This window comes from Chryseobacterium sp. C2(2020), from assembly GCF_014218915.1.
GTDB lineage: Bacteria > Bacteroidota > Bacteroidia > Flavobacteriales > Weeksellaceae > Chryseobacterium > Chryseobacterium mucoviscidosis.
The window spans coordinates 1-57671 of record NZ_JACLCT010000012.1 but is presented as its reverse complement, the minus strand read 5'-3'; the positions used below and the strand labels follow the sequence as shown (position 1 = coordinate 57671).

The window sequence follows — 57671 nt, the reverse complement described above, 5'->3', positions numbered from 1 at the left end:
AAATCCCTAAATAAGAAGCAATATGCCCAAGCTGAACCCTTCTGATGAGATCTGGCTTATTTTTAATTAAATCTTTATATCTTTCCAGAGCCGTTTTATACTGCCTTGAAATAATCAGTTCTTCGGTTTTTACCAGTTCTCTTTCTGCAAACTTTCTTCCCCAATTCGCTATATGAATATCCTCGTTGAATAATTTTTTAAGATGCTCTGTTTCCAGTTTGTAGAATTCGCAGTTTTCCAGCAATTCAATATTTTCGTATCCGGGATTATTTTCCACATAACTTTTCATGGAAACCACAGGTTCGCCCTCACTTCCGAACCAGAAGGTGATGTCTCTGTCTTCTGTAGATGCATACGCACGAACAATTCCTTTTTTCAACAGATAGATATGAGAAATTACTTTTTCAGCTTCCATCAGACAAAAATTCTTGGGATAAGAAACTTCTGTAATGTATTGTTTCAGTTTTATTTTTGAGATTTCGGGAAGTAAATAAATGCGGTCGAGAATTTCGTCAATTTCCATAATTAAGTCGTGGATAATTTGTCTAAAATATTGGTTTTAACAACAGAAAACAAGAAAATTATTCTCCTGTGTTTTGAATTAAATTAAAAATTAAGTAAATTTAGAAGGTAAAACGTTTAACCAAAATAACAGTCAGGAAGTAAACGATGATTGATATTGAATTGATATACCAATAATTTAAATTTGAAATTAATTTTAATTAATTGATTTTTAATGTTTTGGATTTTATTTTATTTCGGTTTCGAAAAACTGCCAATCTACAATTATTTTCAAAACGACCAAAAAAATCGTCTATTGTTTTTTATATTTTTTATGAAATATTTTTGCACCAAAGTCAGAAAATTATGAAAAGAGCTTCTATTAAAGACATAGCAAGAATTGCAGAAGTTTCTGTGGCTACTGTTTCCTATGTTCTCAATAAAAAAGAAGGAAGCAGAATTAGTGAAGCGACCAAAACCAGAATTCTTGACGTTGCAAAAAGCATCAATTATACCCCGAATAAAATTGCCAAAAGTCTGAAAATGAATAAGACCAAGCTGATCGGGTTGATTGTTGCAGATATTTCAAACGACTTTTACTCCAACATCGCAAGAAATATTGAAGATGAAGCCATGAAATTGGGATATACACTTCTGATCGGAAGCTGCGATGAAAATCCTGAAAAATTTAAAAAATTAACAGAGCTTTTCTCAGAACAGCAGGTTGACGGAATGATTATCGCTCCGGTTGTGGATTCGGATGAAGCCATCAATAAGCTCATTCAGGAAGAATATCCGATTGTAACCATCGACCGTTATCTTAAAAATGTAAGTTTACCGGGAGTAATGATCAATAATTCAGAAATTTCAGAACAGATCTGCGATCATCTGGTGAAAAAAGACTTTGATGAAATTATTTATGTAGGTTACAATACGGAACTTCCTCATTTGCTGGACAGACAGGATGGTTTTGACCAGAGAATTGCAAAATCTGATATTTCGGCGAAAAGAATTTTAATCGGAATTCATAATATTACGGAAGAAGTGCATCAGAAAATGCAGGAAAATCTGGATCTTTCCAAAAAAACGGCCATTTATTTTTCAAGTAATAAACTGGGAATTGCAGGACTCAGATATTTAATCGATCATAGTATCAGTGTTCCCGAACAGGTTTCATTGGTGGCGTTCGACGAAACAGAAGCCTATTATCTTTTCCCGACGGAAGTTTCATTTGTACAGCAGCCATTGTATGATATGGCAAGAGAATCGGTGAAACTTCTAGACAATCAGATTAATGATTACACAACAAACGGAAAAAGAGTAACCTTCCATGCTAAATTTATGGAAAGAAGCTCCGTAAAATAATAAAAAATGATAATGACAGAAGATGTAATGACGACAGAAAAAAAGCCTTATATTGTATGTTTCGGTGAAGTTTTGTGGGATATTTTCCCGGAAGGTTCAAGAGCAGGAGGTGCACCTTTTAATGTTGCCTATAATGTTCATAAAATGGGCATTGATGTAAAAATGCTGAGCAAAACAGGAAAGGATGAACTGGGAGAAAAATTAACCGATAAAATTAAAAGTTGGGGAATTACCACAGATTTTATTCAGGTAGATGAAGTTTTTCCTACGAGTACAGTAATCGCTAAAATTGATGAACACAATGAAGCGAGCTACGAAATCGTAGAAAATGTAGCATGGGATTTTATAGATTTCCTTCCTGAACACAAAGATTTGGTTGCCAATGCGGAAGCTTTTGTATTCGGAAGCCTTTCTGCCAGAAATGAAAAGACCAGAGAAACATTACTTCAACTGCTTGAATTAGCAAAATTGAAAATTTTTGATGTTAATTTCAGACCGCCTTTCATCGATTTTGAATTCATTAAAATATTGTTGAATAAAGCCGATATTGTAAAGATGAACAAAGCGGAAATGAAGCAGATTCTTGAATTTATTGGGGAAGAATATAGAAGTGAAGAAGAAAGTGTTTCGTTTATTCAGAAAAAATTTAAGGTTAATGAAATTATTTTAACCAAAGGAAGCAAAGGCGCGGGTTATTTTGTGGGAGATCAAAATTACAGTTTTCCTGCCGTTCCCATCACCATTGCAGATACAGTGGGAAGCGGTGACGCTTTTCTTGCCGGTTTTATTTCCAAAAGAATTCAGAATCAGGAGCCTGAAGAAATTATTAAGGAAGGAATTGCTTTAGGAGCTTTCATCACTTCAAAATCAGGAGCGTGTCCGGATTACAGTTATTCCGAATTTCAAAAATTTAAAGAATCAAAATTCTAATAAAAAATTAAAGACTTTTTCTGACCGGAAAAGTCTTTTTTGTCGGTAAAAGTTTCCAATTAATTCCAAAGACCGATTAAGTTTAGTAACTTTGCAAATCCTAATATAATTTTTATGCACAAAGCAGGATTTGTAAATATAGTCGGAAAGCCCAATGCCGGAAAATCTACCTTGTTGAATCAACTGATGGGAGAGAAACTGGCGATTGTAACCCAAAAGGCTCAGACAACACGACACAGAATTTTCGGAATTTATAACGAAGAAGACTTACAGATCGTATTTTCAGATACTCCCGGAGTTCTGGATCCGAAATACGGTTTACAGGAAAAAATGATGGATTTTGTAAAGGATTCTTTGCAGGATGCCGATGTTTTCCTTTTCATTGTGGATGTTACCGACAAAGCTGAACCTTCGGAATTTCTGATTGATAAGCTGAACAAAATTCCTGTGCCTGTTTTGCTTTTGCTGAATAAAGTAGACCAGACCAATCAGGAAGGTCTGGAAAAACTGGTAGAAACATGGCATGAGAGAATCCCGAAAGCGGAAATCCTGCCTATTTCTGCATTAAATGCTTTTAATACAGACATTATTTTACCAAAGCTTAAATCTTTACTACCGGAAAATCCGCCTTATTACGATAAAGATCAGTATACAGATAAGCCCGAAAGATTCTTTGTGAATGAGGCAATCCGTGAAAAAATCCTTTTGAATTACGAAAAAGAAATTCCGTATTCTGTGGAAGTGGTGACAGAGCAGTTCAAAGAAAAGGAAGGAATTATTTTCATCGATTCTATTATTTATGTGGAAAGAGATACCCAGAAAGGAATTATCATCGGACATAAAGGAGAAGCAATTAAAAAAGTAGGAACAGAATCCAGACTGGATCTTGAAAAATTCTTCAATAAAAGAATTCACCTGAATCTCTTTGTTAAAGTTAAAAAAGACTGGAGAAAAAACGACAGAGATTTGAAAAATTTCGGGTACAGATAGACTAAAAACCACCTAAAAGCCGTTCTATTAAGAGAATTTTCACTATCTTTAAATGTAAATTGCTTTTAATGAACTATTCGAACACAACAAATTCAGATTCTGTTTTAAAAGATGTTGCATTGCTTATCGTGCGGGTTTTCATTGGCTTTGCCATGCTCTCTCATGGTTTTCCGAAGCTTCAGATGCTTTTAGAAGGTAAATCAGATTTTTTTGATTTTTTAGGATTAGGATCACAGATCACTTTAGGTTTAACGGTTTTTGCAGAATTTGTCTGTTCAATTCTCCTTATTTTAGGATTATTTTCAAGAATTTCATTAGGATTTCTGATGTTTACCATGATTATTGCGGGTTTCGTAGTTCATGGAGCAGATCCTTTTGAAAAACGGGAAATGAGCCTTATTTATCTTTCCGTCTATCTTTTACTGATGGTTTTTGGAGCTGGAAAATTTTCTGTCGATTATATGATCGAGAAAAGGAAAAGAGCCAATGATTGGTAATGATTCTACAATATAAATTAAAAAGAGCAGTTGTTTTCAACCGCTCTTTTTTGTTTTTCTAAGGGTTGCAGGGAAGGTTGGAAGGAATGCAGCTCCATTTAGGAAGTTCACTCGTTTCATCGATTTTCATGCAGGATTTGTATCCTGAAGGACACTGCGGCGCATTTCCGCCATTCATGGCGCGAAGTTCTTTTCGCTCTAATTTTCTTAGATTTTTCATAATAATTCTGAATTTGATGAATACTAAAGATAGTATTATTTTGTTAAATCACGTAGAGGTGTTTTAATATATCCTTGCATATTCTCTAATTTTCATTAATTTCGTGGAAATTGAAATTATTATGAAGATAAGACTGACCATATGCCTTCTTGCGTTCCTCAATTTCTATGAAGCGCAGGAAAATATTACGTACCAAAAGCCGTCACCTGAAATCCTGAAACTGGCTGATTATGAAAGACCGCCAAGTGTTTTGATGAACAGTAAAAAAGACTGGATCGTTTTCACGTATCGCCCTACTTATAAAACACTGGAAGATTTAAGTCAGCAGGAAATGAAACTGGGAGGATTGAGAATAAATCCGGTAACCAATATTTCAAGTTCGGCAACGTATGCGAATAACCTGAAAGTGAGAAAAATGAACGATAAAACGGAAGTTCAGGTTAAAAATTTACCTTCCAATCCAAAAATCACCAATACTTCATTCTCTCCGGACGAAAAAAAACTGGCGTTTACCAATACCACCAATAAAGGTGTGGAGCTTTGGATTGTAGACCTTGAAACCGCTACCGCAAAGAAAATAACTTCAGACAATTTAAATGCAAATTTGGGAAGTCCTTACATCTGGTACAAAGATTCTCAGAATTTATTAATCAAAACCCTTCCGCAAAACAGACCTGCTTTAATAGATTCGAGCAAGGACCTTCCGACAGGTCCCATTGTTTCTACGGCAGACGGAAAAGTTTCGCAGAACAGAACGTATCAGGATCTTCTGAAAAATCCGCAGGATGAAAAGAATTTTGAGGTTTTAACCGCTTCAGAAATTTATAATGTTGATCTAAACGGAACTTTAAAGAAAGTAAAAGATCAGGATATGTATTCCGGATTAAGCTTTTCGCCGGACGGAAATTATCTGATGGCGACAACCATTAAAAAACCGTTTTCTTACATTGTTCCACTAAGCAGATTTCCGATGACCACTACGGTGTATGACATGAACGGAAATGTGGTGAAAGTTGTAAACGAAACACCTCTGAACGAAATTATGCCTAAAGGATTCTCTTCCGTAAGAACCGGAAAAAGAGATATGGGATGGAGAAGCGATATGCCTGCAACTTTGGTATATGCAGAAGCTCTGGACGGAGGAGATCAGTATAAAAATGCCGAATTCAGAGATGAAATTTTTACATGGGATGCTCCTTTCAGCAATGCTCCGAAATCATTCTTTAAAACAAAACAGAGATACGAAGATGTAAGCTGGACGAATGATCATTACGCCATTGTTTCCGAAGGTTGGTACGATACAAGAAATACAAAATCTTTCTTAGTTGATTTAAATAACGGAGAATCTAAAGTGATTGACGACAGAAATTATCAGGATGTGTACAGCGATCCCGGAAATTTCAACACCACAAAAAACCAGTACGGAAGATACGTTGTCGACATGAAAGGAGGAAAGTCTTACCTCATCGGAGCCGGATTTACAAAAGAAGGACAGCATCCTTTCATCGATGAGATGGATGTGAAAACCATGAAAAAGAAAAGACTGTATACTTCCAATCTTAAAAATGCAAAGGAAGAAATTATTGATATTTTAAATCCTGCCAAAGGAGAAGTTCTTACGATTCAGCAATCTTCCAGCCAGTATCCGAATTATTTTAAGAAGAGCATTAAATCCAATAAAACAGAAGCGGTAACCAATTTTGCGAATCCTTTTGAAAGTATTAAAGATGTCTACAAAGAAGTGATTACGTATAAAAGAAACGACGGCGTTACACTTACCGGAACACTTTATCTTCCTGCCAATTACGACAGAAAGGCAAAAACAGAAAAATTACCGTTGCTGATCTGGGCTTATCCTACCGAATATAAAGATAAAAATACGGCAGGACAGAATACGCAGAATCCAAACGATTTCACTTTCCCTTACTACGGTTCTTTCGTGTATTGGACAACGAAAGGATATGCCGTTTTGGATGATGCTGCATTCCCGATCATCGGAGAAGGAAAAACAGAACCGAATGATACATTTATTCCTCAATTGGTAGCGAACGGAAGAGCTGCGATCGATGCGGTAGATCAATTAGGCTATATCGACAGAACGAAAGTAGCAGTTGGAGGACATTCTTATGGTGCTTTTATGACGGCAAACCTTTTGACCCATTCTAAAGATTATGCTTGCGGAATTGCAAGAAGTGGAGCATATAACAGGACTTTAACGCCTTTTGGTTTTCAGAGCGAACAGAGAAATTACTGGGATGTTCCGGAAATCTATAACACCATGTCACCTTTCATGAATGCAGATAAGATGAAAACACCGCTTTTACTGGTTCATGGAGATGCAGACAACAATCCCGGAACGTTCACTTTACAGACAGAAAGATATTTTCAGGCACTTAAAAATCTCGGAGCTCCTGTAAAAATGGTTCTTCTGCCAAAAGAAGCTCACGGATATGCAGCGAAAGAGAATATTCTTCATTTGCTTTGGGAACAGGATCAGTTTCTGGAGAAATGTTTGAAAAAATAATAATTTACATAAAAACTCGTTCAATTTTGGACGGGTTTTTATTTTCTTTGTCAAAAAATTCAAATGCCAATCTTAAGACGTTCAGAACAAAATCAACAGTCGCTTCAGGATTTTTATAGAGAATTTCTTCCCAAACCTGGGGATACATTTGGAAATGCAGGAATTCCGATGCTTAGAATTTTGGATTTTATGAATGATACTTTTAGAGATACCTTCATTTATGGTTTGACTTCACATGTACATTTGCTTTTATTTAATAATGATAAAGATGATAAACACTATGTCGAAATTATAGGTTTTCAATCAGGATCTTACGAAGTATTCGCGGTGCAGTATTTCTTCCGGAGCATAAGAGTCCGTGGAAAAATGCTGTTGTAAAAGGTGAAACGACACAATTTGAAGAGTTTAAAAAGATGATTGTCATTTCCATGATAGAATCTGGAGGTTGGAAAGATAATTTAGAATTGATAAACTTTTAGAAAATCATGTAGAATTTGTTTTAAAAAGCTGTTCCCATTTTTGTATTAGATTTATTTCTCGCTGATTTTGCTTATAATGCAGATTTAATTTCAAAGTCTATTAAACATATATTCAGTTAAAATCAATCGCAGAAGAATATGTTAAGAAAAATAATACTAAAAATTACAGATAATTAGATTCAGGAAGACTTTACCGGAACATCAAAAAACAATTTGATTACTTACATTATTCATATTCTGTTTACTTTAGTTTTTGTAATTTTCAGCCCGCAAAATTCAGTAAAAAATAAATAAACACGGGACATTGATTCCGAAAAGATATGTTACGAACCAATCAGACATTTTTAGACTACCTTGAAGGACTGTACAGCAGTGAAGAACATAAAGGGAATATTGTTTTAGAATCTTTTGAAAAAGGCGATAAAATATTAATTCAAAATCAGATCTCCACAAAGATCATGCTCGTTAAAAGCGGCATTACCAAATGCTATTTCGTGGAAGAAAACGGAAAAGAATATATTGTGGAATTTATGGGAAAAGGAGAGATCATCGGTGAAATCGAAGTCATTAAAAATGTTCCCTGCATCTGCAGTATTGAAGCGATTACGGAAGTTACCGTTTATTCGATGTCGATTCCCTATTTTCAGGCATTGATCAAAAAAGATCTTACCCTCAATAATTTATTGTTGGATGTTTTTGCAGAGCGTATTTTCAATACTTCAAGCCGCGCCTCTTATCAGCAGCTTCACAAAACAGAACATACCCTTTCTCAATTGTTGGAAGTAAAATCCAGAGAAATGGAAATTTCAAAAGAAGACATGGCAACCTATCTCGGAACTACTGTGGAAAGTCTTAACCGTGCTTTAGAAGAGCTTCAGGAGAATAATTCTGAAGAATAAATTCAACAGATTTAAACGCTTCTTTTATCTTTGCAGAAATATGCTGAAATCAATGGAAGAACTAAAATTCAGGAATGCTGAACTGAAAGATTTACCCAAAATTGTAGAAATTTACAACTCAACCATTCCTTCAAGAATGGTAACCGCCGATACGGAAAATATCTCTGTAGAAAGCAGAATTAAATGGTTTCATGACCACAATCCTGAAAAAAGACCACTTTGGGTCATTGAAAAGGAGCAGAATGAAGTCTTAGGTTGGGTTAGTTTTTCATCATTTTACGGAAGACCGGCATACAACGGAACGGTGGAACTCAGCATTTACATGGACGAAAGCTCGCGCGGAAAAGGCTACGGAAAAAAAGTACTGCAATACTGCATTGATAAAGCACCAAAATTTGAAGTAAAAACATTATTGGGATTCATTTTCTTACATAATGAACCCAGCCTGAAATTATTCCGACACTTTGGTTTTGAAGACTGGGGTGTTTTTCCGAATGTTGCCGTTTTGGACGGCGTTGAAAGAACTTTGGTGATCTTGGGAAAAAGAGTAGGGTAGTTTGTTCTTGTCAGGAGCAAAGCCATCTTAAAAAGTTTATTTTTTAGGAGCTTTTTCCCGCTTTCACTACTCGCTTTTTTAGTTTTCGGCGGCAGCGAAGCTGCCGCCGAAAACTAAAAAGAGCTCAAACACGCCGTTCAATCGGGGCTAGGATCGGTACAGAATATAAATAAATACATGACTTCACTCTTTGTCATTCCGTAGGAATCTGGACAATAATTTTTAAACAATTTCTAAAAAATAAACTGAGATTCCTACGGAATGACAAACTAACCGCTTTAATGAGTTGATTAAGCTTATAAGAGATTTAAAATAAAATGATTTTAATATAAGAACCACAAAAATATCAATAGGAATGGGCTTTAGACCATTTTAATCCGTAAGAAAGAAAATTGGCTTTAGCCAAAACTTATACTAAACTTCCGCTGAAGCCGATTTTGATTTGCAATCTTTACATCTTGACCCCAATTATGCGATAAATTAAGACATAGAAAAAATAAAAAAGCGATCCAAAAAAGACCGCTTTCCTATTACAAATTCTGCTTAATTCTTTTTGCAGACATATTCAAAAAACGTTTGACCAGCATGACCGCGGAAACCGTTAATCCCAATCCTAAAGCGATCCACATTCCAAAAGCACCCATTTCCATCGTTACACAAAGGAAATATCCTAAAGGAATTGTGATTACCCAATATGCAATAAACGTGTAAATAGAAGGAATTTTTACATCCTGTAAACCTCTCAACATTCCTAAAGCTGTCACCTGAATTCCATCTGATAACTGGAACAACGCAGCAATTATCATTAATTTGGAAGCTAAAGCAATGACTTCAATCTCTTCTTTTTTGGTAAAGAATGTCGGAAGAATATTTCGTCCCAAAATGAAGACAATTCCACAGATGCACATAAAAATAAACGCAATTTTCAGATTGTTGATTCCTACCTTTCTTAATTCAACAAAATTCTGTTCGCCCAGTTTTCTCCCGATCATCACCGTTGAAGCCACACTGAAACCGATGCATAAATTAAAGGTAAAAGAAGCCATACTTAAGGCAATCTGATGAGAAGCAATATCGTGTGCCGAAATCAGTCCGCAGATAAAAGCGGCTCCGGCAAAAGCCGTCACTTCAAAGAACATCTGTAAAGCCGTCGGAAAACCGAGTCTGATCATCTTTTCAAACATTTTCTTTGAAAAAACTTCAATTTTTAAAGAAAAATCTTTGATGTACTGTTTCGTTTTATTCTCATTCGAAAGCACAAAATACAGAAAAACCACCATAAAAATTCTGGCGATTAAACTTGCAAGGGCAGAACCTTTTACCCCCATTTCAGGAAAAATCCAAAGCCCTTTAATGAAAACATAATTTAAAACAATATTAATGACATTGGCAATAATAGTCGCTTTAGTAACTCCAATCGTGTAAGAAAGCCCTTCCGAAACTTCTCTCAGTGTCTGAAAAGCCATAAAAGGAACAATGCTGATCGCCATAATCGTTAAAAAATCAACCGTATCCGGAATGATCTTCTCCGGCTGTCCGGATTTATAAAGCAGCGGCATTCCCAGAATTAAAATCCCCATCAGCAAAATTCCCACAGTCATATTGATGATAAAGCCATGACTGAAGACAGAATTGATCGTCTTATGGTCATGTTTTGAATGCGCTTCCGAAACCAAAGGCGGAATGGCAAAAGAAAATCCCAAAGCCAATACAAACATCGAGAAAAACACAGCATTTCCCAATGAAACTGAAGCCAGAGCATCAGCTCCCAAAAGATTTCCTACAATAATATTATCGAAAAGATTCACCGAAACCTGCCCGACCTGCGTTAACATCACAGGAAGAGCCAGAGTAAGGCATTCTTTCGTATAGTTTTTATTTAAAAAGTTCATAATTGTTTACAATTCATATAGTTTTATTCAAAAAAAATTGCAGTAACAAATGATACTGCAATTTTCATAATTTATTTAAAGTAATCATTATATTACTTCCTTACAAAACTTGCAACGTCTTCGGCAGAAACTGTGTTTCCTCCTAAAATAATCAATCTTTCTACAACGTTTCTCAATTCTCTGATATTTCCAGTCCATGAAAGCGCTTTTAAAGCATCAATCGCCTTATCATCGAATTTTTTTACAGCCGTACCGTGTTCATCAGCAATCATTCCGGAGAAATGCTCAACCAGTAATCTGATGTCTTCTTTTCTTTCATCCAATGGCGGAACGTAGATTTCAATCACAGAAAGTCTGTGGTAAAGATCTTCCCTAAATCTTCCTGCCTCGATTTCCTTCTGCATATTTTTGTTGGTTGCTGCAAGAACTCTTACATCCACCTTAATCTCCTTATCGCTTCCTACAGGCGAAACTTTGCTTTCCTGTAATGCTCTCAACACTTTTGCCTGAGCAATTAAGCTCATATCGCCGATCTCGTCAAGGAATATTGTTCCACCGTTTGCCTGCTCAAATTTCCCCTGCTTATCCTTAATAGCTCCTGTAAAAGATCCTTTTACGTGACCAAATAATTCAGATTCAATCAGTTCAGAAGGAATCGCCGCACAGTTAACTTCTACCATCGGACCTCTTGCTCTGTCACTTTGATTATGAATTGCATGTGCAACCAGCTCTTTTCCGGCTCCGTTTGGTCCTGTAATTAAAACCCTTGCATCAGAAACAGCAACTTTTTCGATCATATCCTGAATTTTCTTCAAGCCTGCCGATTCCCCGATCATCTGGTATTTTTTATTTACCTTTTTCTTCAGCGTTTTATTTTCTGTCTGAAGATTTTTATTTTCTTTTTTCAGTGTTTCTTTGGCTAAAGCATTTTTTACGCTCGTAATCAGTCTGTTGATGTCGATTGGCTTGGAAATGAAATCGTAAGCACCGTCTCTAAGGCAAGAAACCGCAGAATCGATGTCTGCGTGTCCTGAAATCATGATAAAAGTGGATTCCGGTTTCAGCGCTAAACTTTGCTTTAAAAGTTCAGTTCCTGAAAGTTTTGGCATCTTGATATCAGAAATAATCAGTGCGAAATCTTCTTTTTCTACCTGTTTATAGCCTTCAAGTCCGTCTTCGGCGATTACAAATTCATAGTCGGTTAGTTCGTCAGAAAGAATACTGTGGAGTACTCCTGAGATTGCTTTTTCGTCTTCTACAATAAGGATTTTTTGCATAGTTGCAAATTTAGATTTTTTTGATTGAATTATTAGCAAAAACTATACCTAATCGTTTAGTTGGAATAATCTCTTCTCCCGAAAATAGCAGATCCCACTCTTACGGAATTCGCACCGCATTCAATAGCAATCGGAAAATCATCACTCATTCCCATTGATAACGTTTCGAGCTTTTTTAATTGATTTAATTCATCAAAAAGACTTTTCAGGTTTAAAAATTCCTTCTTTACCTGATCTTTATCATCCGTGAAAGTTGCCATTCCCATCAAACCGGTAATTTCAATATTCTGAAATTCTCCGCTTAAGTATTGTTCAAACAAATCTTTGGCCTCATTGATATTGAGTCCGAATTTACTTTCTTCCTCCGCAATTTTAACCTGAAGCAACACTTTGATGGTTCGGTTGTGCTTTGCTGCTTCTTTGTTGATCTCACGGATCAGCTTTTCGGAATCTACACTTTGGATCGTATCCACAAATTCAGCGATATATTTTACTTTATTCGTCTGAAGATGCCCAATCAGATGCCATTGAATATCTTTGGGAAGGAGAGGGTACTTTTCTGTGACTTCCTGCACTTTATTTTCACCAAAAACTCTCTGTCCAAGATCATAAACTTCCTGAATCGCAGAAACAGGATGTGTTTTTGAAACAGCAACCAACTGCACATCAGAAGGAAGCTGACTTTTAATATGATTGTAATTTTCCTGAATACTCATAATGGCAAATTTCCGAATTTTAAACACGAAAAGCTAATGAATATTGAAATTTTTAGACTTGAGATTTTTGTTGAGTCTAAAATAGAATGTCTGTCATTCTGACGAAGGAAGAATCTAAATTTTATTGTTAAAGATTCTTCACTCCACTTCGTTTCGATCAGAATGACAGACATACAATATATTAAATTTCAATATTGTCCGATAAAACATATAAACAAATTTATGAGCTCAATGTTGATTGCACAAATCGACAGTTCGCTCCTCTGGAGCTTTTTTTGATGGCGTCTTTTTTCTACTAACAGTAAATCCCGATGGGATTAAATGCAGCTCCATTAGGAGCAACCTGTTCATAGAAAATAGTTATTCTTAGAATGGAAGCTCTGGAGGAGCGACCTTATAATTGTGTTTCAATGTTTATCGGACAAGGATGATTAAATTTAATTCAAAACCTCATTAATTTTAGGATATTCCGAGATTTTTCTGAAAACAAAACGGTTGCTTTTCTGAAGTTTTTCAATAAAAAGATCGAGTTCATTTATGGAATCTGCATCGGTTAAATACTGGTCATGCGTAAGAAAAACCAGATGTCTTGAAGTTTTTTCAAGGTCATTAAAGAAAATACTGTCCACTTTTTTCAGCATTTCTTCATGTTTTCCCTTTAATGCCATTTTATTGGTCGGTTTCCACTCAAGATCCCAACCGATTACTTTGTAACCTGCCTGTTTTAGCTTATCTGCGGCTTCCGTTGAACTTTTAAGGTCGGTCACGGTAATGTTATTCAGTCTCCAGATGTTTCTTCCGGGAGTTCTCGCAATTTTATCATACAGTTTAAGGCTGTCTTTTGCGGCATTAAAATCTTCAACAACGCCCGCCGGATTTTTGTAAAAATCGGTGTATTTGTTGTGCGCGTGCGTGAAACTGTGATTCGCAAGTTCTATTAAATGATCTTTTCTTAACAGTTCCAGATCTTCCTGCTGCTTTTTGCTTCCATAAGCGTGTTTGCCTACAAGAAATGCGGTGGCGCAGATGTTTCTTTTGTGTAAAATTTTCAGGAGATTTTCGGTTCCGCGATTCGGACCGTCATCGAAGGTCAGATAAATTACTCTTTTATCTGAAGGAACATTTTCATCATCAAGTTTGGGAACAATTTTTGCGACGGGATGGTCTTTCGGAATCAGTTTTTCAGATTCTTTCTTGTCTTTTTTTTGATTACAGCTGTTGAATAAGATTGAAGTTGCACTCACCAATGCAAACATCCCGAGAAAAGTCTTGTTTCTAGACTTTTCCGCAAAAGTTTTTGTCATAAAATTTAATGGAATTTTGTTGTTAAAAATTGTTAATTTTTCCAAATTATTCTTAACAAAAATTACGCCAAATTTCACTTAATTTTGACTTTTTAAGTTTATTTTAATAAAATATTTTTAGTCCAAAATTTTCTTTAAATACAGTGAATTTTTAATGGCAGCATTTCCCCATGTGTTATTGAAAAAGATAAATGATTTATGTTGTAAATTTTTAATCTTTTTGGCTAGATTTTCAAGGAATTCATTGCTGTATTCAGATTTGTAAAGCACAGGTTTTCCGTGAAGCCGATAATATAAAACTTCAGAATCATTGATAATGACATCTTCCGGTAGATTTCCGGGAAAACTGATACCGGAAAAAATGACCTTATTTTCTGCCAAAATTTTAAATACCGCTTCATTCCACCACGATTCGTGACGGAATTCAATGACATTCAGATAATTGAAATTAAGATTATTGAGGATTAAATCAATATTTTCCTGAGTATTTTTAAAAGATGGAGGAAACTGATACAGAAATCCGGAAAGTTTTTCCTTCAAATGAGATTCAATATGATAACAGAATTCTGAAATTTCTTCTTTGCATTCTCTCAGTCGCTTTTCATGGGAAATGGCTTTCGGGATTTTAATGAAAAATTTAAAATCATCGGGCGTTTCGTCATACCATTTCAACAACGTTTTTGCAGTAGGTTTTCTGTAAAAAGTAGAATTGATTTCCACACAGTTAAACTCCTTTGAATAAAGGATTAGAAAGTCTTTACTTTTCGCGTCTTCAGGATAGAATGAACCCTTCCAATCGTTATTGTAGAATCCCGAACAGCCGATGTATAGATCTTCTTTTTTCATATTGTTACTTTTTGCTTTCGCAGATTTGGGAGATAATTGTACTGTTATTATTTACGTTTATTAATAAGCCTGTTTTAAACAAATTCAGAATTAACCGCAAAAGTTGTAAAAGACATTCATACAGCGATTATCAGAATTTTTAAAGTTCTCAAAAGAATAAAAATCAAAGATTTTTAAAAACTATTGTAGTTTTTTTATTGATAATCAGCGACTTTAGTCTCCAAATTTGCGAGAAAAATTTATTCAATATCCAGATCCACCGAATTCAGTCGCAAAGAGTTTAAAATTACAGAAAGAGAACTAAAACTCATCGCCGCGGCTGCAATCATTGGAGATAACAAAATTCCAAAAAACGGATACAATAATCCTGCCGCAACGGGAACTCCCAAAACATTGTATATAAAAGCGAAAAAAAGATTCTCTTTAATGTTTTTCAGCAATTTTTCACTTAACAGTTTTGCTTTTGCAACGCCTAAAATATCTCCTTTCAGCAAAGTAATTTCTGCACTTTCGATGGCAACATCGGTTCCTGTTCCCATCGCAATTCCTATATTTGCCTGAGCTAAAGCGGGAGAGTCGTTGATTCCGTCGCCGGTCATTGCAACAATTTTCCCTTGTTTCTGAAATTTTTTTACTTCGTTTAATTTATCTTCAGGAAGACAGTTTGCTTTAAAATGTCGGATTCCCAACTCGTCCGCAACTGCTTTTGCCGTGTTTTCGTTGTCTCCGGTCATCATAATGATGTCAATTCCCTCACTCAATAACTGCTGAACCGCTTTTTTAGAACTTTCTTTAATTTTATCGGTAAAACTGATGAATCCTAAAACTTCGTTTTCCTGAGCGACATAAGAAATGGTGTGCGCTTTTAACTGAACTTCTTCCGCCTTTTGTTTGATATTTTGAGGAAGAGAAATCTGATGTGAGGTTAAAAGACCTTCGTTTCCAAGGAAAATTGTTTTTCCGTTGATGTTTCCTTTGATTCCTTTTCCGGAAATATTTTCAAATTGTTCTACTTTTTCAGGAGTTATACTTTCAGCTTTTGCCTTTTTAATCACTGCATTTGAAAGCGGATGTTCTGAATTCTGATTTAATGAATAGGCTAATTTTAAAATGAATTTTTCGTCTTTATCAACTGTTTCAATATGTTCTAAGGATGGTTTTCCTTCGGTTAAAGTTCCTGTTTTATCGGTAATCAGCACATTTACCTTATTCATCTGTTCAAGGGCTTCAGCGTTTTTAATTAAGATACCGTTTTTTGCGCCTTTCCCGATTCCTACCATCAAAGACATTGGTGTTGCCAAACCTAAAGCGCAAGGACAGGCTACAATTAAAACAGCAACCGCATTGACGAATGCAAACAGCGTTTTCTGACCTTCCGGACCGAAAATTTGCCACAGAATAAAGGTTAAAACGGCTATTAAAATGACAGCAGGAACAAATATTTTAGAAACTTTATCCGTGAGTTTCTGAATCGGGGCTTTGCTTCGGCTCGCTTCGTTCACCATTTTAATAATTTGGGAAAGCAGGGTTTCATTGCCTACTTTTTCCGCTTTCATGATGAAAACCTGATTTCCGTTGATGGTTCCTGAAGAAACTTTATCATCAACGTTTTTCTCAACAGGAATCGGCTCTCCTGTAATCATACTTTCATCAACTACAGAACTTCCTTCCGTTATTTTTCCGTCCACCGGAATTTTCTCCCCCGGTTTTACTTTTAATAAATCGCCGATTTTAACCTGTGAAAGAAGTATTTTTTTCTCTTCTCCGTTAACGATAAGATTGGCTTCATCGGGAGATAAATTCATCAGTTCACGGATGGCATTTCCTGTTTTTTTGTGCGCCGCAGCTTCCATTAGCTGTCCCAAAATAACCAGCGTTAAAATAACACAGACCGCTTCAAAATATAAAGGAATTTCATGATGGCTGCCACGAATTTCATGCGGAATTATATCAGGGAAAATTAAGGCGACAATACTGAAAATAAATGCGGCTGCAACTCCCAGAACAATCAGGCTGAACATATTTAAGTTCCCTGTTTTGAAAGAAACAAATCCTCTTTTCATTAAAAACCAACCTGAATACAATATGACAGGAAGCGTTAAAATCAATTCAAAAATTCCCTGAATTTGATGGGAAAAAGGAAAATCAAAAAACATTCCGCCCATCGAAAGAATGAAAACAGGAATGGTAAAAGCCAGTGAAATGATGAACTTATTTTTTAAGATGTTGTAGGTTTCATCTTCTTCTTCGTTTTTGTCGGGCATTCTTACGAGATCCATTCCGCAGATGGGGCAGTCTCCTGGCTCATCACGAATGATTTCAGGATGCATCGGACAGGTGTATTTTGCCGCTTTTTTCTCAGGATGTTTTACGAGATCCATTCCGCAAACGGGACATCCGACATTGCTGTCGTAGACTTTATCGCCTTCGCAATACATCGGACAATAGTATTTTCCAGCCATTGCATCGGTTACTTTCGGTGCTTCTTGATGATGGGGGTGATCGTGAGAATGTTGATGCGAATTTGAAATGGAATTTTTAACTAAATCTTCTGTAATTTCTTCCAGATGCATATTGCAAATAGGGCAATCTCCTTTTTCGGGATAAATTTTATCACTTTCGCAGAACATCGGGCAATAATATTCTCCGATATTGTCTTTGAAATTTTCAGACAAATTTGTTTGGGAATAAGCAGGTTTAAAATTCGGATCTTTGGCATGTTTTTCCTCAATGGGAACCAGATACATATTGCAGACAGGACATCTTTTGCCCTGCTGAAAATAAACTTTTTCTCCTTCGCATTCCATTGGGCAATAGTAAACCGAAGACGGAGAAACTCTGTCCTGTGGTTTAATGAAGGTTTTTTCAGGATTGTCCGGATCTTCCAGTTTGTAGTTGCCGATTTCTTCGAGTGCTTTATTTAAAGTATTGATTTCAAATTCTTTGTCGGAGATAATGGTTGCCGTATTGTTTTCGAGATTTATATCAGCTTTTATGTTTTCTAAACTGTTCAGCTTTTCAGAAATCTTTTTCTGACATCCGGAACAGGTCATTCCGAGAATTTTATATTGCTTTTCCATGATCCTTCTGATTTATGGTACAAATTTCTAAAAAGCAATCGGAAGCCTGTTATAATTTTAAGGATAATGTTTACAGAATTCTGTTTTATGAGTGGGAGGGTTTTTGTGTTTGAGGGTATTAGAGTTTTAGTGTAGAAGTGAAAATCCAAACGATTTTAAACCCAAAAAAAACTCTCCAATTCTCAAACGCTCCAACTTAAATCTGATCTAGCGGTTTTCTGTTGTGAATTTTCAGTTTTTTAAATTCAGTAGGAGTGAAGCCGGTGCTGTTTCGGAACTGGGAAGATAAATGCTGAACACTTTTATAGCCGAGTTTTCCCGCGATTTCTGTTAAAGTAAATTCATTATATAAAAGAAGTTCTTTTACTTTTTCAATTTTTTGAAGAATGAAAAACTGTTCAAGCGTGATGTTTTCGTTCTGAGAGAAGGTTTTTGAAAGAGAACTGTACTCTTTATGCAGTCTGTGGGTTAAAAATTCAGACAAAAGAAAACTTTCAGCGATATCCAGTTCGCTGATTTTTACAATAATTAAATTTTTAATTTTCTCAATTAACTGATGGGCAGAATCTTTTATTCTTTCGAAGCCTGTTTTTAGGAGAAGATTTTCGATCCTTTCCATATCATGAACTGAAATGTCTTGCTGGGTTTCCACTTCTCCGAGAGTGATTGATGTTAAGGGAATACCTGCTTCAACAAATATAGCTTCCACAGCAGAAATGCATCTGCCGCAGACCATATTTTTTATGAAAATTTTCATAAGGAGTTCTGGTTGTTCAATCTGTCTTTCACAAATTCCACTTTCGTTTTTCCGTGAGGAGCAGGATTTCCGTTTTCGTCGAGATTTACCATCACGATTCTGTCGACGGTGATGATGGTTTGATGGGTCATTTTGTTTCGCACTTCACATCTTAAAGTAAGGGAAGTTGAGCCGAACGCCGAAACTTCGATCCCGATTTCAATGATATCGCCCTGTTTTGCGGAGCTTACGAAATTGATTTCTGAGATAAATTTGGTGACTACTTTTTTGTTTTCAAGCTGAATAACTGCATACAACGCAGCTTCTTCATCGATCCATTGTAACAGCCTTCCTCCGAAAAGAGACTGATTGGGATTAAGGTCTTCGGGTTTTACCCATTTTCTTGTGTGATAGTTCATATCTGAAATTTTACTGCACAAATTTAGCTTTTATAACCGGCTTTGTCAAAAGATTTAGATTCAGTAATCCGAAAAGAAATATTTATATTCTCAATTATTTCTTTGGGAGCGTATGGTTTTTACTTTTAAGATTCATGTTTTGGATTTAAATTTATCCAAAGTAAGAGGTCACGGTGTTCCGTTATTTTGTAGATGTCACTCTTTTTAATGATTATTCATAAATATTTCATGATAAATTAATACTTTTTAACGAAATAATATTTTGATTGAAAAATTTATTGAAATAATTTCAAAAAAAGCTTTGATATGAAATTAATAATCGTATCTTGCACCTGTATTATATCTGGAATCAATATTTGTTCATTCTTTATGTTGTTTTTCTTTTATAAACCAAATCATTTTTAACTTATTTTAATTTTATTAATCAAGATGAACATTTTTGTTTCAAACATCAACTACGCAACTAAAGATTATGAGTTGCAGGATTTATTTTCAGAATTTGGAGAAGTTTCTTCTGTAAAAATCATTACAGATAAAGAAACTGGTCGTTCTAGAGGTTTCGGATTTGTCGAAATGGAGGACGCAGAAGGACAACAGGCTATTGAAGCTCTTAACCAGAAAGAATTCAACGGAAAAGAACTTAACGTTTCGGAAGCTAAACCAAGAGAAGAAAAGCCAAGAAGAACTTTCAACAGCAATGGTGGAGGTAATAGAGGTGGCGGTTACGGAGGTAACAACAGAGGTGGCGGTGGCTACGGTGGCGGTAACAGAAGCGGTGGCGGTGGCTACGGTGGAGGAGATCGCGGCGGAAACGGCGGTGGAAAACGTTGGTAAAAAATATAAGCGGTTCTTTTGGAACCGCTTTTTTTATGAAGTTTTTTAAGGAAATTATTCTTTTTCCTTCTTTTTTTTCTTTTTCCTGTCTTTGTCTTTTTCCTTATCCTTGTTTTTCTTTTTCTCCTTTTTAGGGTTCAGAATTTCGTTGGCATACTCAAATTCTTCTTTTACTTTCAGAGGTTTTATTTCTATTGCAGGATTAAGTTCCTTCAGATCTTCCTGAGAAATTAATTTTTCCTGAAGCAGAAGATTTAAAATTTCCTTACCCGAATTGTCAAAAAAATGCTGTGAAAGTTCTTTTAATAAAAATTTCCGGTATTCTTCCAAAGGTACAATCACGGAGTATTTAAAGATCCTTCCTTCCTTTTCCGTAGAAAGATATCCTTTTTCAACCAATATTTTAAGGTAAGTGGAAACGGTATTCTGATGGGGTTTGGGTTCAGGATGCTGTTCCATAATATCCTTTAAATAAAATGATTCCAGCTTCCAGAACAGCTTCATTAAATTTTCTTCCGCAGATGTAAGATGATTGATTTTCATATAAATTCTTAATGTTGAAACTGAATATGGCAATAAAGGTAAAGAAAAGATACTATAAAAGCAATTCCGGCTCCCATGAACACTTCTTTTGGGGTATGTCGTTTTAGAATAATTCTTGTAATTCCTACGAGTATCGCAATGCCTAACCAGATGATTCCCATTATGGTATTCAGCGCAAAAAATAAAGCAGCTACAAATATATTAAATGCAGTATGCATCGAACTTTTGATGAAATAATTGCTGATCTGCAATGCAAAAAGCAATATCAGAATAAAGAGCATTACAAAATCGATCTGTCCGTTTCTGAAATAATTAAAGCCGATATAGGATATTACAGAAGCTGCAATAAAAATATATAAAGTTTTTCGCTGTACCCTGTTGGATACATCCATATTGGTATATCTTCCCGTTTTTACATTCCAGACCAGCCAGATAATGACAGGAGCAATTACTATTATTAATATAGGAAGAAATGAGGTAATGGCTTCTTTCAGAGAGTATTTCAGAAAACTCATGTAAACGAAAAATATAAACAGAGAGAGCAGAGGATTGAAAAAATCGGATATAATTCTTGATATTTTATGCAATAATGAAGGCTGTTTTTCTTCCATATAAAGGTTTAATGATGTAAATATAATACTATAACCAAAAAAACAATAGGTAGGTATACAATAAAAATGAAGTTTTTTTTATAATTTTGCTCAACTATTTCATAATAAATAAGCAAGAGCTCAACACATGAAAGAATTTTCTAAAGAGGTATACCTGAAGTGGTATGAAGATATGACAATGTGGAGAAGGTTTGAAGACAAATGCCGTTCTCTTTATCTAAAACAAAAAATCAGAGGTTTTTTACATTTGTACAACGGTCAGGAAGCAATCCCTGCAGGTTTTACGCATGCAATGGATTTAACTAAAGATAGTATGATCACTGCTTACAGATGCCACATCCATCCGATGGCGATGGGAGTAGATCCAAAAAGAATCATGGCAGAACTTTGTGGTAAAGCTACAGGTACTTCCGGAGGTATGGGCGGATCTATGCACATTTTCAGCAAAGAGCACAGATTTTACGGTGGTCACGGTATTGTAGGAGGTCAGATTCCTTTGGGAGCAGGTATTGCTTTTGCAGACAAATACTTCGACAGAAAAGCGGTAAATATCTGTTTCTTCGGAGACGGAGCGGCTAGACAGGGTTCATTACATGAAACGTTTAACATGGCGATGAACTGGAAGCTTCCTGTAATTTTTGTTGTAGAGAACAACCAGTATGCAATGGGAACTTCTGTTAAAAGAACAGCCAACCACGAAGATATCTATAAATTAGGTTTAGGATACGAAATGCCTTGTCTTGCAGTAGATGCAATGGATCCTGAAAAAGTCGCTGAAGCAGCTTATGAAGCAATTGAAAGAGCAAGAAGAGGAGACGGACCTACTTTTATTGAAGCAAGAACTTACCGTTACAGAGGACACTCTATGTCTGATGCAGAACCATACAGATCTAAAGATGAAGTTGCGCTTCACAAAAATGATGATCCTATCGAGCTTATCAAACAAAGAATTTTGGCTAACAGCTGGGCAACAGAAGAGGAATTGGAAGCGATGGATAACAAATCCAGAGATTTCGTGGAAGAGTGCATAGAATTCATGGAAAATTCTCCTTATCCGGATGCGGAAAAAATCTACGAGTATGTATATGCTCAGGAAGACTATCCATTCTTAGACAAATTAGAAAACTAAAAGATAATAAATCGGTTTGAAAGTTTGAAAATTTGAAAATGATTTATTATCATATCTTTTTTAATTTTCAAATTCATAGAATCCCAAATTTTCAAATTATAAAAAATTATGGCAGAAGTTATTACAATGCCGCGTCTTTCCGATACAATGACGGAAGGAAAAGTGGCAAAATGGCATAAAAAAGTAGGTGATAAAGTAAAGGAAGGCGATATCTTAGCTGAAATTGAAACAGATAAAGCGGTTCAGGATTTTGAATCTGAAATGGAAGGAACTCTTTTATATGTTGGTGTGGAAGAAGGTAATGCAGCAGCGGTAGATTCTGTTCTGGCAATTATCGGTAATGAAGGAGAAGATATTTCAGGACTTACTGGCGGTGCAGCAGCTACGGCTCAAGGTGATTCCGAAGAGAAAAAAACAGAAGAAGAATCTAAAACTGAAAACAGTTCTCCCAGTGTGGAACAGACTTCTGCGGAAGTTCCTGCAGGGGTGGAAGTAATTACCATGCCAAGACTTTCAGATACAATGACGGAAGGTAAGGTTGCGAAATGGCACAAAAACGTTGGAGATACCGTAAAAGAAGGTGATCTTCTTGCTGAAATTGAAACAGATAAAGCCGTTCAGGATTTCGAATCTGAATTCAATGGAGTGTTGTTGAAGCAGGGCGTTGAAGAAGGAGGAGCTGCTCCGGTAGATTCGGTTTTGGCAATTATAGGACCAGAAGGAACAGATGTTTCAGGAGTTGGCGCTCCGAAAGCGGCTGCTTCATCATCAGAAAAACCTGCTGAACAAAAAACTGAGGCTAAAGCAGAAGAAAAGGCTGCTCCGGCTGCGGATCATTCATCTACAGACAGGGTTGCCATTTCTCCGTTAGCGAAAAAAATGGCTCAAGATAAAGGCGTAGACATCAACAGTATTCAGGGTTCCGGAGAAAACGGAAGAATCGTTAAAAAAGATATTGAAAATTATCAGCCTTCTGCGGCTAAACCAGCGGCTTCAGCTCCATCTGCAAGTCCTGCGGCGGCTCAGGTTGCATTAAGCTTCGTACAAGGTGAAGATACAGAAACTCCGAACTCACAGGTAAGAAACGTAATTGCAAAACGTCTTTCTGAAAGTAAATTCTCTGCGCCTCACTATTATCTGATGGTGGAAATCAATATGGATAAGGCGATCGAGGCAAGAAAAGAGATCAATTCTTTACCGGATACCAAAATTTCTTTCAACGATATGATTATTAAGGCGACTGCTGTTGCTTTAAGAAAACATCCGCAGGTAAATTCAAGCTGGGCGGGAGATAAGATCATTCACAGAGGAAACATTAACATTGGGGTAGCAGTTGCAATTCCGGACGGATTGGTAGTTCCTGTTCTTAAGAATACAGATCAGATGAATTACACGCAGATTTCTGCTGCTGTGAAAGATATGGCTTCAAGAGCGAAAAACAAAGGTCTTAAAGCTAATGAAATGGAAGGTTCTACCTTCTCTATCTCAAACTTAGGGATGTTCGGAATCGAAACATTTACAAGCATCATCAATCAGCCAAATGCTGCGATCCTTTCAGTAGGAGCCATCATCGAGAAACCTGTTGTGAAAAACGGACAAATCGTGGTTGGAAACATCATGAAGCTTTCATTAGCTTGTGATCACAGAGTAGTAGACGGTGCTACAGGAGCACAGTTCTTACAGACTTTAAAAACATATCTGGAAAGTCCTTTAACATTGTTACTGTAATTTTCTGTTTAGATATACAATTTAAAAAGGTTTACCGGAAGAAATTCGGTAGACCTTTTATGCTTTTAAGATAATTTTAAGGTGATTTTAATATGGTCACAAAGATTTTAGAATGATCCTTGCTACTTTTAAAAAATGAAATTGAGCAGAATAAAATTAGACAAACAAAATATTTTTCTTTTATTGCTGATCGTAATGGTTGCAGCAGGTAAACTGATTCCTTTCAGAAGCGAATACAATCAGTATTTTAATCTATCAGCATTTATAGACTGGGGAATTGCTGCAATCTTTCTTCTGTATGGATTAAAGCTGAATATCAAAGAAATCATCAAAGATATTTCCAACTGGAAACTGCATCTTCTGGTGCAGGCAGGAACATTTATTATTTTTCCGCTGCTCGTCTTTTTGTTTTATGGTTTTGTAAAAGATACCGAATTTTTTGTGACGTGGCTTTCCATATTTTTTCTGGCAAGTCTGCCTTCTACAGTATCATCGTCCGTTGTAATGGTTTCTATCGCAAAAGGAAACATAACTTCGGCTATTTTCAATGCCTCCATTTCAGGAATCATTGGAATTGTCATGACTCCTTTACTGATGAGCTTTTTTATACAGCCCGATCAGGAAAATATTAATAACGCAGAAATTATCCAGCAGCTTTTACTTAAAGTTTTACTGCCGATTATTCTAGGATTAATTTTAAACCCGTTATTGAAAAACTGGGTGACAAAGTATGCGAAAATTATTGCGGAATTTGATAAAATGATCATTTTACTCATTGTCTACGAAAGTTTTTCTGAAGCTTTTTCACAAAACGTATTTGCTTCGGTTACTCCTTCTGTATTTCTTATTATTGCGCTCAGTGTCGTTTCTTTGTTTTTCTCGGTTTATGGAATTTTAAAACTGATTTCCCGAAAGCTTCATTTTAAAAGAGAAGATGTGATTACAGCCACTTTCTGCGGATCCAAAAAATCTCTGGTTCACGGAAGTCTTTTCATAATGGTTTTAGGAATTCCGGAAGATCAGAAAGTGCTTTTTCTGCTTCCTGTGATGATTTATCATAGTTTTCAGTTGTTTTACGTGAGCTGGCTTGCCAATAAAATTGAGAAAAAATATCGTTTGCAAAAAATATAATCCCTGTAAATTATATTTTTATTGCTTTTCAGATTTAAATCAATTCACTATTTTTGAATCATGATTAAAGCAAGGAATATCCATAAATTTTATGGGAATTTAGAAGTACTGAAAGGTGTTGATATTCATATCAAAACAGGAGAGGTGGTTTCAATTGTGGGAGAATCCGGAGCAGGAAAGTCTACACTTTTGCAGATTTTAGGAACACTGGATCAGCCAACGACTTCCAATAAATTTGATACGGAAATTGAAATTGCCGGAGAATCTTTCATCAATATGAATGATAAGCAGCTTTCTAAATTCAGAAATCAGAATATCGGTTTTGTATTTCAGTTCCATCAATTATTGCCGGAATTTACAGCTTTAGAAAATGTTCTGTTGCCGACAAAAATCGCAGGTGCCAACGAAAAAGAAGCTATAGAAAAAGCATATGCTCTGTTTGAAGACTTAAAAATTGAACAGCGACTGCATCATAAGCCCAATCAGCTTTCAGGTGGTGAAGCGCAAAGAGTAGCGGTGGCAAGAGCTTTAATCAACTCACCGAAAATCATTTTTGCAGATGAGCCTACCGGAAATTTAGATTCAAAAAATGCGGATGATCTTCACAGATTGTTTTTTGATCTGAGAGATAAATATAATCAGACTTTTGTGATCGTTACGCATAACCCGAATTTAGCAGAAATCACAGACCGAAAGCTCGTGATGAAAGACGGAATGATTATCGAATAAAACTTCCGCAAATGATGAAACCCTTTATTTTTTTATTTCTTTTCCTTATTTCGTACACCAAATTTGATTCTCAGGCTTCAAATACTGTTGAAGATTTGCCTAAATCTAAAATTTTGGAAGTAAAGAATTTTATTAAAGGAAAAAATTATAATCAGAACCTTGCTGTTTTTATTAATTTTAAAATTCATTCAGGGAAATACCGTTACTTTGTTTACGATTTGAAGAACAATAAAATCCTGCAGAAAGCAATTGTTGCTCATGGTGACGGATCTGTTGTAAAAAATTCCTCCATGTTGAAATTCAGTAATGTTGATGGTTCTCACCAATCTTCTTTAGGAAAATACGAAATTCGGGAAAGTTATTCCGGAAAATTCGGAAAAGCCTATCGACTGGATGGTCTGGACGAAACGAACAGCAATGCAAGAGCCAGAGCAATTGTACTGCATTCTTATTATTGTATTCCAGACAAAGAATCTGCAAATCCTGCCTGTTTAAGTTTTGGATGTCCTATGCTTTCTAAAAGTGCATTCAACGAAACTTCAAAATTTATTGACGGTTCAAATAAAACCATTATTTTGTATGCTTTTTACTAATTTTATTTTCAAAACTTAACAAATGCCTATTAAATTTCTTGCCGAAGACGACAGACCGAGAGAAAAATTTTTACGGAAAGGTAAAAGTTCGCTTTCTGATTCTGAACTGCTTGCCATTATTATGGGAAGCGGAAGCAGGGACGAAACGGCAATTGAACTGGCAAGAAAAATTTTAGCATCTGTTAATAACAACTGGCATCAGTTAAGCCTGTTGTCTTTAAAAGATTTAATGAAGTTTAAAGGAGTGGGAGTGGTAAAAGCTATTTCCATTATTACGGCTTTGGAGATCGGGAGAAGAAGAGCAAGTCAGGAAATTCCTGAGAAACCTGTGATTTCAGGAAGCGATGGAGCGTATCAGATTTTCAGAAATCATTTGTCGGATCTTCGGACTGAAGCATTTTGGGCAATTTTTCTGAATCAGAGCAACAGAGTCATTCATCTTGCTCAGCTTACACAGGGAGGAATTAATCAATCAATTGTGGATGTAAGAGTCTTGTTTAAAACAGCATTAGATCATTTTTCAACAGGAATTATCGTGGCACACAATCATCCTTCGGGAAATCTGAAGCCAAGCAGAGAAGATATAGAAATCACTCAAAAAATAAAGGAAGCAGGAAAAATGCTAGGAATTCAGCTCCTGGATCATCTTATTGTGACACAGAATTCATACTTTAGTTTCTCAGACGACGGATTATTATGATTAGAAGATTGAAATATAATGAAATAGATTTTGAGAAGTATTCTAAGTGTCTTGAAAATTCTGCACAGAAAAACTGGTACGCGAGAAAAGAAGTTTTAGATCAGCTTTCGGGAAACTGGCATATTTTGGTTTATAATGATTATGAAGCGGTGATGCCGGTTCCTTTAAAAAGAAAATTTGCTTTAAATTTAGTGGTTATGCCGCTTTTTTGTCAACAACTGGGTGTTTTTTCATCTAAAGATGATTTTAAAATTAATGATCAGTTCCTGAATTTTCTGAAAAACAGATATAACATATTTTCATACTCTTTCAATCATTATAATTCTTTTTCTCAGGATTTGGACAAAAAGAAAAATTACACAATCCAGATTTCAGATTATATACTTCTGAGAAGAAAAAAATATTTCAAAGGAAGAAAATCTACGGCAAAATGCGCTCAACACCTTATTTATAAAGAAATTGATATCAGCGAAGAAAGCTTTTCTTTCATGCAGAAAAACTTTAAAGGGCTTTCGAAAGACGGAGATGTAGAAAAATACAGAAAATACTTAAATTTTCTTTACACCAATAATTCTCTGAAGCTTTCAGGAGCCTATCTTGATGAAAAACTAATCAATATCGCAGTTTTGATTGACGAAAAAGATCAGCTTTCTTTGTTGGGACTTATTAACGATGAAGAGTATAAAGATGAAAACGGTCCTTCCTTTCTTATTGATAAAATTCTGAGTCTTCATATTCATGAAAAGAAATTTAATTTTATGGGGAGTAATATTCGTGGAATAGAGATTTTTTTCAAAAGTTTTGGCGCAGAACTTCAGGAATATCCTACTCTCGAAAATAAAATTCTAAAAAAGTTTTTTTAGATAAGATATTGGATTTTTTATTGTGGATTTTTCATGTATAGATTGAGAAAATATTACTAATTTTGCTACCTTAAATTATGACAAGTTTTTCAGGATATTTACCCTATGCTTTTGCATTAATTATTGCAATACCTTTTTTGGTTTTGCTGAGACAGTTTGTATTTACTTACATTAAACTTAAAGAACAGGAAATCAGATTACTTTCTGTAAAGTCCAATTCCGAAAACAAAACGCAGTCATACGAAAGAATGACGCTTTTTATGGAAAGATTAAAACCTTCCAATCTTATCCAGAGATTTGATAAAGGTCTTGCAGCCCATGAATTTATTTTCCTGACTGAAAAAGCGATCAATGAAGAATTCGATTACAACGCTTCACAGCAATTGTACATCACCAGAAATTCATGGAAAAACATTGTCGATTCCAAAAACGCAGTTGTAGAACTTCTCCACAGAACCTATGAAGGAATCAACGGAAACGCAAATCTTGATGAATTCAAAACTATTTTTCTGATGAACTATATGGAAGGAGAAGATTATATTTCTATGACCATTGAAGATTTAAGAAAAGAAATTTTAATAATAGCTTAACTAAAAAAATAAATTTTAAATAATGATTCCAAATTTTAAAGCACATCCATGGCACGGAATTTCTGCAGGAGAAGATGCGCCAAATGTTGTAAATGTTTTCGTGGAGATCGTTCCTTCAGACACTATTAAATACGAAGTAGATAAAGAAACAGGATTTTTAAAGGTAGACCGACCTCAGAAATTCTCAAATATTATTCCGGCATTATACGGTTTTGTTCCAAGAACCTATTGCGACAGAGCAGTAATGAATTTAGCGGTTGAAAGAGGCGCTACAGACGTTACGATGGGAGATCACGATCCGCTAGACATCTGCGTTTTAAGCTCTCACAACATTCACGCAGGAGGTTTGTTAATGGAAGCTATTCCCATCGGAGGTTTCAAAATGATCGATGGAGGTGAAGCAGACGATAAAATCGTAGCGGTAATGATCGGAGATCACGCATTCGGACATTTCAGAGATATTTCAGAACTGCCGGAAGCAGAAGTGAAACGATTAATGCACTACTTCCTTACTTACAAGAACTTACCAGATGAGCCTGCAAAATGCAGAATTCAGGAGGTTTACGGAGCAGAGCACGCTAAAAAAGTAATCAAAGCTTCTCAGGAAGATTATTCAAACAAATACGGAGGATAAATTCTCTTTATTTCGGATAAATTAAAGGATAGACGGTTTTCGTTTATCCTTTTTCTTTTTGATCGTTTTTTATTTTTACTGAAAATTCCGCAATCACTACTTTCGATAATAATAAAGAGAGTGATATTGTCAGTTTTTAATTTTTTTAGGAGCTGTTTCCTGCTTTCCACTGTATCTTTTTTGTTACGGGCTCCGCTTCTCTCCGCCCGCAACAAAAAAGGATGTCGTTTCAATCAGGGCTAATCATTATTACTTTTAGTGTAATACAAACCAAACCTCATAGGTTTTTAAAACCTATGAGGTTTCCGACAGCAACATTCCATACAGAACAAAAACTCCTCAACATCCTTTCAATTTAATTTACCCAAAACGTTTTGCTGCCAATTACTGAATGATAATTCCTTAGAGAAAACTTTCTTAAAAAAAACAAAATTCAATTTGCACAACACAACTCATTTAATCGTTTAACTCCTAATTTTGAAATACTTATAAATATTTTAACATAATCCATAGAAATTATTCGTTATATTTAATATCTATTACCAAAAAAATATTAAACTATGGATCTATTTGTGTTAGTACCAATTTTTGGTGTTGTTGCTTTACTGTATACTTTTTTTCAGAGTAACTGGGTGAGTAAGCAGGATGCCGGAAATGAAAAAATGAAAATTATCAGCGGACATATTGCTGACGGTGCAATGGCTTTCCTGAAAGCTGAGTACAAGATTTTAACCTATTTCGTAGTCGTGGTAGCGATTCTTTTAGCAGTGATGGGGATGAGCAACGCCAACTCTCACTGGAGTATCGGGATTGCCTTTGTAGTCGGAGCTATATTTTCCGCATCGGCAGGTTTTATTGGGATGAAAATCGCTACAAAAGCCAACGTAAGAACCGCACAGGCTGCCAAAACATCACTTTCAAAAGCTTTAAAGGTGTCTTTTACCGGAGGTTCCGTAATGGGAATGGGCGTTGCCGGTTTGGCTGTTTTGGGATTAGGAGCATTGTTCTTAATTATTAAACAGATTTTTGCACCGGATGCAACCGTAGATTCCCACGAAATGGAAAGAACGATTGAAATTCTTACAGGATTTTCTCTGGGAGCTGAATCTATCGCGCTTTTTGCAAGAGTAGGAGGCGGAATTTATACAAAAGCAGCAGATGTGGGCGCCGATTTAGTAGGCAAAGTAGAAGCCGGAATTCCTGAAGATGACCCACGAAATCCTGCAACCATCGCAGATAATGTAGGTGATAACGTAGGTGACGTTGCAGGAATGGGAGCCGATTTATTCGGTTCTTATGTAGCAACGGTTTTAGCAACCATGGTTTTAGGAAGAGAAACTATTTCTGAAGATTCTTTCGGAGGGTTTGCTCCTATACTTCTTCCCATGCTGATTGCCGGAACAGGAATTATTTTTTCAATAATAGGAACCCTGTTTGTAAGAATTAATGATAATGAAGACTCTTCCACTTCAAGCGTACAGAATGCTTTAAACCTTGGAAACTGGGGAAGCATTGTAATTACGGCAATAGCTTCTTATTTTTTGGTAAATTATATTCTGCCGGACAAGATGGTTCTCCGAGGACATGAATTCTCTAAAATGGGTGTTTTTGGGGCGATTATGGTAGGACTGGTTGTCGGTACTTTAATGAGCATCATCACAGAATATTATACCGCAATGGGTAAAAGACCGGTTTCGAGTATCGTAAGACAGTCTTCAACAGGTCATGCAACCAACATCATTGGCGGACTTTCTGTAGGGATGGAATCTACACTGCTTCCGATTATTGTTTTGGCAGGAGGAATTTATGGTTCATATCTTTGCGCCGGATTGTATGGTGTTGCAATTGCCGCCGCAGGAATGATGGCGACAACAGCTATGCAACTCGCTATTGACGCTTTCGGACCAATTGCAGACAACGCAGGAGGAATTGCCGAAATGAGCGAACTTCCAAAAGAAGTACGTGAAAAAACAGATATTTTGGATGCGGTAGGCAATACAACGGCAGCCACAGGAAAGGGTTTTGCTATCGCTTCTGCAGCTTTAACGGCTTTAGCTTTATTCGCGGCTTTTGTTGGGATTGCAGGAATCGACGGAATTGATATTTACAGAGCCGATGTTCTTGCCGGATTATTTGTCGGCGGAATGATTCCGTTTATCTTTTCATCATTGGCAATTACCGCAGTGGGACAGGCTGCAATGGCAATGGTAGAAGAAGTAAGAAGACAGTTCCGCGAAATTCCGGGAATTCTGGAAGGAAAAGCGCAACCGGAATACGAAAAATGTGTAGCTATTTCAACCGATGCTTCCATCAGAAAAATGATGCTTCCCGGAGCTATTGCCATCGTTTCCCCTTTGCTCATCGGGTTTATTTTCGGACCTGAAGTTTTGGGAGGTTTTCTTGCCGGAGCTACAGTAAGCGGTGTTTTAATGGGAATGTTCCAGAATAATGCAGGCGGATCTTGGGACAATGCTAAAAAATCTTTCGAAAAAGGAGTCGATATCAACGGAAAGACTTATTACAAAGGTTCTGAACCACATAAAGCTTCCGTAACGGGAGATACGGTAGGAGATCCGTTCAAAGATACTTCCGGTCCTTCGATGAACATTTTGATTAAACTGATGTCGATTGTTTCTCTGGTGATTGCTCCGACATTGGCTGTTTTACATAAAGATAAAATAGATGCCAACAGAAAAGCTAAAATTGAAGCTTTAACAGGAGTTTCAGCAGTTTCATTAACTAATCAGACAGGATCAACAGCCGTTGTTCCGCAGGAAATAAAAGGCTATGTTAATGAAAGCGGAGATTTTGTGTATGACACAGGAAATATTCAGGAGATAGAACTAAAAGGCGGAAAGAAAATAAAAATAGGAGAAGGAAGTCAGTTGTACCAAATGGTTAATTCAGTTAAGAATAAAGATCAGGGAGTTTTGGATCCGAATAAATGGTTTACGATAGAAAATCTTTACTTTGAGACAGGTTCCAGTGATTTAAAAGCGGGTTCTGAAGTACAGTTATTAAATTTAGTTGAAATTATGAATGCCTATCCAACTTTAAAAATTAAATTGGGAGGCTATACCGATAATTCAGGAAATGAAGAAAGCAATCAGAAACTTTCCAATCTGAGAGCTCAGACTGCAAAACTGAAACTGCTTGAATTGGGAATTTCCGGAGACAGGGTAGAAGCAGAAGGATACGGTTCTCAGCATCCTGTTTGCGCAGCCAACGATACGGACGAATGTATGGCAAAAAACAGAAGAATTGATGTGAGAGTATTGTCTCTTTAGGATAGGTTTAACATAATAAAATTTTTTCTTGCGATATACATTACAATATTATATTTGTATTAGATTTAAAAAAATTCAAATGAAAAAATTAATTTTGATTGCGACTTTAGGGGTTGCAGGTTTTGCAAGTGCAAGTAATGGTATCGTAAAAAATGTTAAAGCTATCGAAAATGTTGTTTTACAAGATGATGATAAGGATGCTAATAATAAAAAGTTAATGTGTAGAACTACATCTAATTTTATGCCGTGTAATGGAGGATCTTTATTAGATGATACGACTTGTGGAGAAACTATGGAACAAATTCAAGAGTGCGAATATCATAATTATTGGCTATTAGTAGAATTTCATTGTGGATCACTTATGGCTAATCTATACAAATCATTATCTTTAGATTAATAATTAAATGCAGAAAATTATTCGTATTTTATTAGTTCTATTAAGTTCTTCGATAGTTTATGCTCAAAAAAGTGAACTTTCTGATTTAGAGGTTAAATATAACATGAAATTTGTTATTGATACAACTGATGTGTCAAATACGACTGTAGAAGAAAGAATATCTTTGCTAATTGGAAATGATACTTCTCTATTTAAAAGTGATGCAAAAAAAAAATCAGATTCTATTGCTTGGAATTTATTAGAAAATAGTCATAAAGCTGCAGGCGAGGGAAAAGCTATTATAAATCTTTCAACAGCTCCACGTTACAGTTATTTTCGAGAAACCTACAAAAAAAGCGATAAGATATATATCTATTCAAAGATTGTAGGAACTGTCTACAGATTTGAACCTCTTTACAAAGTAAATTGGAAAATATTATCTGAAACAAAAAATATAAACGGTATTTTATGTAAAAAGGCAGAAGGAAAATATGGTGATAAAAATGTAATTGCATGGTTTGCAGAAAGTATTCCCATTACAGAAGGACCATACGTTTTTAAAAATCTTCCTGGTCTTGTGGTTGATGTATATGATGATAAAGAATATTTTAGGTTTACTATGCTCTCTTTAAAAAAGTCGAATCTACCTATTCAACCAATCAAAAGTTATGTTGATACAAGTTATCAGAAATATATGGATAAAAGAAACGAATTAAGAAACGATCCTGCTGGTAGTTATTATCAAGTATTAGGTAAGCAAATGACAAATGAAAGGCAAAAAGATTTTAAGCAGGGCTTTAAAAAAATGAATAATGTTTTAGACTAATAAAATAAGCGCAGCAAGTTAATTGTTGCGCTTATTTATTAATCCAATATTCATATTTCTTTTAAAATCAAAGATTCTTTTTTAAATACTCAAGCGCATTAATAATCAGATCATCATTTTTAGCAAAACTGAAACGGATATAATCTGAATTCTGTCTGGAATTGTAAAATGCGGATAAAGGCAGACATGATACTTTCTTTTCGATGGTCAGCCATTTTGAGAATTCTACATCCGTCATTGTTTTCGAAACGGTTCTGAAATTCACGATTTGAAAAACGGCACCTTCTGCTTTTTGTTCCACAATAAAACGTGTTTCTTGAATCAGTTCATTAAAAAGATCACGCTTTTTTTGCATTACAGTATGATTTTCCGAAGCATCAAAAACTTCCAGATATTTGGCTATTGCGTACTGACACGGCGCATTTGCGCTATAAGAAATGTATTGCTGATGACAGCGGAATTTTGCCGTTAATTCTTCAGGTGCTAAAAGATAGCCGACTTTCCATCCGGTAGAATGAAACATTTTTCCAAAAGAAAAAATACAGAAAGTTCTTTTTTTCAGTTCAGGATGAAGAAACGAACTGTAATGTTCCTTTCCGTCAAAACAATACGTATCGTAAATCTCTTCCGAAATCAGATAAATTTCCTGATGTTTAATAATGCTGTATAATTGATTCCAGTCGCTTTCAGACCATATTTTTCCGGTTGGATTTTGTGGAGAATTTACAATGATGGCTTTTGTTTTTTCAGAAATACAATTTTTCAGTTTTTCCCAATTTACCGAAAAATCATTATCAAGATCATAATAAACAGGAATTCCTCCATTCAGGAAAATAGAAGGGCCATAAGTGTAATAAGAAGGCTGTATAACGATAACTTCATCTCCTTGATTCAGAATAGATTTAAGGGAAGTATATAAAGCAAAGGTTGCACAGGGAACGATTGTCACTTCATTTTGGTGCAATCTTATGCTGTTTTTTCTGTTGAAATTAAAACGGATTACATTTTCTATCAACAGAGGATTTCCTGCAAGTGGCTCATAATGATGAATATTGAGATCAGCAGCTTCTTTAAGGTATTCTCTCAGACGGTAATCAATATCAAAATCCGGTAAACCCAAAGAAAGATCAAAGCTGTTGTTTTTCACAGCCAGTTCAGACATTTCGGTAAAAAAAGAGTAATGATTGAATCCGTAGATATTCTTCATGCTTTTTGCATTTATTTCAAATATAAGAAAAATAGCAATCCGTAAAAGATTAAATATTTTTTGTTATTTTTAGGCAAATTATTCCATAATGAGAAAATTATTCATTCCACTATTTTCACTTGCTGTACTGGTAAGCTGCGGAACGGCAAAAAATGCAGCCGATGCAGGAGCAGCCCAGACTTCATCTTCATCCAAAGGTGATAAAGCTTTTCTATCTGCCTATAAGGAAATTAAAGCAGAAGATCTAAAGAAAAACTTATACGTTATTGCTTCCGATGAAATGGAGGGAAGAGATACGGGAAGTCCGGGACAGAAAAGAGCAGGAGAATACATGGTGAATTACTATAAAGGCTTGGGAATTTCTTATCCCAAAGCTTTAGGATCTTACTACCAAAAGGTTCCGGCAGATTTTATGAAGAAAAGAGGTGGCGGAAATCTTCCTGACTCCGAAAATATTTTAGCCTTTATCGAAGGATCTGAAAAACCAGAAGAAATTGTGGTGATCTCCGGTCATTACGATCACGTGGGAACGAGAAACGGAGTGGTTTACAACGGAGCAGACGACGACGGAAGCGGAACGGTTGCGGTAATGGAGATTGCAAAAGCTTTTCAGGCAGCTAAAAAAGCAGGAAACGGTCCGAAAAGATCTATTTTATTCCTTCACGTAACGGGAGAGGAACATGGTTTATTTGGTTCTGAATTTTACACGGATAATCCGGTTTTTCCTTTAGCCAATACCGTGGTTGATTTGAATATCGATATGATCGGTCGTGATGATCCTGAAAACAGAGGAAAACAGTATGTTTACGTTATTGGTTCTGAAATGTTAAGTTCTCAGTTAAAGGTTATCAACGAAGCTGCGAATAAAAAGACCAACAATCTTGAGTTAAATTATAAGTATGACGATCCGAATGATACCGAAAGACTGTATTACAGATCAGATCACTATAATTTCGCTAAAAATAATGTTCCGGTAGCCTTTTTCTTTGATGGCATCCACGAAGATTACCACAAACCAACGGATGATGTAGAGAAAATAGATTATAATCTGCTGGCAAAAAGAACCCAGTTAGTTTTCACAACCGCTTGGGAAATCGCCAACAGAGCAGAAAGAATCGTTGTTGATAAGAAATAATTGAACCAAGAAATACAGAACAAAAGGCAAATTAGCAGATCAGCGGTTTGCCTTTTTAGTTAAATTAAAATTTACATGAAAATCCGTGAAGCTGAGTGGAAAGATATTCCACAGATTCAAATCGTAAGAAATTCAGTTAAAGAAAACACGTTATCTGATCCGAGTCTTGTTACAGATCAGGATTGTGAGAATTTTCTCTTTAACAGAGGAAAAGGCTGGGTTTGTGAAGATAACGACAGAATTTTGGGATTTGGAATTGTAGATATGAAAGAGAAAAGCATCTGGGCGCTTTTTGTTCATCCGGAATTTGAGAATCAAGGAATCGGGAGAAAACTTCACGACACCATGCTGAATTGGTATTTTGGTCAGACGGACGAGAAAATCTGGCTGAGCACTTCTCCAAGTACAAGAGCGGAGATATTCTACAGAAAATCAGGATGGACAGAAAACGGAGTTCACGGAAAGTATGAAATAAAATTTGAAATGACTTATAATCACTGGAAAAACAGATAATATGAAACAGAATATAAAATCAATGCGTCCTTTTATAGGCTCTGAAAACTTTGAAACCAGCAGGAGTTTTTACCGTGATCTCGGTTTTGAAGAGGTGGTTCTGGATGCTAAAATATCTCTGTTTAAATGGAATGAGACTGCTTTTTATCTTCAGGATGCCTATGTAAAAGACTGGATTGATAACACCATGCTTTTTGTAGAAGTTGAAAATACAGACGAATTTTATCAGGAACTCATCAGTTTAAATCTCACAGAAAAGTATGAAAAAGTAAGAATTTTGCCTGTGAGAACGATGGATTGGGGAAAAGAATGTTTTGTTCATGATCCTTGCGGAATTTTGTGGCATTTCGGAGAATTTTTTTAATCAATTGTAACTAAGAGAAAAATTACATTACTTTCATTTAAAAGCAATTAATCAACCACAAACGAAGAATGATCTACGCTTTCGATACCTATTATTACGACGATTATGCCCATACAGTCTGTTTAGCCTTTCAGGATTGGAATTCTAAACAGGAAGCAGAAATTTTTACAGAAAAAACATCAATTACTTCCGATTACGAAAGCGGAGCTTTTTACAAAAGAGAATTACCCTGTATTCTCAGTCTTTTAAATAAAATTCAACTTCAGCAAGGCGATGTTATCATTATTGATGGCTACGTAACTTTGGATGAAGAAGGAAAAATAGGACTTGGAGGGCATCTTTACGAAGCTTTAGACCAAAAATTTACGGTGGTCGGAATTGCAAAGAACGGTTTTAATACACCAGATTCACGGAGAAGAACAGTTTATCGCGGAGAAAGTAAAACACCTTTATTCGTCACTGCAAAAGGAGCAGATGTAGATGAAATAAAACAAAAAGTTGAGCAGATGCACGGAAATTTCAGAATTCCGACATTACTTAAAAAATTAGATCAGCTTTCCCGAAGTTAAAATGATTTAATTTCCAACGCCTAAATTCCTTTTAGACTTTTTTGATTGCAAATTTCTTTAAAGTGACAAATGTCATTCAAATATTATTTTTATTAAGTCTAAATAAATATAAATTTGTTTCAATAAAAAAGTAAAGTACTAAAACACATATCAATCATATCCATATCAATTTTTGTTTTTTCAACCGGCAAAATCTATTTGTCGGTTTTTTGATAAAGAGACTTTCGGTATTCAATTCCCCATTTGGCAATCTCATCAATAATCGGCTCAATGGTTTTTCCGTATTCTGTGATTTCATATTCCACAGTTACAGGTTTTGTGTCTAAAACAGTACGCTTGATCAGATGATTGATTTCCATATCCTGAAGCTCTTTTGAAAGCATTTTGGCAGCAATACCGTCAATTTCTCTTAAAAGATCCATAAAACGCATTTTTTCACTCTGCATTAAAGTTCCCAGAATATGAAACTTCCATTTTCCCGATAAAATTTCCATTGAATCTTTGATGGCATTCATACGGTTTTTGCAGATAGGAGTGATGTTCAGGTTAGCTTCTTTTTTCATGATTTTAAAATAAATTATATTCCTGTAAAGGTAATAAAAAAACAGTAAGGTAGTTTCCTCGAGGAAACCAGTTTCTAAAAGGAAATCAATTACAAAAGTATGATGATTAAATATTAGATTTGTGGTAACATTAAAAAGTGTGAAACCTTTATCATCACAAAAAATGATAAATAATAAAATACTAACATTTGTGTTCCTCACGGCGGCTTTAAGCAGTTGTAACGGACAAAGTGATAAAAGTAAAAAAATGGAAAACAGATCTGCAAATCCGCTATTATGCGATCCGGCAACAGGAGTTTGTGAAGTTCCCGGAGAGAAATTTGATATTGGGAATATTGATGTAAAAACTGACGAAAAATCTGTAAAAGTTATTTATTTTACAGACCCTATCTGTTCTTCTTGCTGGGGAATTGAACCTCAACTCAGAAAACTAAAACTGGAATACGGAGATAATGTAGATATAGAATACAGAATGGGAGGTCTTCTTCCGGACTGGAGCTATAACAGCGGAGGAATAAGCAAACCTTCGGACGTAGCACATCATTGGGATGAAGTAAGTTTGTATTACGATATGCCGATCGACGGAGATATCTGGTTACAGGATCCGTTGGATTCTTCTTATCCGCCTTCTATCGCCTTTAAAGCGGCACAAATGCAGGACAGGGAAAAAGCACTGGATTTCATGAGAGAACTTCGTGAAATGGTGTTTTTAAAGAAGAAAAATATTGCAAAATGGGAACATATTACAACAGCTGCCCAAAAAGTAGGATTAAATACAGATCAGTTGAAAAAAGACTTTGAAGGAAGAGGAAAAGATCTTTTCCAGGAAGATCTGAAACTGGCAAGAGAAATGGGGGTTCGCGGTTTTCCTACCATGTTTTTTACCAATGATGCAGGAAAAAGAGAGATTGTTTACGGCTCAAAACCTTACGCATTCTACGAAACTGCTGTTCTGAGAGTAAATTCTGACACCAAGAAATCTAAATACTCCAAAAACTGGGAAAGTCTTTTTGAAAAATATAATTCGCTTACCGCAAAAGAGTTTTCAGAATTATCGGGAACGCCGAGAAAAGAAAGCGAAAGATTATTAAATGAGCTTTCCGACAAAGGAACGCTTGAAAAGCTTACCACCAAAAACGGTTCAATCTGGATCCTGAAATCGTAATTAATTTCATTAATATTTAGCAAGTTTTTTTAACAACCGGAAATTCAATGAATTTCCGGTTTTTTATTTTTATGGTGTTTATGAAAACCAGATTACAAATAAAAGAATCTGCTCTTTAGGAGCAGATCCAGTAGATAAATACATCTCATTTTTTTAATTAGACAACAATAAAAAAGCACAGCCGACAATGCTGTGCTTAAATTTTTATAAATTTAATTGCGATTTCAGAGTTGAAAAAAGCAAAATATGTTTCCACTTCAGTTGTATTTCATAGTAAATGTAGGAATAAATTTTATGCCAAACAATACACTTAATGTTAAAATTTACAACTGTGTGTTATCTTTGTGTTAATAAATCTCAAGGTTATTTTTCACGCAAAAATTGTTCGATAAAAAGATTTAAAGTTGCTTTTTCCTGATCATTTGCTTTATCATCCATTTTTCCATGATTAATAGTTGTTGACTGAACAGTGATATGGAATTTTTTTTGCTCTTCCATTGTCGGCAAAACGCCTTCATCGGCAGGATAGTCGTTTGAGCGTAAAGTATAAATTTTCGGAATCAAAGTTTTGGGCAAATACATTCTCCGGTTATCCAGGGTAATGATTTTATACACAAAATTGGGATAATTATTGGCGAAAAGAGCCGTCATATCTCCGCCGTTTGAATGTCCGATTAAAGTAAGATGTTTATAATCAAGCTCAGTTTTCGTTTTTTTTAGTTCATTCAGAACAAATAAAATATTTTCTGTACCGCGTTCCCAGAAAGGCATTCTTACGATTTGAGGTTTTCCCTCTGAAGGAATAAGCTGATCTGTCGGAAGCTCATGCTGAATGCTTACCACAAAATATCCTTTTGAAGCCAGATTCTTTGTTAAGTAGGAATACTTTAAATAATCTCCCCCTGTATTGGCACCATAACCGTGACTGAAAATGACGATCTGTTGTTTTGAAATTTTCTCTGAGGTTTTGGGACTGAAATAAGCAACCGGAATTTTGCGGTTTCTCGATTTATCAAACATTGTCAGAGTATCTAATTTTACAGGGTAACTGCTGTTCAGATTTGCATTTTTTTTCGTTGAACAGCTCATGATTACCAGAGCAATTAAAAATAAAAAGACGGAATTATATTTCATGGTAAAGTTAAATCAGTGAAGTTATTTAAATTAAAAGAGTTTTGCTACTTTAAGAGCAGAATCTGTGTAGAAACAGGAATAAGTCTATCAATCAATCAATCCGTAGGTTTAAAAAAATGTTCTAAAGATAGCGTTCCTACGGAACGCAAACGTCCTCCTAATATTATTTTTACACAGATAAAACTCCATAGAGTTTTCGAACGTTTTACTTTAACAAGTTTAAAAATATAAAACAGAGAGTAAAGATTACTCTCTGTTTTTTAGTTTTCCAGCTTTTCTTTAATATATCGTGCTGTATGGGATTTCTTATTTTTTGCCAGTTCTTCGGGAGTTCCGGTGAAGACAACCTCACCGCCGTGTTTTCCGGCTTCAGGACCGATGTCGATGATGTAATCTGCAGATTTAATGATATCGGGTTGATGTTCAATCACAATCACAGAATGTCCAAGATCAATCAAAGCCTGTAAAGACTTCAGTAATTTCTGAATATCATGGAAATGAAGTCCCGTTGAAGGTTCGTCAAAAATAAATAACGTCTTATCTGTTGTGACCCCTTTCACAAGGAAGGATGCCAGTTTTACACGCTGTGCTTCACCGCCGGAAAGGGTAGAAGAGCTCTGTCCTAACTGCAAATATCCCAAACCTACATCCTGTAAAGGTTTTAATTTGGTTGCGATCTTTTCTTCCTTATTATCTTTGAAAAATTCCAAAGCCTCATCTACGGTCATATGAAGGATATCCGAGATATTTTTTTCATCATATTTAACCTCGAGAATTTCACTTTTGAAACGGGTTCCTTTGCAGACTTCACACTCCAGTTCAATATCTGCCATAAACTGCATGGAAACATTGATAACGCCTTCTCCTTTACATTCATCGCATCTTCCGCCATCTACGTTGAAGGAAAAATGTTTCGGTTTATAACCCATCATTTTTGCGATTTTCTGCTTAGCAAAAAGATCTCGGATGTCGTCGTATGCTTTCAGATACGTTACAGGATTGGATCTTGAAGACTTTCCGATAGGATTCTGATCGATGAGTTCAATATGCTGGATCAGTTTTTTGGGAAATTCAACAGAATCATAATCTCCTTTTTTACCGCCCATTCCAAGCTGAATCTGGATGTCATTGGTAAGAATCTCCTTCATTAAAGTTGATTTTCCGCTTCCTGAAACTCCCGAAATTACAACAAGATTTTCCAGAGGGACATCTACATCAATATTCTTAAGATTATTTTGTCTTGCTCCTTTTATGTGAATCCATTCTTTACCTTTTCTCCGCTTTTTGGGAACTTCAATTTCCAGTCTTCCCGTAAGATATTTTGAAGTTAATGTATCTGCATCTTTCAGCTCTTTGTAATCTCCTGCGAAAACCAATTCTCCGCCAAGATAACCTGCTTCCGGACCAATATCAATAATATAATCCGCTCCTTTCATCACGTCTTCGTCATGTTCCACAACGATTACGGTGTTGCCAAGATCACGGAGATTCTGCAAAACTTCAATCAGGTTTTCCGTATCTCTAGAATGCAGTCCGATGGAAGGTTCATCCAGAATATAAATGGAACCCACCAAAGAACTTCCCAGACTTGTTGCTAAATTTATTCTCTGACTTTCTCCGCCGGAAAGCGTGTTGGATGTTCTATTTAAGGTTAAATATCCTAAACCGACTTTTAATAAAAACTCAAGTCGGGTGGTGATTTCATATAAAAGTCTTTTGGCAACTTCCTGATCGTGTTCGGATAATTTTAAGCTTTTAATTAAAGGAAAAAGCTCATCCAGAGGAAGCTCGATCATCGATTGGATATTGTGTCCGTCGATTTTCACCCAGCTTGTTTCTTCACGCAGTCGCAAACCTTCGCAAGTCGGGCAGAGTGTTTTTCCGCGATAACGTGAAAGCATAACACGATATTGAATTTTATACAGGTTTTCCTCAAGCATTTTGAAGAAATTGTCAATCGATGGGAACGTGCTTTTTCCGTCTCCTTTCCAAAGGTACTTTTTCTGTTCTTTGGTTAACTGATGATACGGCTTATGAATCGGGAAGTCTTTTGCTTTTTTAATGAAATCTTTTTTCCATTCGCTCATGCTTTCTCCTTTCCATGAAGCAACCGCATCTTCGAAAACGGACAATGTTTTGTTGGGAATTACAAGATCTTCATCAATTCCGATCACTTTTCCGTATCCTTCACAAGTCGGACATGCTCCGTAAGGATTGTTAAAACTGAAAAAATGGACATTCGGCTCTAAAAATTCGATTCCGTCAAGTTCAAATTTGTTTGAAAACTCTTTTACTTTTCCGGTATCAACATTTTTTAATGAACAATATCCGCGACCTTCATAGAAAGCCATCTGAATAGAATCTGCCAAACGCTGAAGAAAACTTTCATCTTCCTCGTAAGTAAAGCGGTCTATTACCAGATTAATTTCCATTCCTTTTTCTGGGGTAAAGCCAAAACTTTCCAGATCTTCGATTCCTGCAACATTCCCATTAATTTCGAGCCTTGTAAAACCTGCCAATTTCAGAACATTTAAATTTTCTCCAAAATTTGCGGCATCGTAATCATAAGGAGCTGTTAATAAAAAGGAAGTTTCTTTTTTTGAAGATTTAATAAAATCCACGACATCGGAAACCGAATCTTTTTTTACCTCTTCGCCTGAAACTGGAGAATAGGTTTTCCCGATTCTTGCAAAAAGAAGCTTCATGTAATCGTAGATCTCCGTAGAAGTTCCTACCGTAGATCTGGGATTTGAAGAAATTACTTTCTGCTGAATGGCAATAGAAGGTGCCAAACCTTTGATATCGTCAACTTTAGGTTTTTCTAATTTTCCTAAAAACTGACGTGCGTAAGAGCTTAAGCTCTCTACATATCTTCGCTGTCCTTCCGCGTAAATGGTATCAAACGCTAATGAAGATTTTCCGCTTCCGGAAACTCCTGTAATAACAATGAGTTTGTTTTTCGGGATAAGAACATCTATGTGTTTCAGATTATTAAGATGTGCATTCTTAACGAAAATCTGTTTTTTAATATCTATATCTGTTGTATGAGCCATAGTAAAATTAAGACTAACAAAATTACGAATTTTTGGTGGATTACAGGCCGATATAATTTTTGGTAATTACTTACGTTTTTACACGACAAAGGGAAAACCATAAAAATATGTTAATTTTTCTCTTATGAGTGAACCATTATTAAACAGATTGCATCTTTCATAATGTAAACTTAATATTTACTATACCATGATAAACACTAATATAAAGTCTGTACTTGAATTGCTCCAGACTTTTTCAACGGAGGAAAAATGTATCGATTATCTTGAACAGATGAGATGGGGAGGAATAGTAGAGAGTCCTTTCGATTCTGAATCTCAAGTATATAAATGCAGTAAAAATCGATATAAATGTAAAAATACAGGAAAATATTTCAATGCCAAAACCGGCTCTATGTTTGAAAATTCTAAAATTAGCTTACAGAAGTGGTTTCTGGCGATCTGGCTGATAACTTCCCACAAAAAAGGAATAAGTTCTCTACAGCTTGCAAAGGATATAGACGTCACCCAAAAAACAGCCTGGTTTATGCTGCAAAGAATACGCGCCTGCTTTGGAATTGAAAATCATAATGAATTGGAAGGAACTGTAGAGTGTGATGAAACTTTTATCGGTGGAAAAAATAAAAACAGACATAAAAATAAAAAAGTAAAAAATTCGCAGGGAAGAAATTATAAAGACAAAGTGCCGGTAATGGGAATGTTGCAGAGAGGAGGCAAAATGAATGCTTTTGTAGTAGATGATACCAAGAAACTGAGTATTCAGCCCCTGATTTATAAATTTATAATTCCTGAAAATACCAGACTAATCAGTGATGAATGGTGGGGTTATAGCGGATTATGTAAGACGTACGATCATAAAATAGTGGATCACTCTAAAAAAGAATATGTAAATTCTGCAGACAGTAGTATTCATACCAATACTATTGAAGGTTCGTGGAAAATTTTAAAAAATTCTCTGAACGGAACTTATAACCATGTTTCTAAAAAGCATCTTCAGAAGTATGTAGACGAATTCGTATATAAATTTAATTTGAGGGAAATATCAGATGGTGATAAATTCAGGTATTTTCTTACAAACAGTGAAGTGAGGACGAAATATAAAGATTTAGTTAAGGATAAAAACTAATTTATTTACTACGTTATATTGTTTTTTAGTTTAAATATTTAATTATTTGAGTAATAAATAATAATATATATTTGAATCATAAATTAATAATATAATTTTTTTCATTTTTGTAGTTAATGGCTAAAGCTATGTGATAAAAAAGTTTTAATTTAATATAGCCGATAATATCTAATAACTAAAAAAATGACACCAAAACAATTAAAACACAAAAATGTTAAAAATATAACCGATAAAGGAAGTCTCTATTTTGATATAGCAGATATAAAAGAAAATCATCCGGACTTAAAGGTTGATACAGAGAAAATAATATCAGTACATGATGTAAAAGTTATCAAAGCGAAATATATTTCAGAATGTACAGACTTTGATAAGAGTATAAAAGGAATCTTTAAAAAGAAATAATAAAGTCACATAGTGTAGAATTGTATATACTTACCTAAGCTAATAACCACCGTAATAAGTATTTAACAGTCTGGTGAATTTTTTAAGTATTTTTAAGTTCAAAGTATTGTTTTTTATTTTAAAATTTGTTAAAATTGTACCAATAAATATGTAATATAGAAATGAGAAAGCTGTTCAGAGATCTTATTACACATTTAATGAGAAAAAGATAACGAAATTACTTCCCAAGATGCGATTTTTCAGTCGCATCTTTTTTTTATGACAACTATCATTTGTCTTTCTTCATGATCTCCAGTACTTTTGCGCTCACGAAACTAACTGAGAATAAAACTGATTATGATTAAAAGAATACTTCCTGTTTTTCTTGTAGGAACTTTCTGCTTTACGCACGCACAGGAAAAATCTACCGATATTGAAACAATTGAGGTTCAGGGAAAACTTATTTCAACCCCTTACAAAACGGCAAACCAGAATATTACCATCATTACAAGAGAAGAAATTATCAATTCTCCTGCAAAAAGCATCGATGAAATTCTTCAGCAGGTTCCGGGAATGGATATCAGAAGGAGAGGAGCCAATGGAGTACAGAGTGATATCGGTTTTCGGGGAAGTTCTTTTGAGCAGGTTCTGCTTCTTCTTAACGGAATCAGAATGAATGATTCTCAAACCGGGCATAACTCCATGAATCTTCCAGTAGATCTTGATGATGTCGAAAGAATTGAAGTAATTAAAGGTCCTGCAGCAAGACGATTCGGACAGAACGCCTATGCCGGAGTAATTAATGTGATCACCAAAACGAATCCCGGAAAAAGAGTAAAAATAAGTGCAGAAGGCGGAGATTATGAAACGTATGGTTTTGGTCTGAACGCACAGCTTGGAAATGAAAAATTTTCCAATTCTTTACAGGCTAATTCTGCAAGTTCAGAAGGATATATGTACAATACAGATTATGAGATCAGAAATGTATTTTATCAGAGTAAACTGAATATAAAAGATGGTGATATCAGACTTCAGGCCGGTTTTTCTGAGAAGAAATTCGGAGCAAACGGTTTTTATGCATCGAAAGCAGCTACGGAACAGTATGAAGAGACGCAGGCTTCAATTGTAAGTTTAGCCCATCAGCAAAGATTTGGCAAGATGAAACTCAGTTCAAATGTCTACTGGAGAAGAGGGCAGGATATGTATCTTTTCAACAGACAAAAGCCTGAAATTTACCGAAACATGCACATCGGGAACAATGTAGGAGGAGAAGTTAATTCTACTTACGAATGGGGATTTGGAACAACAGGAATAGGAGTAGAACTAAGGAAAGAATTTCTGGTAAGTAACAATTTAGGAGAAAGAAACCGTTTTGTTTCACAGGTTTTCTTTGAGCACCATTTTGCTTTATTAGATAAAAAACTAAACATTACTCCGGGAATTTCCTGGGCAAATTACTCTAAGGAAGGAAACTTTTTCTATCCAGGTCTGGATGTAGGATTTAGCTTTAACCCAAACAATAAGATTTACGGAAATATTGCAAAAGTTCACCGGGTTCCCACCTTTACAGATCTGTATTATGTAAGCAAAACGGAAGTTGGAAATCCGAATCTGAAACCTGAAAGCGCAGTTTATGCAGAAGTAGGATACCAATATCAGACAAAAAATATTCTGGCAAAAGTGAGCGGATTTCTTCGGGATTCCGGAAATGCGATCGACTGGACAAAAATTAAACCGAATGATGCAGTCTGGTATGCACAGAATATAGGAGATACCACTTTAAAAGGAATAGAAGCAGAACTGAATCACAGATTAACTGAATGGCTGAAATATACGGTCGGCTATACTTATCTGGATAACAAAGCGAATCAGTCTGATAATTTTGTGGCAAGATATGTTCTGGATAATTTAAGACATCAGTTTATTGCAAAGCTGGAAACAAAATTCCTGAAAAACTTTACCAATGAAGTAGTTTACCGTTACAACGAAAGACTGAATAACGGAAGCTACAATCTTCTGGATGAAAAACTGAGTTTTGCCAAAAAAGATTTTTCAGTGTACGTTTTGATCAATAATTTAACAAATACTTCATATACAGAAACTTTTGGTGTACAGATGCCGCAAAGATGGTTCCATATTGGCTTTTCCTACAATATTAATATTAATTAAATGTTAATTAATGATGAATTAAAGTTAATATTACGAAATTGTTAATTCATTTACATTTGCAAAAATTTTTTAGATGAAACTATTTGTGAGTTTGAGTTTACTTTTAGGCGTTACATTTTTTAAAGCACAGGAACATATTTCCAGCTTCAACGCACTCACCATCACTTATAAATTTCATCCTAAATTTTTCCTTTATCTGGAAGGACAGTCACGAGGAATTGAAGAATATACATACCCCGATTACTACGAAATTAAAGGAGGATTGGGGTATAATCTTACCAAAAATCATAAACCTTTTATCGGGTTGGGAAGATATGCGACTTATAAAGATCGTTCTATCAACAAAGAAGAGTTCCGGGTATGGTTACAGGACGTGATCGATTTTAAAAAAGGAATTGTAAAGTTTGAAAACAGAATCCGTGCAGAAAAATCATGGTTTTACGAGCCTCAGTCTGACAAAAATTCTGAAAGAATGCGTTACCGTTACCGTCTGAATGTAAGTGTTCCTCTTAATGCAAAAGAAGTAAAGAAAGGAACTGTTTTTGCCAATGCATACGATGAGGTTTTCTTTGTAAGTCCGATGAAACCGACTTTTGCAAGAAACAGAGTGTATGTTGGCGGTGGTTATCAGATCGATAATAGTGTGGGAGTTGTTGCAGGATATCTTTGGCAGAGAGAATTCAATGCTTCTTCAAACCAGAATTTTCATTTCCTGTATGTTGCATTAAACATCAATATCGACGGAACCAAACATCCTGTTAAAACATTTGAATATCCAGGAGCGGATTAAGATTTTAAAATACAGAGCCTTCCCTAAATTAATGTCATTTAAGGAAAAGGCTGTTTTCTTTTAATATTTTTCTATTAGATAATGATAAGCTTTCAGGTATTTATTAAATCTTTTAATGTCTTTTGGGGTAAGTTCCCGGTTTACCCTTCTCAGATCCATATTATCGCGCAGATCGTTTAATTTTACGGCAACCGCAAGAGGAGAACGTTCGGTTCTTCTTACGAAATCATCATAATCTTCATCAGGATCAAATTTTGTGAGACAGCTTATCGCAAAAATAATATATTCCGGAAATCCCTGATCTCTTAAATAATCAAGGCTGAATTCCTGAGGATGATCTTCAACAACATCATGTAAAACGCCTACAATTTTTTCGTCCATTGTTTTTCCGTATTCCATTACCCGCATAACGTGTGCAATGTATGGAGCGTGATATTTGTCGGTTTGTCCTTTATGTGCCTTATCGGCTATTTTTATTGCCCGGTGGAGCATTTCTTCTTTTGTCATTTTTTGTAAAGTAGATTACAAAAATAAAAAATGCCTCAAAACTATGAGACATTTTACAAAAATTATTTTAGGATATCTTTTTTAATCGAGTTCTTCTTCCACGGAGGCGTTTGGCGCATTGTTTTTTACAGATTCAATGCCTTTTTCCATGCCGTTGTCAGATTCATACATCTGGCTGCTTCCGATAACCTGCCCGTTGGTAGCTTTCAGATTAAAATAAAAACGATCGTCTTTTGCGGTAAGTCTTTCAAATTTAGAGTCGTCCTGAGAGTTTTTTCTTACCGACTCAATACCATTCTGGCATCCGGCTTTAGAACTGTAACCTTCGCTGGAAAGAATTACCTGTCCGTTTGCCGCCTTTAAATTAAATTGAAACTCACCGTTTTTTCTTGTAGAAATAATAAATTTTCCCATGTGTATAATAATTTTTTAAAATTTGTTTATTTGGATGTTGAAGGAAGTTCTTTCTCCTCTTTTTTTGGTGCTTCCGGAGCAATAGAATTCAGCATTTTATAATCGTGATGATCTGTTTTGTTGTTTTTAAGACCAGAATACGCTGTTCCTTCTTTCGGTTTTGCAGAAGGCATTTTATACAAGTTTCTTTGATCCGATTTCTGCGGCGGTTGAATTGTCTTGGAATCCATTTTATAAATCCCGACAGAATCTGTTCTCGGAATTAAAGGTTTTCTGATTTTTTGCTGTGCTGAAAGTGAAGCTGAAAACAGCAGAATGGCTAATAATGTTATTCTCATTTTTTGTATTTACGTTAAAAGTATAAAAAATAATTGAATTTAAAAAAAGGTTAAATGTAATATTTCAAAGACAATTGAATTTTCTTTTTTATTACATCTGAAAAATTTTAATTGAAAAATCATTACTTTTGAAAACAACAAAAAAATTATAACTATGAAATGGTACTTAAAAGTATTAAAACAGTACGCTGATTTTAACGGAAGAGCAAGAAGAACTGAATATTGGATGTATCTTTTATTTAATCTGATTTTTGCAGTTATTGCTGCGGTATTAGATAATATTCTTGGTTTGAAATTTACACCTGAAATTCCTTATGGATACCTTTATTTATTGTATGCACTGGTAACTTTTCTTCCGGGGTTGGCTGTTTCTGTAAGGAGATTGCATGATGTGGATAAAAGCGGGTGGTTCCTGTTTATTTCCTTAATTCCAATTATCGGGGGAATATGGCTTTTAGTGTTGTATGCGACTGAAGGAACACAAGGTAGAAATCAATATGGAGATGATCCTAAAGGAAACTATAACGAAATAAACGAAATTGGACAAAAACAATTTTAATAAAAAAAATCCCGAAAGTAATTTCGGGATTTTCTATTATATTCAAACTATTTTTAATAGTGTCCTTTCTCAATAAAATGAGCTGCCACTTTTTCTGTTAGTGCAACCACATTAGGATGATTGGTATACTTCGTGAATCTTCTTAGTCCGGAAAGCATCATTCTCTGCTCGTCACCTTCTGCAAAAGAAACAATTCCTTCTTTTGCTGCAACGATGATTTTTTCAACTGCTTTGTATAGGTTTAACTGAGCCATTGCTGCTTCCACAGAATCAGGAGAGAAATGTTTTTCAACTCTTAAAACTGCAGATTCTGCCATATAAATCTGGTTAAGAATTTCTGAAGCGTTTAACAGTAAATGCTGTTGTTTTTCAATATCCATCATATATTTCTGAAGCGCAGCTCCGGAAACCATTAAGAATACTTTTTTAAGATTCGCAATAATTGCTTTTTCTTCGCTCATAAACGCTGAATAATCCGGAACTTCGAATGAAGGAATTCCCATCAGTTCTTTGCTGATTGCCATTGCCGGAGATAATAAATCCAATTCTCCTTTCATCGCTTTCTTGATAAGCATTCCAACTGCTAATAATCTGTTGATTTCATTGGTTCCTTCATAAATTCTTGAGATTCTTGAATCTCTCCACGCCGCTTCCATCGGAGTATCTTCAGAGAATCCCATTCCTCCATAAACCTGAATTCCTTCATCTGCGGAATGCTGAGATAAATCTGAAACGAAAACTTTAAGAATTGAACATTCTACAGCGAATTCTTCAACTCCTTTCAGTTCTGCAGCCTGATGATCCAGTCCTCCTGCAACAAGTTCTTCGATTTTGTCTTCAATATTTTTTGCTGCTCTGTAAGATCCTGCTTCACTTACGAAAACTCCGGTTGCCATTTCAGCCAGTTTCTTTCTGATCGCTCCGAAAGTCGAAATAGAAACTCCGAATTGTTTTCTCTCGTTAGAATATTGAATAGAGTGGTTTAAAATTCTTCTCTGCGCATCCAGACAAGCCGCCGCTAATTTGATACGGCCAACATTCAGCGCGTTTAAAGCGATTTTAAATCCGTTGTTTCTTTCTCCTAATAGGTTTTCAACAGGAATTTTCATGTCATTAAAGAAAACCTGACGCGTAGAAGAGGCACGAATACCCAATTTGTGTTCTTCTTCACCAAAAGTAAGACTCTCAGGATTTTCTAATTCTGAACGGTTGATTACGAAACCTGTGATGTTTTTATCATCATCAATTTTGGCAAACAAAGTAAAAGTATCGGCGAATCCTGCATTGGAAATCCACATTTTTTGTCCGTTGATGATATAATGTTTTCCGTCTTCAGACAATTTTGCTCTTGTTTTCCCTGAATTGGCATCAGAACCAGCATCCGGTTCAGTCAGACAATAAGCTCCGAATTTTGTTCCCGCCGCTAAATCCGGAAGATATTTTTGTTTCTGAGCTTCTGTTCCGTAAAGAACGATGGGAAGTGTTCCGATTCCGGTATGCGCTCCATATGCTGTTGCCAATGAACCTGTAACTCCGGAAATGTAATCGCAGGCAAGCATGGTTGTTACGAATCCCATTCCAAGACCTCCGTAATTCTCAGGAACAGCAATTCCCAATAGTCCCATTTCTCCAAGTTTACGCATTACTTCTTCGGTAAATGCATAATCTTTTTTTTCGAAACGTTCTTTTTGCGGAACTACTTCTCTGTCTATAAATTCTTTCGCAGAATCGCGAAGCATTTTTTGTTCTTCATTCAGTTCTTCAAGACTGAAAATTTCGTTTGCAGGAATTTCTTTAATTAAGAATTCTCCTCCTTTTACTATATTTCCCATTTAATATTTGATTTTTTTTCTTTTTTAGTTATAATAATTCAAAGATTGAAGCTGCTCCCTGTCCTGTTCCAACGCACATTGAAACCAAGCCATATTTATTTCCGCGTTTTCTCATTTCGTCAAGAAGCTGAACAGTTAATTTTGTTCCGGTACATCCAAGAGGATGACCTAAAGCAATTGCACCACCGTTTACATTTAAAATATCCGGATTTAATCCCAGTTCTTTTTTGATTGCAACCGATTGTGAGGCAAATGCTTCGTTCAGTTCGATAAGCTCAATATCTTTTAATTCCAGACCTGCCTGTTTTAAAGCTTTCGGGATTGCATAAATTGGTCCCATTCCCATAATCCTTGGTTCCAATCCTGCTGCGGCATAAGCAACCAATCTTGCTTCAGGTTCAAGTCCCAATTCTTTCACCATTTCTTCGCTCATGACCATTACGAAAGCAGCTCCGTCGCTCATCTGGGATGAGTTTCCGGCAGTTACACTTCCTCCGTTGGCAAAAACTGGTCTCAATTTAGCCAGACCTTCTAAAGATGTATCCGCTCTCGGACCTTCATCTACTGAAAAATCAAACTTTTTAGTCTGTATTTTCTGGTTTTCGTCTAAGAAATTATATTCAACAGGAATCGGAACAATCTGATTTTTAAATTTTCCTTCCTGATTTGCTTTTAAAGCTTTCATGTGAGATTCAAATGCAAACTGATCCTGTTCTTCTCTTGTAATTTTATATTGTTTGGCAACTTCTTCCGCCGTGTAACCCATTCCCCAATAATAATCAGGGTTTGTTTTGGCAATCTGAGTTTCAGGAACCGGTTTGTAACCACCCATCGGAATGTAAGACATGGATTCTGTACCTCCTGCAATAATGCAGTCTGCCATTCCTGCCTGAATTTTTGCAGAAGCAATCGCAATCGCCTCACTTCCTGATGCACAGTATCTGTTTACGGTAACTCCGGGAACTTTGTCAGTGTTAAGCCCCATTAAAGAAATCAGACGTGCCACATTTAAGCCCTGTTCAGCTTCCGGCATCGCATTTCCTACGATAAGGTCATCGATTCTGTTTTTGTCTAATTGCGGAAGTTCAGCCATTAATTTTTCAATTACGGTTGCCGCCATTACATCGGGTCTTGTGAATCTTAAACTTCCTTTTGGTGCTTTACCAACGGCAGTTCTGAACCCTTTTACTATATATGCTGTTTTCATATGTTTTATTTAATTAAATTTTTTTGAGAATTTTTTGCCTCATAGAGGTAAACTGTTAATAGTTGTTGTTTTTGCTTTGCGGAGCTCCGTAGGAGCGACCTGTTAAATTTCAATCCATTCAAATAAATATTCAGGATCATATTTAATTTCAAATTTTTCCATAAAATCCAGATATTCTTCTTTGAATGTTTTCTTTTTATGATGTTCTTCTTGGTTTAAAATATATTTCACAACTGAATCTATACTGCTTTTAGAGTAGGAAAAAGCTCCGTATCCTTCCTGCCAGTTAAATTTTCCATTCATCCATCCTTTCTCATTAATCAATTTTGATGAACCTGCTTTAATATCTCTTACCAAATCTGAAATTGTAATCGTAGGACTTATACTTACAAGAATGTGTACATGATCCGGCATTGCAAAAACTGCGAATAATTTTTGATTTCTGTTGGAAACAATATCTGTAATAAATTTATGTAATTCTTCTCTGTTTTCTTTTGGAATCAGATTTTGTCTTCCTTTAACCGCAAAAACAATTTGAATATAAATTTGTGTATATGTGTTTGCCATAAAACTAACAGGCCGCCTCTACGAGGCTCAATGTCTTTCTAAAATTATTCTGCTATTATCAGTTCGCTCCTACGGAGCTCCCTATTAATTTCTCAACGGTTTACCATTCTGTAACATATACTGAATTCTCTCCAGTGTTTTTCTTTCACCGCAAAGCTGTAAAAACGTTTCTCTTTCGAGATTCAATAGATACTGCTCCGTTACAACCGTTGGTTCAGAAAGATTTCCACCTACCATTACGTTGGCTAACTTATCTGCAATTTTCTTATCGTGCTCAGAAATATAATTTCCGGTTAACATCTGGTCTGTTCCTACGTAGAACATTCCTAAAGCATCTTTACCTAAAACTTTTACTTTCTGTTCGATAGGCTGTGTATAACCATGTTCTGCTAAACTTTTAGCCAGCATTTTCGCAGTTTTGATTTGGGTTCTCTTATCTACGGAAACAATATCTTTACCATGTTCCAAAATTCCCATATCGTAGGCTTCATAAGCGGAAGTTGCCACTTTACCCATCGCAATATTCATGAAAGCCTCACGAAGTCTGTTGTTTTTAACGTCATCGCTATGGAATTCTCTTGATGTTCTTAAAGTTAGTTCCTTGGTTCCTCCACCGCCTGGAATTACTCCCACTCCGGTTTCTACCAATCCGATATACGTTTCTGCTGCGGCAACCACTCTGTCGGCGTGCATTGTCATTTCGCAACCTCCACCAAGTGTCATTCCGTGAGGAGCAACCACCACAGGAATAGAGGAGTAACGAACTCTCATCATTGATTTCTGGAAATACGCAATTGCCATATTCAGATCATCCCAGTCCTGTTCGATAGCCATCATTAAAATCATCGCTAAATTCGCTCCGACAGAGAAATTCGTACCCTGATTTCCAACAACCAATCCGTCGTATTCTTTTTCAGCTAAATCAATTGCTCTGTTTAAGCCATCCAGAACTTCCCCTCCTAAAGAATTCATTTTGGAACGGATTTCAAAGTTGATAATTCCGTCGCCTAAATCTTCGATGGCAGAACCGGAGTTGCTCCAAAGCGTTTTATTTTTTCTGATATTATCCAGAATAATAAAAGAATCCTGTCCCGGAATGGTATTGTATGATCCTGAGTTTTTGTCCACATAAATACTTTGTCCTTCTTCATTCACTTTATAGAAAGTCTCAACATTTTTCACCCAGTCCGAAACTTCATAACCTGCTTCTTTTGCCAGTTCGATACCTTTTTGAACGCCTACAGCATCCCAGATTTCAAACGGACCGTTTTCCCAGCCGAAACCGGCTCTCATCGCATCGTCGATTTTGTAAACCTCATCGGAAATCTCAGGAACTTTGTGAGAAACGTAAGCGAATAATGCACCCAAAGATTTTCTGTACAATTCTCCCGCTTTATCTTTTCCGCCAATTAACACTTTAAATCTGTCAATCGGTTTGTCGATATTTTTAGTTAATTCTAAAGTTGCAAAAGAAGATTTTCCCTGAAGTTCGTATTCTAAAGTATCCAGATTTAATCCGTGAATTTCAGATTTTCCTTCTGCATTTTTCACTTTTTTATAGAAACCTCCATCTGTTTTGGATCCTAACCATTTGTTATCAACCATTTTCTGGATGTAATCCGGAAGAGCAAAAACATTGTTGAAGTCATTGGCTTCAGCACCGCTTTGGCGAACACCGTTTGCCACCATTACCAATGTATCAAGACCTACAACATCCGCTGTTCTGAATGTGGCAGATTTTGGACGCCCAATTACCGGACCTGTTAATTTATCAACTTCAGAAACGGTTAACCCTAATTTCTGAACATTGTGAAGCAAATCCATCATAGAGAAAACACCGATTCTGTTGGCAATAAATGCAGGGGTGTCTTTTGCTAAAACGGTTGTTTTTCCTAAGAATTTTGCTCCGTAATTCATGTAGAAGTCGATAACTTCAGGAGCGGTATCGTTTGTCGGAATGATCTCTAAAAGAGGAAGATATCTTACAGGATTAAAGAAGTGTGTTCCTGCAAAATAATGTTTGAAATCCTCGCTTCTTCCTTCTGTTAATAAATGAATAGGAATTCCGGAGGTATTGGAAGAAATCAGCGTTCCCGGTTTTCTGAACTGCTCAATTTTCTCATAAACCGATTTTTTGATGTCCAGTCTTTCAACCACAACCTCAATAATCCAGTCTGTATTTTTTATTTTTGGTAAATCATCATCAAAGTTTCCAACCTTTATTCTGTCTGCGAATTTCGGAGAATAGAGTAGTGCAGGACTTGCTTTCTTGAGTTTTTCAAAGTTTTCCGAAGCGATTCTGTTTCTTACCGCTTTGTCTTCTTTGGTCAAACCTTTTTTCTGTTCAGCTTCAGAAAGTTCAAAAGGAACAATATCCAGCAACGAAACTTCTACACCAATATTGGCAAAGTGCGCTGCAATACCGCTTCCCATAATTCCTGAACCAAGAACTGTAACGTGTTTGATTCTTCTTTTCATTTGATTTATTATTTGTAATTGTATTAATTCTTTTGTTTGGTCATTCTAAATGATATGAATAGATTCGTTCTTCGTCAGAATGACATCGTGAGATTTTATTTTTTGTTATTTAAGTCTGTTGCAATTTTCATAATCTCGCTCATCACTTCCTTGAAGGTATCAAGCTTTTCTGGAGAGATTTTTTCCATCACTCTCTTGTTGAAATTTACCACAACTTCCTTGGAAAGATTTCTGGAGTTCAGACCTTTATCTGTAAGTTTTATAATGACTTCTCTTTTATCGGTTGTTGTTTTTTCCTTATAGATATATCCGTTATCTTCCAGTAGTTTAATAATTCTTGTAAGAGAAGTAGGTTCAATTGCCATTTTCGGACCCAGATTTGTACTTCTTGTACCTTCTTTTGGATCAATTTTTAGAAGAGTAAGCGCCTGAACCGCCGTTGAATCGTGCTCCTGAGCTAATTCGGTGTACATTTTAGAAACAGCTAACCATGTCTGTTTTAAAATAAGATCTACGTTTTCTATTTTTTCTTTATTGTTATCCATCATTTTATCCGAATGGTTATAATCCAAATTTAGTAAATATTATGCATGCATAATATTTATTTACGTTAAATTTTGTTAAATAATTGGAAATCAGAAAGTTAAATTATATGACAAGCATAATACTATGCATGCATAGTATATTGTTTATATAAGGAAAACGCGGTATTAATGAATGGTTTTCACTAAATTAACGATTTCTTCAAAAGATTCGCATTTGAAATTTTGTAAACCGTTATTAATGTTCCAAAAGTTGTCCCGAAACTCAAATTTCAGAGAAGAAAGATCTTTTTGAAAGTTTTTTTGCAGCAAAGAGTACAGCATTTCTTTGTAAGCGTCCGAAGCAATGATTTTTGGCGCCACAAATTTTTCATTGATCTGAAACAATGAAGGATTGATTAATTCATCATGCTGAAGCAGAACGTCTTCTACAATTCCCGAGAATAGATTACCATCTTTTACATACCAGATTTTGTCTGCAAATTCTTTGGCAAGACGCCAGTCGTGAGATGAAAAAAGGATTAATTTATTCTGCTCTTTTGCTAATTTCCGGAGTGTTTTGAGAATGATAATTTTATTTTTTTCATCCAGATGAGTCGTGGGTTCATCCAGAATAATGATGGGAGCATTCTGTGTAATGGCTCTTCCGATAAATGCTTTCTGAAGATTTCCGTCCGACAGATTTTTAAGCAGCGTGTTTTTGTACTGCTCAAGATCGAGTTCTTGAATAATATGTGCAACTTCTTCTCTGTCTTCTTTTTTCAGCTCAAAATAAAAAGGATAATAAATGTATTTCCCCAACGAAATTAGATCTTCCACCGTATAATTCTGCGGAATTACTGAACTGGAGAAAACAATAGCAATCTGTTCTGCAATTTCCTTGACGGAAAGATTTTTTACATTCCTGTTATTGATGAAAATTTCACCGCTTAAAACAGGGATCTGATGCAAAATAGATTTAATAAGAGTAGTTTTCCCGACACCATTATTTCCAATCAAAAGGCAGACCTCGCCTAATTTCAGATGAGCTGTTGCATTTGAAATTAAGGTTTTATGATAGCCAATGTTTGCTTGTTTGATTTGTAGGTGCATTATGGTTGGATTTTCGCTAAGGCGCAAAGTTTTTTTTGCAAAAATACTGTTTTTAAGACGCAGGGAATTTGACTTTGTCAAATTTTTATTTTGTTTATTTATAAAAAGTTGACAATTCTTGTTACCCCGTTTTTAAAAATATCAGATTGAAAGTTTAAAAGCAG

At 35.6% G+C, this 57671-nt stretch carries 56 protein-coding genes (1 of these 56 running past the window's edge); 31 read left to right on the top strand and 25 right to left on the bottom strand.

Translation table 11 applies throughout. The features are described from left to right. Positions 1-523, bottom strand: partial view of a Crp/Fnr family transcriptional regulator gene (locus H6W52_RS08975; RefSeq protein WP_116099650.1) — the 5' portion only. 44 nt of this gene lie to the left of the window's left edge; the window shows 523 of its 567 coding nt (coding positions 1-523); the start codon lies at positions 521-523; the stop codon falls past the left edge of the window. Between the two features lie 344 nt (positions 524-867). Here H6W52_RS08975 and H6W52_RS08970 point away from each other — a divergent pair, with 344 nt between their 5' ends. The 4 genes from H6W52_RS08970 to H6W52_RS08955 all read left to right on the top strand — a co-directional run bounded on the left by H6W52_RS08970 (position 868) and on the right by H6W52_RS08955 (position 4283). Next, positions 868-1866 carry a LacI family DNA-binding transcriptional regulator gene (locus H6W52_RS08970; protein ID WP_116099651.1) on the top strand — a complete coding sequence of 333 codons (999 nt, stop codon included), beginning with the start codon at positions 868-870 and terminating at the stop codon, positions 1864-1866. Between the two features lie 6 nt (positions 1867-1872). Then, positions 1873-2796 carry a carbohydrate kinase family protein gene (locus tag H6W52_RS08965; protein ID WP_228457555.1) on the top strand — a complete coding sequence of 308 codons (924 nt, stop codon included), beginning with the start codon at positions 1873-1875 and terminating at the stop codon, positions 2794-2796. Positions 2797-2910: 114 nt separating this feature from the next. Then, positions 2911-3786, top strand: a complete 876-nt coding sequence (gene era / locus H6W52_RS08960) for a GTPase Era (protein WP_185216651.1) — start codon at positions 2911-2913, stop codon at positions 3784-3786. Between the two features lie 68 nt (positions 3787-3854). Beyond that, a complete protein-coding gene (locus tag H6W52_RS08955; protein ID WP_116099652.1) occupies positions 3855-4283 on the top strand; it encodes a DoxX family protein in 429 nt (142 codons plus the stop codon). A gap of 58 nt (positions 4284-4341) precedes the next feature. Here the strand turns inward: H6W52_RS08955 and H6W52_RS08950 are convergent, their stop codons facing one another. After that, positions 4342-4503 (bottom strand): protein with bacteriocin-type signal sequence, encoded by a 162-nt coding sequence (locus tag H6W52_RS08950; RefSeq protein WP_116099653.1) that lies wholly within the window; start codon positions 4501-4503, stop codon positions 4342-4344. A 121-nt stretch (positions 4504-4624) separates the two neighbouring features. Here H6W52_RS08950 and H6W52_RS08945 point away from each other — a divergent pair, with 121 nt between their 5' ends. The 4 genes from H6W52_RS08945 to H6W52_RS08930 all read left to right on the top strand — a co-directional run bounded on the left by H6W52_RS08945 (position 4625) and on the right by H6W52_RS08930 (position 8961). Beyond that, on the top strand, positions 4625-7027 hold the full coding sequence (locus H6W52_RS08945; protein WP_116099654.1) for an alpha/beta hydrolase family protein: 2403 nt from the start codon (positions 4625-4627) through the stop codon (positions 7025-7027). 63 nt (positions 7028-7090) lie between these two features. Further along, entirely contained in the window at positions 7091-7405 is a 315-nt protein-coding gene (locus H6W52_RS08940) for a hypothetical protein (RefSeq protein ID WP_116099655.1), read from the top strand. 421 nt (positions 7406-7826) lie between these two features. Then, positions 7827-8405 carry a Crp/Fnr family transcriptional regulator gene (locus H6W52_RS08935; RefSeq protein WP_116099656.1) on the top strand — a complete coding sequence of 193 codons (579 nt, stop codon included), beginning with the start codon at positions 7827-7829 and terminating at the stop codon, positions 8403-8405. A gap of 52 nt (positions 8406-8457) precedes the next feature. Continuing rightward, positions 8458-8961, top strand: coding sequence for a GNAT family N-acetyltransferase (locus tag H6W52_RS08930; protein WP_116099662.1), 504 nt, complete (start codon positions 8458-8460; stop codon positions 8959-8961). Positions 8962-9491: 530 nt separating this feature from the next. Here the strand turns inward: H6W52_RS08930 and H6W52_RS08925 are convergent. From H6W52_RS08925 to H6W52_RS08890, 8 genes are all read right to left on the bottom strand, one after another. Beyond that, positions 9492-10853, bottom strand: coding sequence for an MATE family efflux transporter (locus tag H6W52_RS08925; RefSeq protein ID WP_116099657.1), 1362 nt, complete (start codon positions 10851-10853; stop codon positions 9492-9494). A gap of 92 nt (positions 10854-10945) precedes the next feature. Continuing rightward, entirely contained in the window at positions 10946-12130 is a 1185-nt protein-coding gene (locus H6W52_RS08920) for a sigma-54-dependent transcriptional regulator (RefSeq protein WP_116099658.1), read from the bottom strand. A gap of 56 nt (positions 12131-12186) precedes the next feature. Next, complete coding sequence (locus tag H6W52_RS08915) at positions 12187-12846, bottom strand: YggS family pyridoxal phosphate-dependent enzyme (RefSeq protein ID WP_116099659.1); 660 nt, start codon at positions 12844-12846, stop codon at positions 12187-12189. A gap of 437 nt (positions 12847-13283) precedes the next feature. Further along, the gene (locus tag H6W52_RS08910) at positions 13284-14150 is read right to left on the bottom strand and encodes a polysaccharide deacetylase family protein (RefSeq protein WP_116099663.1); all 867 of its coding nucleotides are present in this window, start codon (positions 14148-14150) and stop codon (positions 13284-13286) included. 117 nt (positions 14151-14267) lie between these two features. Beyond that, positions 14268-14996: a DUF72 domain-containing protein gene (locus tag H6W52_RS08905; protein ID WP_185216649.1), complete on the bottom strand. Its 729-nt coding sequence runs from the start codon at positions 14994-14996 to the stop codon at positions 14268-14270. Between the two features lie 239 nt (positions 14997-15235). Next, on the bottom strand, positions 15236-18076 hold the full coding sequence (locus tag H6W52_RS08900; RefSeq protein WP_116099738.1) for a heavy metal translocating P-type ATPase: 2841 nt from the start codon (positions 18074-18076) through the stop codon (positions 15236-15238). Between the two features lie 196 nt (positions 18077-18272). After that, complete coding sequence (locus tag H6W52_RS08895; protein WP_185216647.1) at positions 18273-18833, bottom strand: helix-turn-helix domain-containing protein; 561 nt, start codon at positions 18831-18833, stop codon at positions 18273-18275. Beyond that, on the bottom strand, positions 18830-19231 hold the full coding sequence (locus H6W52_RS08890; protein ID WP_116099736.1) for an acyl-CoA thioesterase: 402 nt from the start codon (positions 19229-19231) through the stop codon (positions 18830-18832). Before H6W52_RS08890 ends, H6W52_RS08895 begins: the two co-directional genes overlap by 4 nt. A 429-nt stretch (positions 19232-19660) precedes the next feature. Between H6W52_RS08890 and H6W52_RS08885 the strand changes: the two genes are divergently transcribed. After that, on the top strand, positions 19661-20065 hold the full coding sequence (locus H6W52_RS08885; protein WP_087709965.1) for an RNA recognition motif domain-containing protein: 405 nt from the start codon (positions 19661-19663) through the stop codon (positions 20063-20065). Between the two features lie 54 nt (positions 20066-20119). On the opposite strand, the gene H6W52_RS08880 is transcribed toward H6W52_RS08885, so the two are convergent. Together H6W52_RS08880 and H6W52_RS08875 are read right to left on the bottom strand one after the other, a co-directional pair. After that, the gene (locus tag H6W52_RS08880; protein WP_076390344.1) at positions 20120-20608 is read right to left on the bottom strand and encodes a BlaI/MecI/CopY family transcriptional regulator; all 489 of its coding nucleotides are present in this window, start codon (positions 20606-20608) and stop codon (positions 20120-20122) included. 8 nt (positions 20609-20616) lie between these two features. Then, positions 20617-21219 carry a phosphatase PAP2 family protein gene (locus H6W52_RS08875; protein WP_116099735.1) on the bottom strand — a complete coding sequence of 201 codons (603 nt, stop codon included), beginning with the start codon at positions 21217-21219 and terminating at the stop codon, positions 20617-20619. Between the two features lie 127 nt (positions 21220-21346). Here H6W52_RS08875 and pdhA point away from each other — a divergent pair, with 127 nt between their 5' ends. From pdhA to H6W52_RS08815, 12 genes are all read left to right on the top strand, one after another. Further along, complete coding sequence (pdhA, locus tag H6W52_RS08870; RefSeq protein ID WP_076390342.1) at positions 21347-22348, top strand: pyruvate dehydrogenase (acetyl-transferring) E1 component subunit alpha; 1002 nt, start codon at positions 21347-21349, stop codon at positions 22346-22348. A gap of 108 nt (positions 22349-22456) precedes the next feature. Continuing rightward, the gene (locus H6W52_RS08865; RefSeq protein ID WP_116099734.1) at positions 22457-24076 is read left to right on the top strand and encodes a pyruvate dehydrogenase complex dihydrolipoamide acetyltransferase; all 1620 of its coding nucleotides are present in this window, start codon (positions 22457-22459) and stop codon (positions 24074-24076) included. A gap of 141 nt (positions 24077-24217) precedes the next feature. After that, on the top strand, positions 24218-25207 hold the full coding sequence (locus tag H6W52_RS08860) for a bile acid:sodium symporter (RefSeq protein WP_228457554.1): 990 nt from the start codon (positions 24218-24220) through the stop codon (positions 25205-25207). A 60-nt stretch (positions 25208-25267) separates the two neighbouring features. Beyond that, positions 25268-25936, top strand: a complete 669-nt coding sequence (locus H6W52_RS08855) for an ABC transporter ATP-binding protein (protein WP_087709976.1) — start codon at positions 25268-25270, stop codon at positions 25934-25936. Positions 25937-25947: 11 nt separating this feature from the next. Beyond that, a complete protein-coding gene (locus H6W52_RS08850) occupies positions 25948-26529 on the top strand; it encodes a murein L,D-transpeptidase catalytic domain-containing protein (protein ID WP_116099732.1) in 582 nt (193 codons plus the stop codon). 22 nt (positions 26530-26551) lie between these two features. Further along, on the top strand, positions 26552-27229 hold the full coding sequence (gene radC, locus H6W52_RS08845) for a RadC family protein (protein ID WP_116099731.1): 678 nt from the start codon (positions 26552-26554) through the stop codon (positions 27227-27229). Then, positions 27226-28092 carry a hypothetical protein gene (locus H6W52_RS08840; RefSeq protein WP_116099730.1) on the top strand — a complete coding sequence of 289 codons (867 nt, stop codon included), beginning with the start codon at positions 27226-27228 and terminating at the stop codon, positions 28090-28092. Before radC ends, H6W52_RS08840 begins: the two co-directional genes overlap by 4 nt. A gap of 77 nt (positions 28093-28169) precedes the next feature. Continuing rightward, positions 28170-28682 (top strand): hypothetical protein, encoded by a 513-nt coding sequence (locus H6W52_RS08835; protein ID WP_116099729.1) that lies wholly within the window; start codon positions 28170-28172, stop codon positions 28680-28682. Between the two features lie 22 nt (positions 28683-28704). After that, positions 28705-29316 (top strand): inorganic pyrophosphatase, encoded by a 612-nt coding sequence (locus tag H6W52_RS08830; protein ID WP_116099728.1) that lies wholly within the window; start codon positions 28705-28707, stop codon positions 29314-29316. Positions 29317-29876: 560 nt separating this feature from the next. Continuing rightward, on the top strand, positions 29877-32603 hold the full coding sequence (locus H6W52_RS08825; RefSeq protein WP_116099726.1) for a sodium-translocating pyrophosphatase: 2727 nt from the start codon (positions 29877-29879) through the stop codon (positions 32601-32603). Positions 32604-32682: 79 nt separating this feature from the next. Continuing rightward, positions 32683-33000, top strand: coding sequence for a hypothetical protein (locus H6W52_RS08820; RefSeq protein ID WP_116099725.1), 318 nt, complete (start codon positions 32683-32685; stop codon positions 32998-33000). A 7-nt stretch (positions 33001-33007) separates the two neighbouring features. Beyond that, positions 33008-33805: a GLPGLI family protein gene (locus H6W52_RS08815; RefSeq protein WP_116099724.1), complete on the top strand. Its 798-nt coding sequence runs from the start codon at positions 33008-33010 to the stop codon at positions 33803-33805. A gap of 67 nt (positions 33806-33872) precedes the next feature. Here H6W52_RS08815 and H6W52_RS08810 read toward each other — a convergent pair whose 3' ends face one another. Beyond that, on the bottom strand, positions 33873-35012 hold the full coding sequence (locus H6W52_RS08810) for an aminotransferase class I/II-fold pyridoxal phosphate-dependent enzyme (RefSeq protein WP_185216645.1): 1140 nt from the start codon (positions 35010-35012) through the stop codon (positions 33873-33875). Positions 35013-35100: 88 nt separating this feature from the next. Between H6W52_RS08810 and H6W52_RS08805 the strand changes: the two genes are divergently transcribed. The 4 genes from H6W52_RS08805 (at position 35101) to H6W52_RS08790 (ending at position 37593) form a co-directional block, all read left to right on the top strand. After that, positions 35101-36147 (top strand): M28 family metallopeptidase, encoded by a 1047-nt coding sequence (locus H6W52_RS08805; RefSeq protein WP_116099722.1) that lies wholly within the window; start codon positions 35101-35103, stop codon positions 36145-36147. Positions 36148-36222: 75 nt separating this feature from the next. Beyond that, on the top strand, positions 36223-36660 hold the full coding sequence (locus H6W52_RS08800; RefSeq protein ID WP_116099721.1) for a GNAT family N-acetyltransferase: 438 nt from the start codon (positions 36223-36225) through the stop codon (positions 36658-36660). 1 nt (position 36661) lies between these two features. Continuing rightward, the gene (locus tag H6W52_RS08795; RefSeq protein ID WP_116099720.1) at positions 36662-37024 is read left to right on the top strand and encodes a glyoxalase; all 363 of its coding nucleotides are present in this window, start codon (positions 36662-36664) and stop codon (positions 37022-37024) included. Between the two features lie 68 nt (positions 37025-37092). Further along, positions 37093-37593, top strand: coding sequence for an endonuclease V (locus tag H6W52_RS08790; RefSeq protein WP_116099719.1), 501 nt, complete (start codon positions 37093-37095; stop codon positions 37591-37593). A gap of 194 nt (positions 37594-37787) precedes the next feature. Here H6W52_RS08790 and H6W52_RS08785 read toward each other — a convergent pair whose 3' ends face one another. Then, positions 37788-38156 (bottom strand): winged helix-turn-helix transcriptional regulator, encoded by a 369-nt coding sequence (locus H6W52_RS08785; RefSeq protein ID WP_076390327.1) that lies wholly within the window; start codon positions 38154-38156, stop codon positions 37788-37790. Between the two features lie 247 nt (positions 38157-38403). On the opposite strand from H6W52_RS08785, the gene H6W52_RS08780 reads away from it, so the two are divergent. Continuing rightward, a complete protein-coding gene (locus H6W52_RS08780) occupies positions 38404-39321 on the top strand; it encodes a ClpXP adapter SpxH family protein (RefSeq protein WP_116099718.1) in 918 nt (305 codons plus the stop codon). 363 nt (positions 39322-39684) lie between these two features. Here the strand turns inward: H6W52_RS08780 and H6W52_RS08775 are convergent, their stop codons facing one another. Beyond that, entirely contained in the window at positions 39685-40455 is a 771-nt protein-coding gene (locus H6W52_RS08775) for an alpha/beta hydrolase family protein (RefSeq protein WP_116099717.1), read from the bottom strand. 260 nt (positions 40456-40715) lie between these two features. Next, entirely contained in the window at positions 40716-43508 is a 2793-nt protein-coding gene (gene uvrA / locus H6W52_RS08770) for an excinuclease ABC subunit UvrA (protein WP_116099716.1), read from the bottom strand. A gap of 187 nt (positions 43509-43695) precedes the next feature. Here uvrA and H6W52_RS08765 point away from each other — a divergent pair, with 187 nt between their 5' ends. From H6W52_RS08765 to H6W52_RS08750, 4 genes are all read left to right on the top strand, one after another. Beyond that, positions 43696-44631: an IS1595 family transposase gene (locus H6W52_RS08765; protein ID WP_116099715.1), complete on the top strand. Its 936-nt coding sequence runs from the start codon at positions 43696-43698 to the stop codon at positions 44629-44631. Between the two features lie 183 nt (positions 44632-44814). Next, entirely contained in the window at positions 44815-45033 is a 219-nt protein-coding gene (locus H6W52_RS08760; RefSeq protein ID WP_116100079.1) for a hypothetical protein, read from the top strand. A 336-nt stretch (positions 45034-45369) separates the two neighbouring features. Continuing rightward, complete coding sequence (locus H6W52_RS08755; RefSeq protein ID WP_116100078.1) at positions 45370-47181, top strand: TonB-dependent receptor plug domain-containing protein; 1812 nt, start codon at positions 45370-45372, stop codon at positions 47179-47181. A 73-nt stretch (positions 47182-47254) separates the two neighbouring features. Next, the gene (locus H6W52_RS08750; protein WP_116100077.1) at positions 47255-47971 is read left to right on the top strand and encodes a DUF2490 domain-containing protein; all 717 of its coding nucleotides are present in this window, start codon (positions 47255-47257) and stop codon (positions 47969-47971) included. A 60-nt stretch (positions 47972-48031) separates the two neighbouring features. On the opposite strand, the gene H6W52_RS08745 is transcribed toward H6W52_RS08750, so the two are convergent. The 3 genes from H6W52_RS08745 to H6W52_RS08735 all read right to left on the bottom strand — a co-directional run bounded on the left by H6W52_RS08745 (position 48032) and on the right by H6W52_RS08735 (position 49230). After that, positions 48032-48478 carry a phosphohydrolase gene (locus H6W52_RS08745; RefSeq protein WP_084196341.1) on the bottom strand — a complete coding sequence of 149 codons (447 nt, stop codon included), beginning with the start codon at positions 48476-48478 and terminating at the stop codon, positions 48032-48034. 81 nt (positions 48479-48559) lie between these two features. Next, positions 48560-48892: a YegP family protein gene (locus H6W52_RS08740; RefSeq protein ID WP_076390318.1), complete on the bottom strand. Its 333-nt coding sequence runs from the start codon at positions 48890-48892 to the stop codon at positions 48560-48562. Positions 48893-48918: 26 nt separating this feature from the next. Next, a complete protein-coding gene (locus tag H6W52_RS08735; RefSeq protein ID WP_116100076.1) occupies positions 48919-49230 on the bottom strand; it encodes a hypothetical protein in 312 nt (103 codons plus the stop codon). A 154-nt stretch (positions 49231-49384) separates the two neighbouring features. On the opposite strand from H6W52_RS08735, the gene H6W52_RS08730 reads away from it, so the two are divergent. After that, on the top strand, positions 49385-49789 hold the full coding sequence (locus H6W52_RS08730; protein ID WP_087710015.1) for a DUF805 domain-containing protein: 405 nt from the start codon (positions 49385-49387) through the stop codon (positions 49787-49789). Between the two features lie 53 nt (positions 49790-49842). Here the strand turns inward: H6W52_RS08730 and H6W52_RS08725 are convergent, their stop codons facing one another. From H6W52_RS08725 to H6W52_RS08700, 6 genes are all read right to left on the bottom strand, one after another. Further along, on the bottom strand, positions 49843-51621 hold the full coding sequence (locus tag H6W52_RS08725; protein WP_087710017.1) for an acyl-CoA dehydrogenase family protein: 1779 nt from the start codon (positions 51619-51621) through the stop codon (positions 49843-49845). Positions 51622-51649: 28 nt separating this feature from the next. Next, a complete protein-coding gene (locus tag H6W52_RS08720) occupies positions 51650-52828 on the bottom strand; it encodes an acetyl-CoA C-acyltransferase (RefSeq protein WP_116100075.1) in 1179 nt (392 codons plus the stop codon). Between the two features lie 102 nt (positions 52829-52930). Further along, positions 52931-53395 (bottom strand): IS200/IS605 family transposase, encoded by a 465-nt coding sequence (gene tnpA, locus H6W52_RS08715; protein WP_116100074.1) that lies wholly within the window; start codon positions 53393-53395, stop codon positions 52931-52933. 84 nt (positions 53396-53479) lie between these two features. Further along, entirely contained in the window at positions 53480-55873 is a 2394-nt protein-coding gene (locus H6W52_RS08710; protein ID WP_116100073.1) for a 3-hydroxyacyl-CoA dehydrogenase/enoyl-CoA hydratase family protein, read from the bottom strand. A gap of 95 nt (positions 55874-55968) precedes the next feature. Beyond that, entirely contained in the window at positions 55969-56418 is a 450-nt protein-coding gene (locus H6W52_RS08705; protein ID WP_076390553.1) for a MarR family winged helix-turn-helix transcriptional regulator, read from the bottom strand. Between the two features lie 165 nt (positions 56419-56583). After that, a complete protein-coding gene (locus H6W52_RS08700; protein WP_116100072.1) occupies positions 56584-57507 on the bottom strand; it encodes an ABC transporter ATP-binding protein in 924 nt (307 codons plus the stop codon). Positions 57508-57671: the final 164 nt, after the last annotated feature.

Coding starts and splice junctions, on each gene's coding strand:
- tnpA (WP_116100074.1), bottom strand. CDS start 53,395: ATGGCAAACACATATACACAAATTTATATTCAAATTGTTTTTGCGGTT.
- H6W52_RS08735 (WP_116100076.1), bottom strand. CDS start 49,230: ATGAGAATAACATTATTAGCCATTCTGCTGTTTTCAGCTTCACTTTCA.
- H6W52_RS08795 (WP_116099720.1), top strand. CDS start 36,662: ATGAAACAGAATATAAAATCAATGCGTCCTTTTATAGGCTCTGAAAAC.
- H6W52_RS08755 (WP_116100078.1), top strand. CDS start 45,370: ATGATTAAAAGAATACTTCCTGTTTTTCTTGTAGGAACTTTCTGCTTT.
- H6W52_RS08875 (WP_116099735.1), bottom strand. CDS start 21,219: ATGGAAGAAAAACAGCCTTCATTATTGCATAAAATATCAAGAATTATA.
- era (WP_185216651.1), top strand. CDS start 2,911: ATGCACAAAGCAGGATTTGTAAATATAGTCGGAAAGCCCAATGCCGGA.
- H6W52_RS08810 (WP_185216645.1), bottom strand. CDS start 35,012: ATGAAGAATATCTACGGATTCAATCATTACTCTTTTTTTACCGAAATG.
- H6W52_RS08790 (WP_116099719.1), top strand. CDS start 37,093: ATGATCTACGCTTTCGATACCTATTATTACGACGATTATGCCCATACA.
- H6W52_RS08970 (WP_116099651.1), top strand. CDS start 868: ATGAAAAGAGCTTCTATTAAAGACATAGCAAGAATTGCAGAAGTTTCT.
- H6W52_RS08830 (WP_116099728.1), top strand. CDS start 28,705: ATGATTCCAAATTTTAAAGCACATCCATGGCACGGAATTTCTGCAGGA.
- H6W52_RS08765 (WP_116099715.1), top strand. CDS start 43,696: ATGATAAACACTAATATAAAGTCTGTACTTGAATTGCTCCAGACTTTT.
- H6W52_RS08750 (WP_116100077.1), top strand. CDS start 47,255: ATGAAACTATTTGTGAGTTTGAGTTTACTTTTAGGCGTTACATTTTTT.
- H6W52_RS08855 (WP_087709976.1), top strand. CDS start 25,268: ATGATTAAAGCAAGGAATATCCATAAATTTTATGGGAATTTAGAAGTA.
- H6W52_RS08905 (WP_185216649.1), bottom strand. CDS start 14,996: ATGAAAAAAGAAGATCTATACATCGGCTGTTCGGGATTCTACAATAAC.
- H6W52_RS08740 (WP_076390318.1), bottom strand. CDS start 48,892: ATGGGAAAATTTATTATTTCTACAAGAAAAAACGGTGAGTTTCAATTT.
- H6W52_RS08825 (WP_116099726.1), top strand. CDS start 29,877: ATGGATCTATTTGTGTTAGTACCAATTTTTGGTGTTGTTGCTTTACTG.
- H6W52_RS08780 (WP_116099718.1), top strand. CDS start 38,404: ATGGAAAACAGATCTGCAAATCCGCTATTATGCGATCCGGCAACAGGA.
- H6W52_RS08920 (WP_116099658.1), bottom strand. CDS start 12,130: ATGCAAAAAATCCTTATTGTAGAAGACGAAAAAGCAATCTCAGGAGTA.
- H6W52_RS08940 (WP_116099655.1), top strand. CDS start 7,091: ATGCCAATCTTAAGACGTTCAGAACAAAATCAACAGTCGCTTCAGGAT.
- H6W52_RS08700 (WP_116100072.1), bottom strand. CDS start 57,507: ATGCACCTACAAATCAAACAAGCAAACATTGGCTATCATAAAACCTTA.
- H6W52_RS08705 (WP_076390553.1), bottom strand. CDS start 56,418: ATGGATAACAATAAAGAAAAAATAGAAAACGTAGATCTTATTTTAAAA.
- pdhA (WP_076390342.1), top strand. CDS start 21,347: ATGAAAGAATTTTCTAAAGAGGTATACCTGAAGTGGTATGAAGATATG.
- H6W52_RS08890 (WP_116099736.1), bottom strand. CDS start 19,231: ATGAACTATCACACAAGAAAATGGGTAAAACCCGAAGACCTTAATCCC.
- H6W52_RS08835 (WP_116099729.1), top strand. CDS start 28,170: ATGACAAGTTTTTCAGGATATTTACCCTATGCTTTTGCATTAATTATT.
- H6W52_RS08885 (WP_087709965.1), top strand. CDS start 19,661: ATGAACATTTTTGTTTCAAACATCAACTACGCAACTAAAGATTATGAG.
- H6W52_RS08745 (WP_084196341.1), bottom strand. CDS start 48,478: ATGACAAAAGAAGAAATGCTCCACCGGGCAATAAAAATAGCCGATAAG.
- H6W52_RS08865 (WP_116099734.1), top strand. CDS start 22,457: ATGGCAGAAGTTATTACAATGCCGCGTCTTTCCGATACAATGACGGAA.
- uvrA (WP_116099716.1), bottom strand. CDS start 43,508: ATGGCTCATACAACAGATATAGATATTAAAAAACAGATTTTCGTTAAG.
- H6W52_RS08900 (WP_116099738.1), bottom strand. CDS start 18,076: ATGGAAAAGCAATATAAAATTCTCGGAATGACCTGTTCCGGATGTCAG.
- H6W52_RS08785 (WP_076390327.1), bottom strand. CDS start 38,156: ATGAAAAAAGAAGCTAACCTGAACATCACTCCTATCTGCAAAAACCGT.
- H6W52_RS08935 (WP_116099656.1), top strand. CDS start 7,827: ATGTTACGAACCAATCAGACATTTTTAGACTACCTTGAAGGACTGTAC.
- H6W52_RS08800 (WP_116099721.1), top strand. CDS start 36,223: ATGAAAATCCGTGAAGCTGAGTGGAAAGATATTCCACAGATTCAAATC.
- H6W52_RS08915 (WP_116099659.1), bottom strand. CDS start 12,846: ATGAGTATTCAGGAAAATTACAATCATATTAAAAGTCAGCTTCCTTCT.
- H6W52_RS08850 (WP_116099732.1), top strand. CDS start 25,948: ATGATGAAACCCTTTATTTTTTTATTTCTTTTCCTTATTTCGTACACC.
- H6W52_RS08910 (WP_116099663.1), bottom strand. CDS start 14,150: ATGACAAAAACTTTTGCGGAAAAGTCTAGAAACAAGACTTTTCTCGGG.
- radC (WP_116099731.1), top strand. CDS start 26,552: ATGCCTATTAAATTTCTTGCCGAAGACGACAGACCGAGAGAAAAATTT.
- H6W52_RS08945 (WP_116099654.1), top strand. CDS start 4,625: ATGAAGATAAGACTGACCATATGCCTTCTTGCGTTCCTCAATTTCTAT.
- H6W52_RS08880 (WP_076390344.1), bottom strand. CDS start 20,608: ATGAAAATCAATCATCTTACATCTGCGGAAGAAAATTTAATGAAGCTG.
- H6W52_RS08720 (WP_116100075.1), bottom strand. CDS start 52,828: ATGAAAACAGCATATATAGTAAAAGGGTTCAGAACTGCCGTTGGTAAA.
- H6W52_RS08730 (WP_087710015.1), top strand. CDS start 49,385: ATGAAATGGTACTTAAAAGTATTAAAACAGTACGCTGATTTTAACGGA.
- H6W52_RS08925 (WP_116099657.1), bottom strand. CDS start 10,853: ATGAACTTTTTAAATAAAAACTATACGAAAGAATGCCTTACTCTGGCT.
- H6W52_RS08840 (WP_116099730.1), top strand. CDS start 27,226: ATGATTAGAAGATTGAAATATAATGAAATAGATTTTGAGAAGTATTCT.
- H6W52_RS08710 (WP_116100073.1), bottom strand. CDS start 55,873: ATGAAAAGAAGAATCAAACACGTTACAGTTCTTGGTTCAGGAATTATG.
- H6W52_RS08965 (WP_228457555.1), top strand. CDS start 1,873: ATGATAATGACAGAAGATGTAATGACGACAGAAAAAAAGCCTTATATT.
- H6W52_RS08950 (WP_116099653.1), bottom strand. CDS start 4,503: ATGAAAAATCTAAGAAAATTAGAGCGAAAAGAACTTCGCGCCATGAAT.
- H6W52_RS08760 (WP_116100079.1), top strand. CDS start 44,815: ATGACACCAAAACAATTAAAACACAAAAATGTTAAAAATATAACCGAT.
- H6W52_RS08725 (WP_087710017.1), bottom strand. CDS start 51,621: ATGGGAAATATAGTAAAAGGAGGAGAATTCTTAATTAAAGAAATTCCT.
- H6W52_RS08820 (WP_116099725.1), top strand. CDS start 32,683: ATGAAAAAATTAATTTTGATTGCGACTTTAGGGGTTGCAGGTTTTGCA.
- H6W52_RS08930 (WP_116099662.1), top strand. CDS start 8,458: ATGGAAGAACTAAAATTCAGGAATGCTGAACTGAAAGATTTACCCAAA.
- H6W52_RS08815 (WP_116099724.1), top strand. CDS start 33,008: ATGCAGAAAATTATTCGTATTTTATTAGTTCTATTAAGTTCTTCGATA.
- H6W52_RS08955 (WP_116099652.1), top strand. CDS start 3,855: ATGAACTATTCGAACACAACAAATTCAGATTCTGTTTTAAAAGATGTT.
- H6W52_RS08895 (WP_185216647.1), bottom strand. CDS start 18,833: ATGAAAATTTTCATAAAAAATATGGTCTGCGGCAGATGCATTTCTGCT.
- H6W52_RS08805 (WP_116099722.1), top strand. CDS start 35,101: ATGAGAAAATTATTCATTCCACTATTTTCACTTGCTGTACTGGTAAGC.
- H6W52_RS08775 (WP_116099717.1), bottom strand. CDS start 40,455: ATGAAATATAATTCCGTCTTTTTATTTTTAATTGCTCTGGTAATCATG.